Annotated in this window: 57 protein-coding genes (2 of these 57 cut by a window edge); 20 read left to right on the forward strand and 37 right to left on the reverse strand. The window is 35.5% G+C overall.

From position 1 onward, the window contains the following. The 14 genes in view from BKH40_RS00245 to BKH40_RS00310 are tightly spaced (at most 37 nt apart) and all read right to left on the reverse strand, a layout consistent with a single transcriptional unit that may run on beyond the window. Positions 1–1,259, reverse strand: the 5' portion of a protein-coding gene (locus BKH40_RS00245) for a helicase-related protein (protein WP_095275780.1). Its footprint begins 1,804 nt before the window's first position; the window shows 1,259 of its 3,063 coding nt (coding positions 1–1,259); its start codon is at positions 1,257–1,259; its stop codon lies beyond the left edge, outside the window. Between the two features lie 10 nt (positions 1,260–1,269). Then, complete coding sequence (locus tag BKH40_RS00250; RefSeq protein ID WP_095275781.1) at positions 1,270–1,692, reverse strand: polymer-forming cytoskeletal protein; 423 nt, start codon at positions 1,690–1,692, stop codon at positions 1,270–1,272. Beyond that, positions 1,626–2,570 carry a M23 family metallopeptidase gene (locus BKH40_RS00255; RefSeq protein ID WP_095275782.1) on the reverse strand — a complete coding sequence of 315 codons (945 nt, stop codon included), beginning with the start codon at positions 2,568–2,570 and terminating at the stop codon, positions 1,626–1,628. The genes BKH40_RS00250 and BKH40_RS00255 overlap by 67 nt, the downstream gene beginning before the upstream one ends. Further along, positions 2,570–3,646 (reverse strand): M23 family metallopeptidase, encoded by a 1,077-nt coding sequence (locus BKH40_RS00260; protein WP_095275784.1) that lies wholly within the window; start codon positions 3,644–3,646, stop codon positions 2,570–2,572. The genes BKH40_RS00255 and BKH40_RS00260 overlap by 1 nt, the downstream gene beginning before the upstream one ends. Before the next feature lie 6 nt (positions 3,647–3,652). Further along, a complete protein-coding gene (locus BKH40_RS00265; RefSeq protein ID WP_095275786.1) occupies positions 3,653–4,150 on the reverse strand; it encodes an acyltransferase in 498 nt (165 codons plus the stop codon). 35 nt (positions 4,151–4,185) lie between these two features. Continuing rightward, positions 4,186–5,295: a homoserine O-acetyltransferase gene (locus BKH40_RS00270; protein ID WP_095275787.1), complete on the reverse strand. Its 1,110-nt coding sequence runs from the start codon at positions 5,293–5,295 to the stop codon at positions 4,186–4,188. Then, a complete protein-coding gene (locus tag BKH40_RS00275) occupies positions 5,295–5,900 on the reverse strand; it encodes a hypothetical protein (RefSeq protein WP_180675035.1) in 606 nt (201 codons plus the stop codon). Before BKH40_RS00275 ends, BKH40_RS00270 begins: the two co-directional genes overlap by 1 nt. Next, positions 5,884–6,645, reverse strand: a complete 762-nt coding sequence (locus BKH40_RS00280) for a response regulator (protein ID WP_095275791.1) — start codon at positions 6,643–6,645, stop codon at positions 5,884–5,886. Before BKH40_RS00280 ends, BKH40_RS00275 begins: the two co-directional genes overlap by 17 nt. 10 nt (positions 6,646–6,655) lie before the next feature. Further along, entirely contained in the window at positions 6,656–7,240 is a 585-nt protein-coding gene (locus BKH40_RS00285; RefSeq protein ID WP_095275792.1) for a ferric reductase-like transmembrane domain-containing protein, read from the reverse strand. Continuing rightward, complete coding sequence (locus BKH40_RS00290) at positions 7,237–7,575, reverse strand: YraN family protein (protein ID WP_095275794.1); 339 nt, start codon at positions 7,573–7,575, stop codon at positions 7,237–7,239. Before BKH40_RS00290 ends, BKH40_RS00285 begins: the two co-directional genes overlap by 4 nt. Before the next feature lie 2 nt (positions 7,576–7,577). Beyond that, positions 7,578–9,080 carry an apolipoprotein N-acyltransferase gene (gene lnt, locus BKH40_RS00295; RefSeq protein WP_095275795.1) on the reverse strand — a complete coding sequence of 501 codons (1,503 nt, stop codon included), beginning with the start codon at positions 9,078–9,080 and terminating at the stop codon, positions 7,578–7,580. Positions 9,081–9,117: 37 nt separating this feature from the next. Then, entirely contained in the window at positions 9,118–11,160 is a 2,043-nt protein-coding gene (locus BKH40_RS00300; protein WP_095275797.1) for a hypothetical protein, read from the reverse strand. After that, entirely contained in the window at positions 11,157–13,424 is a 2,268-nt protein-coding gene (locus BKH40_RS00305) for a hypothetical protein (protein ID WP_095275798.1), read from the reverse strand. Before BKH40_RS00305 ends, BKH40_RS00300 begins: the two co-directional genes overlap by 4 nt. Before the next feature lie 7 nt (positions 13,425–13,431). Next, on the reverse strand, positions 13,432–14,574 hold the full coding sequence (locus BKH40_RS00310) for an MFS transporter (protein ID WP_143428435.1): 1,143 nt from the start codon (positions 14,572–14,574) through the stop codon (positions 13,432–13,434). Positions 14,575–14,723: 149 nt separating this feature from the next. On the opposite strand from BKH40_RS00310, the gene BKH40_RS00315 reads away from it, so the two are divergent. Then, positions 14,724–15,296 carry a ribonuclease HII gene (locus BKH40_RS00315; RefSeq protein ID WP_257842457.1) on the forward strand — a complete coding sequence of 191 codons (573 nt, stop codon included), beginning with the start codon at positions 14,724–14,726 and terminating at the stop codon, positions 15,294–15,296. A 98-nt stretch (positions 15,297–15,394) separates the two neighbouring features. Further along, positions 15,395–16,633, forward strand: coding sequence for a hypothetical protein (locus tag BKH40_RS00320; RefSeq protein WP_095275803.1), 1,239 nt, complete (start codon positions 15,395–15,397; stop codon positions 16,631–16,633). A 354-nt stretch (positions 16,634–16,987) separates the two neighbouring features. On the opposite strand, the gene BKH40_RS00325 is transcribed toward BKH40_RS00320, so the two are convergent. From BKH40_RS00325 to BKH40_RS00335, 3 genes are read right to left on the reverse strand one after another with little or no spacing between them, the layout of a single operon-like run. After that, the gene (locus tag BKH40_RS00325) at positions 16,988–17,344 is read right to left on the reverse strand and encodes a hypothetical protein (RefSeq protein WP_095275804.1); all 357 of its coding nucleotides are present in this window, start codon (positions 17,342–17,344) and stop codon (positions 16,988–16,990) included. 32 nt (positions 17,345–17,376) lie between these two features. Next, positions 17,377–17,931: a Fe-S-containing hydro-lyase gene (locus tag BKH40_RS00330; RefSeq protein WP_095275806.1), complete on the reverse strand. Its 555-nt coding sequence runs from the start codon at positions 17,929–17,931 to the stop codon at positions 17,377–17,379. Positions 17,932–17,950: 19 nt separating this feature from the next. Then, positions 17,951–18,796 (reverse strand): fumarate hydratase, encoded by an 846-nt coding sequence (locus BKH40_RS00335; RefSeq protein ID WP_095275808.1) that lies wholly within the window; start codon positions 18,794–18,796, stop codon positions 17,951–17,953. A 165-nt stretch (positions 18,797–18,961) separates the two neighbouring features. Here BKH40_RS00335 and BKH40_RS00340 point away from each other — a divergent pair, with 165 nt between their 5' ends. From BKH40_RS00340 to rnhA, 3 genes are read left to right on the forward strand one after another with little or no spacing between them, the layout of a single operon-like run. After that, positions 18,962–19,936 carry a peptidyl-prolyl cis-trans isomerase gene (locus tag BKH40_RS00340; RefSeq protein WP_095275810.1) on the forward strand — a complete coding sequence of 325 codons (975 nt, stop codon included), beginning with the start codon at positions 18,962–18,964 and terminating at the stop codon, positions 19,934–19,936. Then, the gene (locus BKH40_RS00345) at positions 19,936–21,000 is read left to right on the forward strand and encodes a tetratricopeptide repeat protein (RefSeq protein ID WP_095275812.1); all 1,065 of its coding nucleotides are present in this window, start codon (positions 19,936–19,938) and stop codon (positions 20,998–21,000) included. Before BKH40_RS00340 ends, BKH40_RS00345 begins: the two co-directional genes overlap by 1 nt. Continuing rightward, positions 21,000–21,461: a ribonuclease HI gene (rnhA, locus tag BKH40_RS00350; RefSeq protein ID WP_095275814.1), complete on the forward strand. Its 462-nt coding sequence runs from the start codon at positions 21,000–21,002 to the stop codon at positions 21,459–21,461. The genes BKH40_RS00345 and rnhA overlap by 1 nt, the downstream gene beginning before the upstream one ends. A gap of 107 nt (positions 21,462–21,568) precedes the next feature. On the opposite strand, the gene BKH40_RS00355 is transcribed toward rnhA, so the two are convergent. From BKH40_RS00355 to BKH40_RS00440, 18 genes are read right to left on the reverse strand one after another with little or no spacing between them, the layout of a single operon-like run. Continuing rightward, complete coding sequence (locus tag BKH40_RS00355) at positions 21,569–22,108, reverse strand: peptidylprolyl isomerase (RefSeq protein ID WP_095275815.1); 540 nt, start codon at positions 22,106–22,108, stop codon at positions 21,569–21,571. 19 nt (positions 22,109–22,127) lie between these two features. Next, positions 22,128–23,144, reverse strand: a complete 1,017-nt coding sequence (locus BKH40_RS00360; RefSeq protein WP_257842458.1) for a tetratricopeptide repeat protein — start codon at positions 23,142–23,144, stop codon at positions 22,128–22,130. Between the two features lie 11 nt (positions 23,145–23,155). Next, complete coding sequence (locus tag BKH40_RS00365; RefSeq protein ID WP_095275817.1) at positions 23,156–23,701, reverse strand: OmpA family protein; 546 nt, start codon at positions 23,699–23,701, stop codon at positions 23,156–23,158. A 39-nt stretch (positions 23,702–23,740) separates the two neighbouring features. Beyond that, a complete protein-coding gene (tolB, locus tag BKH40_RS00370) occupies positions 23,741–25,138 on the reverse strand; it encodes a Tol-Pal system protein TolB (RefSeq protein WP_257842459.1) in 1,398 nt (465 codons plus the stop codon). Between the two features lie 12 nt (positions 25,139–25,150). Next, complete coding sequence (locus tag BKH40_RS00375) at positions 25,151–26,107, reverse strand: TonB C-terminal domain-containing protein (RefSeq protein WP_095275819.1); 957 nt, start codon at positions 26,105–26,107, stop codon at positions 25,151–25,153. A gap of 26 nt (positions 26,108–26,133) precedes the next feature. Next, positions 26,134–26,535: a biopolymer transporter ExbD gene (locus BKH40_RS00380; RefSeq protein WP_095275821.1), complete on the reverse strand. Its 402-nt coding sequence runs from the start codon at positions 26,533–26,535 to the stop codon at positions 26,134–26,136. An 11-nt stretch (positions 26,536–26,546) separates the two neighbouring features. After that, a complete protein-coding gene (locus tag BKH40_RS00385) occupies positions 26,547–27,113 on the reverse strand; it encodes a MotA/TolQ/ExbB proton channel family protein (protein ID WP_095275822.1) in 567 nt (188 codons plus the stop codon). Further along, a complete protein-coding gene (atpC, locus tag BKH40_RS00390; protein ID WP_095275824.1) occupies positions 27,114–27,497 on the reverse strand; it encodes an ATP synthase F1 subunit epsilon in 384 nt (127 codons plus the stop codon). It lies immediately after the preceding gene. Between the two features lie 16 nt (positions 27,498–27,513). Continuing rightward, entirely contained in the window at positions 27,514–28,923 is a 1,410-nt protein-coding gene (gene atpD, locus BKH40_RS00395; protein WP_095275825.1) for a F0F1 ATP synthase subunit beta, read from the reverse strand. Positions 28,924–28,936: 13 nt separating this feature from the next. Further along, positions 28,937–29,842, reverse strand: a complete 906-nt coding sequence (gene atpG, locus BKH40_RS00400) for an ATP synthase F1 subunit gamma (protein ID WP_095275827.1) — start codon at positions 29,840–29,842, stop codon at positions 28,937–28,939. Between the two features lie 12 nt (positions 29,843–29,854). After that, entirely contained in the window at positions 29,855–31,366 is a 1,512-nt protein-coding gene (atpA, locus tag BKH40_RS00405; protein WP_095275829.1) for a F0F1 ATP synthase subunit alpha, read from the reverse strand. A 27-nt stretch (positions 31,367–31,393) separates the two neighbouring features. Further along, positions 31,394–31,927 carry a F0F1 ATP synthase subunit delta gene (locus tag BKH40_RS00410; protein ID WP_095275831.1) on the reverse strand — a complete coding sequence of 178 codons (534 nt, stop codon included), beginning with the start codon at positions 31,925–31,927 and terminating at the stop codon, positions 31,394–31,396. Then, positions 31,927–32,448 carry a hypothetical protein gene (locus BKH40_RS00415; RefSeq protein WP_095275832.1) on the reverse strand — a complete coding sequence of 174 codons (522 nt, stop codon included), beginning with the start codon at positions 32,446–32,448 and terminating at the stop codon, positions 31,927–31,929. The genes BKH40_RS00410 and BKH40_RS00415 overlap by 1 nt, the downstream gene beginning before the upstream one ends. Positions 32,449–32,457: 9 nt before the next feature. Continuing rightward, positions 32,458–32,883, reverse strand: coding sequence for a hypothetical protein (locus BKH40_RS00420; RefSeq protein WP_095275834.1), 426 nt, complete (start codon positions 32,881–32,883; stop codon positions 32,458–32,460). A gap of 53 nt (positions 32,884–32,936) precedes the next feature. Next, positions 32,937–33,875, reverse strand: a complete 939-nt coding sequence (locus BKH40_RS00425) for a ParB/RepB/Spo0J family partition protein (RefSeq protein ID WP_095275836.1) — start codon at positions 33,873–33,875, stop codon at positions 32,937–32,939. Next, positions 33,875–34,702, reverse strand: a complete 828-nt coding sequence (locus tag BKH40_RS00430; RefSeq protein ID WP_095275837.1) for an AAA family ATPase — start codon at positions 34,700–34,702, stop codon at positions 33,875–33,877. Before BKH40_RS00430 ends, BKH40_RS00425 begins: the two co-directional genes overlap by 1 nt. Before the next feature lie 3 nt (positions 34,703–34,705). Beyond that, on the reverse strand, positions 34,706–35,434 hold the full coding sequence (locus BKH40_RS00435) for a biotin--[acetyl-CoA-carboxylase] ligase (RefSeq protein WP_095275839.1): 729 nt from the start codon (positions 35,432–35,434) through the stop codon (positions 34,706–34,708). Beyond that, a complete protein-coding gene (locus BKH40_RS00440) occupies positions 35,424–37,181 on the reverse strand; it encodes a tetratricopeptide repeat protein (protein WP_095275841.1) in 1,758 nt (585 codons plus the stop codon). The genes BKH40_RS00435 and BKH40_RS00440 overlap by 11 nt, the downstream gene beginning before the upstream one ends. Before the next feature lie 226 nt (positions 37,182–37,407). Between BKH40_RS00440 and BKH40_RS00445 the strand changes: the two genes are divergently transcribed. From BKH40_RS00445 to BKH40_RS00480, 8 genes are all read left to right on the forward strand, one after another. Then, positions 37,408–38,163, forward strand: a complete 756-nt coding sequence (locus tag BKH40_RS00445; protein ID WP_095275843.1) for a hypothetical protein — start codon at positions 37,408–37,410, stop codon at positions 38,161–38,163. A 178-nt stretch (positions 38,164–38,341) separates the two neighbouring features. Beyond that, positions 38,342–38,923: an LPP20 family lipoprotein gene (locus tag BKH40_RS00450; RefSeq protein ID WP_095275844.1), complete on the forward strand. Its 582-nt coding sequence runs from the start codon at positions 38,342–38,344 to the stop codon at positions 38,921–38,923. 120 nt (positions 38,924–39,043) lie between these two features. Continuing rightward, complete coding sequence (locus BKH40_RS00455; RefSeq protein ID WP_095275846.1) at positions 39,044–40,081, forward strand: ribonucleotide-diphosphate reductase subunit beta; 1,038 nt, start codon at positions 39,044–39,046, stop codon at positions 40,079–40,081. Further along, positions 40,068–40,817, forward strand: a complete 750-nt coding sequence (locus BKH40_RS00460) for a carbon-nitrogen hydrolase family protein (protein ID WP_095275848.1) — start codon at positions 40,068–40,070, stop codon at positions 40,815–40,817. The genes BKH40_RS00455 and BKH40_RS00460 overlap by 14 nt, the downstream gene beginning before the upstream one ends. 5 nt (positions 40,818–40,822) lie before the next feature. Then, positions 40,823–41,482 carry a protein-L-isoaspartate(D-aspartate) O-methyltransferase gene (locus BKH40_RS00465; protein ID WP_095275849.1) on the forward strand — a complete coding sequence of 220 codons (660 nt, stop codon included), beginning with the start codon at positions 40,823–40,825 and terminating at the stop codon, positions 41,480–41,482. A gap of 8 nt (positions 41,483–41,490) precedes the next feature. Next, positions 41,491–42,201 carry an ABC transporter ATP-binding protein gene (locus BKH40_RS00470; RefSeq protein ID WP_095275851.1) on the forward strand — a complete coding sequence of 237 codons (711 nt, stop codon included), beginning with the start codon at positions 41,491–41,493 and terminating at the stop codon, positions 42,199–42,201. Positions 42,202–42,207: 6 nt separating this feature from the next. Further along, positions 42,208–43,563 carry an FAD-dependent oxidoreductase gene (locus BKH40_RS00475; RefSeq protein WP_180675050.1) on the forward strand — a complete coding sequence of 452 codons (1,356 nt, stop codon included), beginning with the start codon at positions 42,208–42,210 and terminating at the stop codon, positions 43,561–43,563. A gap of 60 nt (positions 43,564–43,623) precedes the next feature. Continuing rightward, positions 43,624–46,077: a PD-(D/E)XK nuclease family protein gene (locus BKH40_RS00480; RefSeq protein ID WP_143428436.1), complete on the forward strand. Its 2,454-nt coding sequence runs from the start codon at positions 43,624–43,626 to the stop codon at positions 46,075–46,077. An 18-nt stretch (positions 46,078–46,095) separates the two neighbouring features. On the opposite strand, the gene BKH40_RS00485 is transcribed toward BKH40_RS00480, so the two are convergent. Both BKH40_RS00485 and glnA read right to left on the reverse strand, forming a co-directional pair. Further along, complete coding sequence (locus BKH40_RS00485) at positions 46,096–48,066, reverse strand: tRNA uridine-5-carboxymethylaminomethyl(34) synthesis enzyme MnmG (RefSeq protein WP_095275856.1); 1,971 nt, start codon at positions 48,064–48,066, stop codon at positions 46,096–46,098. Positions 48,067–48,189: 123 nt separating this feature from the next. Further along, positions 48,190–49,626 carry a type I glutamate--ammonia ligase gene (gene glnA, locus BKH40_RS00490; RefSeq protein ID WP_095275858.1) on the reverse strand — a complete coding sequence of 479 codons (1,437 nt, stop codon included), beginning with the start codon at positions 49,624–49,626 and terminating at the stop codon, positions 48,190–48,192. 305 nt (positions 49,627–49,931) lie between these two features. On the opposite strand from glnA, the gene sucC reads away from it, so the two are divergent. The 7 genes from sucC to BKH40_RS00525 all read left to right on the forward strand — a co-directional run. Further along, positions 49,932–51,101: an ADP-forming succinate--CoA ligase subunit beta gene (sucC, locus tag BKH40_RS00495; RefSeq protein WP_095275860.1), complete on the forward strand. Its 1,170-nt coding sequence runs from the start codon at positions 49,932–49,934 to the stop codon at positions 51,099–51,101. A gap of 19 nt (positions 51,102–51,120) precedes the next feature. Beyond that, positions 51,121–51,996: a succinate--CoA ligase subunit alpha gene (sucD, locus tag BKH40_RS00500; protein WP_095275862.1), complete on the forward strand. Its 876-nt coding sequence runs from the start codon at positions 51,121–51,123 to the stop codon at positions 51,994–51,996. A 30-nt stretch (positions 51,997–52,026) separates the two neighbouring features. Continuing rightward, a complete protein-coding gene (locus tag BKH40_RS00505; protein WP_095275864.1) occupies positions 52,027–52,338 on the forward strand; it encodes a 4Fe-4S binding protein in 312 nt (103 codons plus the stop codon). 14 nt (positions 52,339–52,352) lie between these two features. Further along, positions 52,353–53,486, forward strand: a complete 1,134-nt coding sequence (locus tag BKH40_RS00510; protein WP_095275866.1) for a 2-oxoglutarate synthase subunit alpha — start codon at positions 52,353–52,355, stop codon at positions 53,484–53,486. Positions 53,487–53,497: 11 nt separating this feature from the next. Further along, positions 53,498–54,325 (forward strand): 2-oxoglutarate ferredoxin oxidoreductase subunit beta, encoded by an 828-nt coding sequence (locus tag BKH40_RS00515; protein WP_095275868.1) that lies wholly within the window; start codon positions 53,498–53,500, stop codon positions 54,323–54,325. Between the two features lies 1 nt (position 54,326). Next, positions 54,327–54,878 (forward strand): 2-oxoacid:acceptor oxidoreductase family protein, encoded by a 552-nt coding sequence (locus tag BKH40_RS00520; protein ID WP_095275869.1) that lies wholly within the window; start codon positions 54,327–54,329, stop codon positions 54,876–54,878. Positions 54,879–55,083: 205 nt separating this feature from the next. After that, on the forward strand, positions 55,084–57,671 hold the 5' portion of the coding sequence (locus BKH40_RS00525) for an autotransporter outer membrane beta-barrel domain-containing protein (RefSeq protein WP_095275871.1). The gene runs 139 nt beyond the window's last position; only the first 2,588 of its 2,727 coding nucleotides appear in the window; its start codon is at positions 55,084–55,086; the stop codon falls past the right edge of the window.

Below are 57,671 nucleotides of genomic sequence, written 5' to 3' on the forward strand. Positions count from 1 at the left end.
TTATCATATTCGATATTTAAGACATCTTGCACACCACCTTGAAGCTTTATCTGCTTTATGCCACGAAAACGCCCTATGCCATAGTCTTGGTGTAGAACATAGTCATCTGGCTTTATGGAATCTAGGCTTAAAGTGCTTCTAGCTTTAAAGTTTCTTTTATGTTCTTTTAAAAGTGAGACTACGCAGTGTTCTTTGCTATAGATATTAACTACTAAACTTCTTAACATGTAGTTAGTCTCTTCTAAGTCATTAGCCTTTAAAGAAGCAAGTGTTGGGGTTAATATATCAAAGCTTTTTTGGCGTGCTAAAAAGTCTTTTAGATTCTTATAATCTGGAGTAAAGTCAGTATAAGCTTTAGCATCACTTAAGATATAAAAGCTTTCTATCTTTTTAGTTTCACTTTCTATATCTAAAAGGTCTTTGTACTCTTTGAAGGCCTCTTTTGTCCATAGACTTTTAAGCTCTTTTATTAGATCTAGCCCGCCTAGGTTTTCTAACTCCCAAAAGCACTTGCTTTTATAGTCTAAGTCAAACTCCTCATACTTTAAAGAATCACTTAAATCTAAGTTGGCATTAAAAAGGGCAGGGTAGATATCTATACTATCTATCTCATCTTTTAAAGAAAGCTGGGTTGTTTGATCAAAGTATCTAATACTTTCTATCATGTCGTCATAAAAGAGGATTCTAATAGGCAGTTTTGTATCAGGTATATAGATATCTAGTATATCCCCACGCAGGCTAAACTCACCTTCTAGCTCTATGATATCCACACTTTCATAGCCAAAGTCTAAAAGCTTAAGCTGTAAGTCTTCGATGTTTAAGATATCACTAAGGCTTACTTTAAAGCTATCAAGGTGTTTTGGGCTTGGCATGTAATTAAGTAGGGTTTGAAAAGGCGATATAAGGATAGAAGATTCCATATCGCTATAAAACTTAGTTAGCTGGGTTATACACTCTCTTATCTCTTCATAAAAGCTACTTAGTCTATCTCCAAAGTGAAGCCTTATATCTGGCAAGGTGTAAAAGTGTTTTATACCAAGGCTATGTTTTAGGTTTGCATACTCTAAAGTATCCCTTACTTTTAAAACTTCGAAGGGAGCACATAAGATTAGCCTTGGCTTAAAGTGCTTAGAATCTAGCTTTGTAGTAGTGCTATCTTTTGGGTAATTGTTATCTTTGTTGTCTTTTTGATTTTGGTGTGTTAAAACAGTGAGGTTGGTTATAAATTCATAAACTTCACTTTGGATGTTAGAACTCATACTTTAAAGTTTATTTGCCTGCTATCTTTTTGCTAGCATCTTCTAGCTTTTTGCCATCATCTAGCAGCTTGGTTGCATTGCCATTTTTGCTTTCACCTATGAAGGTTCCTTTTCTTTCTATTACTAGCTCTTCAGTAAGTATCATGCCTTCAAAGCGACCATGTGACATTATCTCTATAGTTTTAGATTCTGAAGTACCTATAAACTTCCCACTGACAATTAGCTTTTGTGCGTAAATCTCACCTCTTGCTATACCGCCTTTGCCTATCATGACCGTATTTTTAGACTTTAAGATTCCATCAAACTCACCATCTATATGTAAGTGGCAATCTGTATCTATATCACCTTTTATCCTAGTGCCAGCAGCTATGATAGTGGCGGCTCCTGCGACTTTGTCATTAATCGGTTTATTATCACTAGTAAAGATTGCCATGCTATGTTCCTCTCTTTTGTAAAAATATCATCAAAGTTTCCTAGATCCCATCTTATAAAACCTATAGGATTTATAGGCTTTCCTAAGAATCTTATCTCATAGTGGAGGTGGGGACCAGTGCTTGCTCCAGTAGTTCCACTATAAGCTATAGTCTGCCCTTTTTTTACAAACTCCCCAGCCTGTACTAAAACCTTGCTAAGATGGGCGTAATAAGTCCTAAAACCAAAACTATGAGATATTTTTACTAATTTTCCATAACCGCCATTATAACCATTATTTGCGTAATCCACCACGCCATCAGCACTAGCATAAACGGGCGTTCCTACCTTTGTAGCTAGGTCAATACCTGCGTGGAATCTTAGTATATGCAAGATTGGATGCATCCTCATGCCAAAGGGAGCAGAGATGCGGCTATAGTGCTCTAAAGGCACTCCATTGGGGATTAGCTTAAGTAAGAAGACCTTCTGTAAGGCTGTGATTTGTGCTGTATCTATCCTATTAACTAAACTAAAATCAGTGCCTTCTATATTGTCCATATTTTCTAACTGAGAATCTTTTGGTATACCAAGCCTATCTTCTAAATCCTCTATCTTTTCGCCAACTAGTATAGTTTCTTCTTTCTTTTGTTCTATTTCATTATTCAAGTCAGCATTTTGATTTTGCATCCTTACATATTCCATAGAGATAAAAGAGTTTTTATGTCTTATCTCTCTTATCTCGCTATTTATAACTGTGATGCTTACATAAGCAAAGATGGTTAGGGTGATAAGAGTTAAGATGACATACATAATAATATGTCTAAAAACCATGCTTACATTGATGTACCTGCTGCCATTTTTATCAGTTATCATGATAACTAGGCGTTTATCAAACTTCATTACTTAGCTTCGCTTTTAGTTTTATGAGGTTTGTCTTCTTTAGATTCTATGGTTTGGCTTTTTTTAGAATCTATTTTATTTGTTTTAGAATCTATTTGGCTTTCTTTAGATGTTGGCTTTGTGTTTTGCAAGGCTTCTTTTACATAGTGCGTGCTAATAGCTTTTAGTTTTAATATATCATCCATAGCCCAAAGTAAGCTTTGAAAGTCTATGATGGAGTTATCATCTGCAGTAAATATAGAAGAGAAGTTTTCTGCATTCCAGTCTATGAAAGAGAGGTTATCAAGCCCTCTACTTAAAAATCTCACTTCATAGTAGAGGCTTATCACATTAGGATTAGCACTAGGGGTGCTATAGCCTATGATCTGACCTTTGCTTACAAACTGACCTCTTTTAACTGTTATGCTACTTAAGTGGGCATAGGCTGAGCTAAAGCCTGAGGTGTGCACTAGCCTTATGATGTTCCCATAGCCATAGCGGTAGTTTTTTCTTACAAACTCTACTAATCCATCAGCAGTTGCAAAAACTGGCTCTTTTTCTTTAGTGTAGTAGTCATAGCCTTTATTAGTGACATTACCTACTTGATAGTCACTAGATTTTATACTTTGGTCTTTTTGTCTTTTATGGGAAGTCTCTTGCATCTTTGTGTATCTTTCTAATGGGGAGCCATTAGGTATGATTTGAAGCATGAGTGCTTTTTGAGGCTTAGTTATAGAATCTAGTTTTATGCTTTTTCGTTCAGCGTCATCTTTACTAAAGTGTCTTATGTTTACAACGCTTTGTAAGTCGTTAATCTTATTATTAATTATTTCTAGTTCATTAGCCTTATCTTGGATGTTGCTTTTTAGAATCTCATTTTGCTCATAGATTTGATGATACTCGCCTAAGGCATCTATCCTTTTAGATTCTATGTCTTCTAGCTTAGAGATGATATTTGCCATTAAAAAGTAACCAAGAATTAAGATGATGATAAAGATGATGCTTCCATAGATTATTATCTTATGGAGAAACTTAGTAACTGAAAACTGCTTACTACCGTTTTCATCAACTATAGTTATCATCAGATTATCTTGCATGGGCGTTTAACTCCTACTATCTTGTATCTTTTTGCCTTTTTTATTTACAAAGCCTACTACTCTAGCAGGATTCCCAAAGGCTAAGGCAAAAGGTGGTATGTCTTTAGTTACCACACTTCCAGCACCAACTACTGCATATTTTCCAATCTTTGCTGGGGCTATAAGTGTAGTATTAGCACCAACTGAAGCACCTTTTTTAACAACTATCTTCTTATAGATATAGTTTTGACCATTACAGTTACTAGGATTACTGGCATTTGCAAAGACTACGCCTGAGCCTATAAAGACATTATCTTTTAAGACTACTCCTTCATAAAGTATGGTGTTATTAGCCATGGTTACATTATCTCCCAAAGTGGCACTTCCAATCATACATCCTTGTCCTATGTAGCAGTTTTTTCCAATCTTAGCCTTACTTGTTATGTGACAAAAGTGCCCTATATCACAGCCTTCACCAATAATCGCACCTTCATCTATACAAGAACTTTCATGTGCTTTATACATACCTTACCTTACTCCTTTGCTTTTAGCCATGTTTATTACGCCTCTAAGGCTTTTTTTATGATATGTCCATAAAGCAAAACTTCCACTAAAAAGCTATCATGCCCATAATTAGATTCTATAATCTCTAACTTGCAATCTTTTTTCAGGGCTTTTAACTCTTCATATAAGATCTCATGCTCTTTTAGAGTAAACATATAATCTCCAGTAAAGCAAATTAGCAAGATTTTATTTTGTACTCTTGAAAGTGCGCTTTGCAAACTATCAAAATGTAAGCTTACATCATAAATATTAAGAGCCTTTAATAGATAAAGATAACTTAGCGGGTCAAAGTACTTAGTGAAGTTTTGACCGTTATACTCTAGATATCTATCTATCTCAAAGCGGCCAAACATGTCATAGTAGCCTTCATTACTAACATACTTTCTTCCAAACTTAGCTTCCATGGTATGAGAAGATAGATACTGAGTAAAGCCAAGCATACGTGCAGTTTCAAGACCCTTAAACTCTGGCTTATCTTTCATGTTATAAAGTCCGTTTTTAAACTCAGGATCTAAAAAGATGGCTTCTTTCATGACTTTATTAAGCGCTATAACCATAGGCGAGGTTTTATAAGTACAAGATATAGGGATAAAAAGCTTAGCTGTGCGAGGATACTCAACTGCATAGCTTAAAGTCTGCATCCCCCCCATAGAGCCGCCAATAACTGCGTGTAAGGTCTTTATCTGCAAAGAGGCTATAAGGGTGTTTATAGCTTTTATCATATCTTGTATGGTTATGACTGGAAACTTGAATCTATAAAAGTTTTCATTATCAAACATAAGGCTTGCAGGCCCAGTTGAGCCATAGCATGAGCCTAAGACATTAACACAGATGACAAAAAACTTAGTTGTATCTATACTTTTAGCTTCACCTATCATGGAATCCCACCAGCCTTTTTTTCTATCTCCGGGATAGATTCCAGCTGCGTGATGTGAGCCAGTTAAGGCGTGCATAACAAGTACTGCGTTAGTTTTGTCTTTATTTAGCGTGCCATAAGTTTCATAGACTAGGTCATAAGGGTCTATTATCCTTCCGCTATCTAGGTAGAGTGGATTTTGAAAGTGGGCTTTTTTAGTGACTAGGTTTAAGTTGTTAGGAGTTTGCATTAAAACTTAAACTCATAGTTAAAACTAAGTCTTGGTTTATATTCAAAGTTTTTAGAAAAAACTGCAGCAAGTGAGACTGCATTTTTATCATTCATCTCATAAAAAAGTCCACCTTGAAAACGTAGACCTTGGCTTATAGGACCAGTGAAAAAAGGAGTTATATCTAAGGCTTCATTTATGCGTTCAAACCCAACACCTCCAAAGGGATAAAGTTTAAACTTATAAGCCCCTATATAAAAGAGGGCATCTACTCCTGCCATCTTATAAGAGTTAGTAAAGTCACCAACAGGGATAAACCCTAGACCATAGCCTAGTTCTATCTTAACTCCCATAGCCATGTTTATACTTGGGAGGTTAAGCCTTTGGTCTAGACCAATTGCGGCTTGTATGATGGGTAGGGGTAAAAACTTCTGCTCGTCAAAATAAGAGCCCGGAGGTATGCCATTTTTTAACTTTAAAGAAGCGTCATTTTTTAAAAGACCAACAGAGCCTCCAGCTTGCACATAAAATCTTGTGCTTGCATAAGAGACACTAAAAGATAGCAGCACTAAGGCTGCTAAGGTTTTAATGTAGTTATATTTATGTATTCTATTCTTCTTTTTCACTATCGTCAAAATCTTCTTTGTCTTTGGAATCTTGTTCTGATATATTATCATGATCATGGAGACTGTTGGAAAGAGATTCTATGTTGTTGTGAAGTTTGTAGACCTTATTTTTAACACGTATTAAAAGTCCAGTTTCTATTAACTGTTTAAAAGTTTTTACAATAGTTGGCTTACTTACATTTAGCTTTTCCATGATATCTTCATAGCTTCCATAAAAAACTTTATCTTTATCACAGTTATCTAATAAGAACTTTATGATATCTATCTTTCTACCACCTATAAAGGCTGCTATGACGTTGATTAGTAAGTTTTTGTACTCTATCTCCATGGCTTGAAGCTTAGGAGTAAGGACTTTTTTCATAGTGTAAAGCACTTCTACCATATCTAGTGGTTTTAATATATAGCCATCACACCTTAACTTTATAGCTTTAAGTAAGTATTCTGAGTTCAAAAACGCAGTAGTTATTAAAACTGGAGTTGCAGGCTTATCGCTAGCTCTGATGTCTTCTAAAAGCTCTATACCGCTTTTATAAGGCATGATGATATCTGTTATTACTATATCTATCTTTTGAGAGTTGAAGATGTTAAAAGCTTCTAGTCCATCTCTTGCTACAAGCAGTGTTCCTGCGTAGTCTTCTAAAATCTCTATGCTAAGGTTTCTAGTATCGTTATCATCTTCAGCATAAAGTATGGTTAGATCTTTTAAAGAATCATAATCACTTGGTGATAAATCCTTATTCTTCATTGTTTGTCCTTTAAGCTTTAGTTTGTAATTTTGGTTTATTAGTTTTTAAATATTTGTAAGCCATGTAGACTATGGAGATAATTAATATTATCTTTGCTTCGAAAGTCACTTGCTTTAAAGAAAGCACAAAATGCATACTACCTAGCACAAAGGCCATCTGGAAGAGTGGGGACACTTTTATAAATACCTTAGTAAAGCTAAATATGAAAAGTATAAGGAATATTATGAGTGCTATTAATCCTATTAGGAGATAGCCTCTATCCCATAGCTCAGCAACTATATTTCCAAACAGTAGGTGTTGCTGTAAGATGATATAAGGCAGTATGTGCAATACAGCATAGACGAAAGCTCCTATGCCTGCTATTTTGTTGATGAATTTAAAAAGACTAAGTGTTATGAGGCTGATTAGAGGCTTAGCTATAAGGCTAATAATCATTAAGAATAAACATAGATAGATACTGATATCACCTAGAGAATGTATGAGGTACTTGTCAATAACCGCCATTCCTGCTGCCTGATATAAAATATAAATTAAAGGGATAAATAAAATAATTACTAGTATCACTCTAATTAAATAAAAACCAAATTTTCTCAATGCCACCATCCTCCAAAAGACAGATTCTCATAAAGATTTATTTCTTTATCGTGTATAGCTAGTGCATCTATGCAGAAGCTAGTGTCAAGATCCTTTTCTTGTAGGTACAATAAAGCAGACTTAGTAACTCTTGTCATCTTTGCCCTAGAAAATTTTCTATAAGGGTCAGTTTTACTGTACTTCACCTCAATGAAGTGCAAAACACCGTCCCTTGAAGCAATTATATCTATCTCACCATATCTTGTATAGTAATTAGATTCTATGATTTTAAAGCCTTTGGTCTCCAAGAATGCCTTGCCAACGGCTTCAAAATGGAGTCCGATCTCAAAACTCATGTTTATTTTTTACTCATATCCAGCCCCATATTTGGGGTTATGGTGAAAGTTGGACTGAAATTGGTTGCGTGAAAATTTACTATTTTGTATCTTCTAGCATAGTATTTCATGATGATCTTTTGAAAATAGGGCTCTAAAGAGGGCATAAACCATGCATTATTGCTAGTTGTTACCATGTATTTGCCAACTTTTTCATAGCTTTTTGGTGTGGTAGCTTCATAGCAGATAGCATTATCAAAGCTAAGTCCTTGAACTTTAAAGCTTTTAAATTCACTTCCTGCACTAAAAGAACCCATATTAAGATGTCTATAAAGTGGTCCTAATATAAAAGTAAAAGGAAGTCTTTCTCCAAAAGGCACTAGCTCTACTTTATCTATATACTTTACTTCTCCTCTATTAAATATAAATGTTGTGTTGTATACATCCTTGCCCTGTGACCTTAAAGCGCCAGTTACTATAGCTATCTTAGTGCTTAAATTTTTAAGCGTCCCTTCAAGTGGGGATTCATTAAGTATAAAAGGAAAGGCACTTTCTGGGAGGATTATAAGATCTTTTTTCTCATTTATAGCTTGATCTATTTTTTCTAAGTTTTCTTTTGCGATAGTTGGGAAGTTATTTGGATTGTCCTTATAGGTTTGGTTGTAATTAAGCTTAGCTAGTTTTATATCAAGGTTTGGAAACTTGAAATCTGGGTTACTAAACTGCATGCTATAGAGGATAAAAACCATAGCTATAACAGAAGATAGCCAGTCTTTATTTTTTAAAAGTATGACTGCGACACTTAAAACTATCATAGCTATTATAGTTGGCTCAAAGATAGTATAAGCACTAAAAAATTTTACATCAAACCAGTTAAAGCTTAGTGGATGTATAAGCCCTAGTATGAGAAGGGCTACTATCCTAATGATAGGGTTTTTAAACCAAAGTAGGAAGTAAAAAAGCACAGCTACGTAGATTCCAAGGGCTATGATAACTATAGGCATGGCATAGCCTAGGTTAAAAAATCTCAAGCTTAAAGCTATCCAGTAAAGGCCAAGCACGCCTGTAAAAAAGCCAAAAGAGATTCTATAAACTCTAGGACTTAGTAAAAAAACTCCTAAGCTTAGCAAGTAAAAAAGCCCTAGTGCCCATTCAAAAAAAGGAAAGTAGCCAAAGTAGGTATAAAGATAAAAAGGTATAAGAAGAAAAAAGACTATAAGAACTAAGATTCTATAATCTAACTTTTTTTTATAAAAAGAGTAGGCTATAAAAACTATAAAGGCTATTACTCCTATTAGTATAAAGACTTCTAAGTAAAGATGTGGATGAAGATAGGAGTATAAAGTAGGATATATTTGCTTATCATCTAGTATTTCTAGTAGTGAAAAAACAAAAAGTGGCAGCCAAAATATAAAGGCAAAAACTAGCCCTACAACTAAGTTTATAAGTATGTTTAGACTTTTATACTTAGTTATATTAAATGCATTTTTATCATTTCTTTTTACATAGAGCTTAAAACTTGCCATCTTTAAAATCTTTATCTTTTAGTTATTAACATTATCTTTAAGCCTCTTTTTCGGCTTTTAAGACTTTGCTTTCTAGCTTGGAATCCATTTTTATAGATGAACTTAGAATCCTAAGTGCTTCTTTTGTGCCTTTTCTTAGGGAGTTTACTTCTAAGATTTGCTTATGAATCTTAGTCTTATTGCTTTCTTGTTCATCTTTTAGCATGGTTTCTAGCATATGTGAGTGCATATTTTTAGAAGGGATCTTATCTAAGATTTCTTTTAAGTCTGCTGGAAGCTGCGTTTTTAGCAAGCTAAAAACATAGTCTATATCTATAGTTAACTTTTCTATTTTCTGACCTTCTCTAAGGGCTGTTTTTAAAGCCTTTAGTTGCTCTTCTATGATATAGATGACATTTTGTACCATTAAAACTTGTGTGGCTTTTAACCAAGACTTAACTTCCAAAAGCCTTTGATAAGAAGCTGTATTTAAGTCATTTAGAATCTTTTCATAGTTTTGAGTTAGGTTTTTATAAACGCTTAAGTTAAACTCTTGAAGGCTAAAAAAACTATCCATACTTATATAGCTTGGCCTTTTTTGTAAGATTAAAAGGTGGCCTTGTTGTATCCATTCATCTACTCCATCTTGAAGTGGCACTAGGCTTTTTTCCACTGAGGCGTGAGATTCTAAGCTTGCAGTATCTATCTTTGAAAGCACTAGCTTATAGTTTCTTACGACTATAGATCTTTCATCTGCTAGCTCGTTTAAGATGTCTTTTTTGTTGATCTTATAAGTATCTAAAATCTTGTCATTAAAGCGTGCAAAAAAGCCACCATTATAGTTTTTTAGTCTTATAGTTATTGGTATTAGGTTATCAACTATTGCCTTGGCTATGCTTTTTAGGTAGTTTTCTATAGCTATAGATATGTCACTATAAAGGGTTATGGCAAACTGGCTTGAAAGATTTATATTATCAGTGATTATTACGTCGCTTTCTTTTTTGTGAAGGATGTAAAGTTTTTGATAGTGGTTTTGCAAAACTTTATAGTTATCACTTATTATCTTCATCTTGTCATAGAGGGCTTTTAGAATCTTTTCTTCTTTGTTAAGCTTAGCATTTTGTGAAAGCTTGGCTATGCTTTCTTTTATGTCTGCTAGCTTGTTAACTTGGAAGTTTTTACCTGCTTCTTTTTTTATATCTTCTTTTTTATTTGTTTCTTTAGAGGCTTCTTTAGCAGATTCTAAGACTTGCAAAAGGCTATTTTTAGCTTCATCAAGGGCAGTTTTTATATCTTCTATCTTATTGTGCTCATCTCCTTTATAGCTTTGATAGAGGGCACAAAACTCTGAAAAACTCTTGGATATATCTAACTTTTTATCAAGCTTTAGCTCTTTAAAAAGCTCTAGTAGACCTACTTCTAGAACCTGTAAGCCTTTATAGTTTTTATTAATACTGGCTTTTTTTTGGGATATCTTTTCTAAAAGCTCTTTTTCACCATCTGACTTATTAGTAGTTAGTATGCAAATACTTGGCTTTTTTTTAACTAGCTTGCCTAGTTCTAAGTTTTCTTTTAAAGCACAGTCCATGCCCTGTAGCCAAAGTAGGATATCGCTATCTTTGCACTCCTTATCAAAGCTCCCACTACTTTTTATTAGCTCATAATCTTTTAAGAACTCATGTTCTAAAAATACCTCTATATATTCAGCATTGCTAATTTGCGTTTTAGTTGCTTTATAAGGGTTTATATGTACTTTTTTATCTTTATATACAGCATAAACATTACTTATAGTGTCATGTTTTATAACTATTTTTTTACTAGCAAAAAGCGGGCTTAAAGGAAGTAAGGCTTGGTTTATAAGACAGTTTATAAATAAAAGCTTATTATTAGAATCTTCTCCAATGATAGAGATTTTAAGGCACTCTTTTCCTTGCTCTTTTAAGACTTTAAAGATGTTTTTTAGCTCTAAAGTTGGATGAAACTTTGGATTATTGATTATCTTTTCTACTCGTCTTATCTCGCCTGCAGTGCTACTATCTTCTAAAAATAAATCATGATATAAACCATCATACTCTTTTATAAACTTTTGCAGTAGGGTCATTTGTGCTCCAGGTTTATCTCATTTAACTCTTTTATAAAAGGCTTTAATGAAGCCTCTAAGTTTTGACCTTCATCTTTTGTGCTGGCATCTTTAAAAAAACTTATATAAGTTGCATTTAATATACTTACTATAAATCTTGCTTCAGATTCAAAGCGTTCTATTTGCTTAGAAAAGCTTAAGTCCATGTTTTTTTCTAAGATCAAAAAGTAGTATTCAAAGTATTCTTTTACTTTTTTTATAATCTCGCCATCTTTTAGCTCTTGCCAAGGTATATTATCAGGGAGTAACTCATCTAATCTAAAGGCAAACCTATCAGCGATTATTATACTTTTTGAGGTTTGGCTTTCATAGCTTATTATGCTTTGTATTTGCTCTTCTGCAAGGGTTAAAATCTTTTTGTGAGTAGGGCTTAGGGCAAATTTACTAGCTAGTGACCTAAGGGTAGTTTTAAACTCATTAAAGCTTATATTATTTAAGAAGTGATCTGTAAGTATGTCCATAAGCCCTTGTAAGCTTACTTTTATGCTTTCTATACTTGAAGTTTTAAGCCTTGCTGTGTTAAACGCAGTGCCTCTTCTTTTTGAGAGGGCAAAGTTAAGCGAAGAGATAAACTGCGAATAGAGATTTTCTTTAAGATTTTTTAGCGAAGTGTGAAAGCTAGAGTATCTTGAAGGCAAGGTCTTTGTCGCTGTAAGGATGTTTGCACTCATAGAATCTAGATTCTTTTTAAGTACTTTTATATCAGCTTCACTTGGCAAAGTAAGGGCTTTAGGATTTTTGATATAGCCTTTTAGTAGCTCTAGAATCTGCTTTAAAAACTGCACTTCATAGTTACTTATATCAGCATTGACTAAAGAGTTAAAAAGCTCACTTTCAAGCTTTAAGATTCCACTAGTGTTAATATCAAAGCCCTCTTTCATACTTATATTTTTACTTCTTAACTCATAAGCTATATTGATAGTGATGAAGTGAAAGGAGAGTTTTTTTAAGACTTTAGCTTTTTTAGTTTTAGGTATAAAAAGTTTAGAATCTATCCTTTCTAAAAATCTATCAAGCTTACGCTTCATGCTTTGTGAGCTTAGGTTTGCTTTATCTATCTTAGTAAAGACTATATAGACTTGCTTGATTGTCGCTTTTTGGATTATGTCTAAGACGTATTTTATATCTTGTAAGTTTTCTTCTAGGGAGCTTATAAGATAGATTATAACTTCAGAGTTTTCTATATAGCTATCAACTTGCAAGTGCCTTAGCGTGTTAGTTGGCAAAGAAGGAAGCATGTTTATACTGGCTATTTTTAAAAAAGGATGTTCGCAATAAATATTTATATGATCTAAAACACTAGTCCTACCATCTTTGCTATTTGCTAAGTCTTCTAAGTCTTCAAAACTTATAGTTTTAGTTGCACCATCTTCGTTTGTATCAAACTTTTTTAGTCTGCTGACATAGTCTTTATTAGGTGAAAGGCTTAAGGTTTCAATTTGCTCTTTCAAAAGATACTTTACAGTTATATCTTTTTTACCACTTTTATAAAGAGTGGGTACTACTGGATTAATATGGGCTTTTACATAGTCAAAAAGAAGCAAAGGTATAAGTGAAGACTTGCCACTATCTTTTCTACCTAAAACGCTAACTTGCTGCAAACACTCTATCTTACTAAACTTTATACTTTCACTAAAAGGAAGCCTTGCAAGTATGTTTTTAAGTGTTTGAATATTTTCTAATAAGTTTTCATAACTACTTGCTTGGTAGTTAAAACCACTTAGGCTTAAAGTCTCATTTTTAGTAACTTTAGCTTTAGTCTTTTTAGTCTTATAAGCATCAAATACGGCTATGATACATCTTTCATCATGAAAGGTTATAAGCCCTTTTTTTCTTAAAAGCTTTATCTCACCAAGCACGGCTTTTAGGTCTTTTTGGTCCATGTAGTGAAGGAGGCTTGCTTGCAAGATCTGTAAAAAGATAAAGCCTAAACTTCCAAGTGAGTTAAAGTTAGAATCTACTTTTAAGCAGAGATTATTAAAAATACTTATCTTGCTAAATATTTCGTAATTTTGCTGATTGCAAGCTAAAAAGAGGGCACAGATATCTATTCTATCTTTGTCTTTTAATAGGGTATCTATGACCTCTTTAGGAAAGAGGTAGATGATGTTTACATTTGTATAAAAGAGATCACAAAAGATGCTAGCAGGCTCATTCATAGATTCTAAAGGCAAGAGTTTTATCCTCTTGCTTAGTGCTACTTGCTGGCTTTTGTGTTTTTGCATATCTTTCCTAGCGGTACATTTTGATTCTGAAGGCAAAGGATATCAGATTTAGTACTAAAAGTACGAAAAAGAGGATACTGACTGCCCAAAAAGAGTAACTTTCATAGATGAAGGTTGGGATGATAGAGCCTATGAAACCACCTGTATAGTAGAAAGTTAGATAAAGACCATTTACAACAGCCCTTTTATTACTTCCTAATGTATTTATAGTTGAGCTTAGTACTGAGTGGATGATAAAGCCACCTATACATACTAACACCATAGCAGCTATTAGGTTATAGAAGTTTGAGTTATACATCATAGCTACAGCTATTATCATAACGACAAAGCCAAACATAACAGCCTTAGCGCGCCCTTTGAAAAGTCTAACGATATTACTTGAATAAAAGCTTACTATCATACCTACTACATAACCTAGATATAGTAAAGAAATCTGTGCTTGAGTGACGTGAGATGAGCCATGTTCTGCAACAAAAGGTATAAGTGTAAGAGTACCTTGGAAGACAAAAAACATCCCAAAAGTACCTATTAGTATCCACATATATCTCATATCTCCTAAGAAAGGTAGCACTTCTTTAGGTTTGATTTTAGGGCCTTGACTTTTAAAGCTTGGAAGTTTGAAAGATAGCAAAAGACCAACTATTAAAAACAAAGCTAAGATTCCAAAGGCTATCTCCCACGACCATATATCAGTAAAGACACTGCTTAGTATCCTTCCTATAAGCCCTCCAGCTATGGTTGAAGTAACATAGATTCCGACATTTTTACCCATGTCTTTTTCACTTGCTTCAAGGCGTGTTAGCATGGCTAAAAGTGAAGTCTGTATGGCTGGGAAGAATAGAGCTTGTATAAATCTAACAACTACAAAAACATAGTAGTTAAGTATAAAAATCTGAACTATTTGTATTATTATGACTATTGATAGTGAAAAGATTAGCACTGTTTTTGCATTTGCGTTTTCTAAGATATATCCATAGATTATAGGGGCAAAGGCCATAGGTAAAAGTGTTGTTCCAACTATGATAGAGGCTTGATAGCTAGTGATGTGAAGGCTAGTCATTAAAGCACCTTGGATAGGTTGGGGAGCATATATTAGGGCGATGGTAGTGATAGCTAAATACATGATTGAGTACTTCATATACGAGTTCACTGTTTTTCCTTTATGGTGATAGTTTTTAAAGCCTGACTTAAGGCGTAAGTTTAGTACAAATTTTGCAAAAACTTTAAAAGCTAATTAAAATTACCATAACAAAAGATATTTACATGAATGCGTGTGTAGCATTTTCACAAAGGATTATTTTGGATTTGTTTGAGTGCGGTATAGATGAAGCGGGGCGAGGATGTATCGCAGGGAGTATGTTTGTAGTGGGTGTAGTTGGGGATTTTAAGGCCTTAGAAGCCCTTGGTGTAAAAGATTCCAAAACGCTTAGTCAAAAAAGGAGAAATGCCCTTGCCTTAAAGCTTTTAGATGCACCAGAGGTCTTTTACTATGCTTATAAAGCTAGTGCTACTAAGATAGATGCTATAGGTTTAAGTGCTTGCTTAAAAGAGGCACTAAGTGAGATAAAAGTTTACTTTAGTCTACTTGTAGATGTTAGAGCTTTTGTGTTTGATGGAAATTGCAACTACGGGGTAGAAGGGATTAAAACTCTAGTAAGAGGAGATGGCCTTCATCCTTGCATAAAAGCTGCTTCTATACTTGCTAAGTACTACAAAGATGAAGAAAGTAGGTTTTTAGATAAGCGTTTTCCGCGTTACAAGCTAGCTAAGAATAAGGGCTATCTAACTAAAGAGCACTTAGAGTTTATAAAAACTTATGGCTTAACAGAGGTGCATAGGGCAAGCTATAAGATTAAAAGTTTACAAGGCTAAGTTTTATGTAAGCTAGTGCTTACCTTAAGGTAGTTTTTTTGCGTTTGTGATAGAATTTTCACTATTAAATCTTCAATAATACATAAGGAACATCTCATATGACAGGATATTTTAAAAAAGGTCTACTACTAGGAGCCATAGGACTAGGTACGCTAGGTTTTCTTGGTGCAAAAGAAGGTCCGCTTATAACTATGAAAAATGAAGGTCATTTAGCAGCCTTTTTAAACACTAACTTTAATCCTACATTTTTAGGTTTAAATGCCCAACTTAGAACAGTTTTTGGTATAGGCGATCATTGGCATGTAGGTATAGGGGCTATTGGAGGGTGGAGTATCATCCCTTATAGTAATGTGCTAGGCAGTGGTGGACAGTATCTTGATAGAGGTGATGTATCAGATGCTTATGTTCAATATACTGGCAGAGGTTTAAATATAGCAGCAGGTCGTTACTACCTTAATAAAGTTGGCTTAAAGGCAACTGACTTTATAAATGGCCCTATCCAAGGTGTCTCAGTTAACTATAACACTAGGTTTATGAACTACTACTTCCACTATATAAACTCTTTTCTTAACACAGGCTATCTTCCGGGTCGTATAGGGTCAAATCTTAGCTACATAGGCGGCTATAACCCAACTACTAAACAAAGCTTAGTCGGAGGAGAGATTTTTAACTTTGGCGTTGACTTTGCAAGAACTTGGAATAAGATCACTTTTTATATAAGCCCATGGGTATTATTTAACACAAGCAATCCTTACTCAAGCGTAGCTGGCTACTTTAAGCCTATAGCTCAAGTAGGTGCAAAAGTTAAGTTTGGTGTGCAGTTTACTCCTATATTTGATTCAAGCATCATTTTCAATGGAGGCTTTCAGTACTCAAACTTTACAGATGCTAGCTTAGCTGATAACTTCGCTGGTCTTTTAACTTTAGAATCTTTTAACACCTATAAATCAGGTGCTTGGAAGTATAACTTCGGTCTTGGTATCTTTAGTGTGCTTGGCTCTCCAACTGGAGGCAATCGCTTCTATACTATAAGTGATAATACAAGATTCTATGGTCGTTACCTAAATGGCGGTATAGGTGCTGCAAGCTACTTTGCAGGTGGTAGTCTTATAGGTTATGCCTTTGGTGGATTAGACTATAAACGTTTAAGTTTAGATCTAGTAGCAGGTGGTGGAACTTATAATGAAGTAAGTGCAGTTGGTGCTTATAAGGTCTATGTAAGATATGTTAATCAAAAAGAATACCTTGGCTTCCAAGTAGGTCTTGGCTACTCTTTTGTTAATCAGCAAGGCGCTAGTGCTAATGCTTTAATGGCATTTGGTAAGCTTTACTACTAATATCTAGCCTTAAATAACTAAATAGATTCTATAGCTATATAGAATCTATTTAAAATCTATCTTTTTTCAAACCCCAAAGCATCGATATTTTTATAATTTAGCAAGCTCAAAAGACTTGGCGTGATTGTTGTTTGTATTGCATAGTTATTTATATCATTCTTTATAACGCTTTGAAGGGCTAGGGGTGGGTAAAAAACTTATATTGCTATGAAGTTTGTCAAAGGCAAACTGTGATAATCAATTATTTAAAAAATATAAAAGCTTACAACTAAGCAGTAGAATTTTTAAGTTAATTAGAGGGCTTACTAGCACAATAATAAATAGCTAAAGTAACCCACTTAAGTTAAATAATGCCTACTTATCAAAAGTCCTATTATAAACTTTCCTGCAAAGATACTCTGTTGGATTGCAAGTAAGGATAGCGCGGTTTAGTAAGTCTTGTCTTAGTCTAAGTCTTAGGGTATCACCCCCTATACGTAAAGTCACTTCTCTAGCACTAACCCTCAAAGTATAGAATCTAAAGTCGCCTTCAAAAGGCTTTAAGACCTCTAAGGCTTCTTTTATGCTTACTTCTTGATGTTTCATATAGCTATCTACATAAAGCCTATTTAGACTAACTTGCATATCTGTTATGGTAGTGTGTGCTTGTCTATAGGCGTAAAAAGTTTCAAACTGTTTAAAGCCTAGGCTTGCAAGCACACCTAGTATCAATATGACTGCTAAGACTTCTAAAGTACTTATTTTTAGATCTCTTTATAAGGTTTTTGTCCCTCTTCATAGTAGTTATTACCCTCGCAGTCTATGGCTACTATGGCCGGGAAGTTTTCAACTGTTAGTCTAGCTACAGCTTCAGGACCTAGCTCTGGATAAGCTAGTACTTCATACTTTTTGATGCAGTTTGATATTAAAGCTGCCGCTCCTCCAACTGCCACCATGTAAACTACGCCATTTTTAAGCATATAGTCCATGACTTCTTTGCTTCTATAGCCTTTGCCTATCATGCCGCTTATGCCTTGGTCTATCATAGTTGGAGTGTATTTATCCATGCGTCCACTTGTAGTAGGCCCTGCACTTCCTATGGCATGACCCGGCTTTGCTGGGCTTGGTCCTAGGTAGTAGATAGTTTGGTTAGTAAAGTCAACTGGAAGCTTTTCGCCTCTTGCTAGGGCTTCAGTCATGGCTTTATGGGCTGCATCTCTTGCGGCTATGATGGTGCCAGTTATTAGCACAGTGTCGCCTGCTTTTAGTGTTTTAGCTGTCTCTTTGGTAAATGGAGCTTGTAATTTTACTTCTGCCATATTATTTTCCTTTAGCTTTTTATAGTGTTACGCTGTAGTGGCGTGCTGCGTGACAGTTTACGTTGATAGCTGTTGGCATCATAGCTATGTGAGTAGGGTACCACTCTACATTAACACCAAAAGCTGTTACTTTCCCGCCAAGACCTTGAGGGCCAACGCCAGTTTTATTAGCTAGCTCTTTAAGCTCTTCTTCTAGTTTGGCGTATCTTGGATCGTGATTTTTAGAATCTATTGGGCGGATAGCTGCTTTTTTAGCTAAAATTGCCGCTTTTTCCATAGTGCCACCAACCCCAACTCCTACTACTAAAGGAGGACAGGCATTAGGCCCAGCTAGCTTTACAGCTTCTAAGAAAAGGGCTTTAACGCCTTCTAGTCCATCAGCAGGCACTAGCATCTTAAGCATAGACTTGTTTTCACTTCCTGCGCCTTTTGGTGCTACAAGGATGTGTATCTTATCACCTGCAACTAGGTCTGTGTGGATGACAGCTGGAGTGTTATCAGTTGTGTTTTTTCTTTCAAAAATTGGCTCATTAACTACAGACTTTCTTAAGTAGCCATTCACGTAGCCCTTTCTTACACCTTCATTTATAGCATCATTTAGCAGTCCACCAACTATGTGTACATCTTGACCTACATCAACAAAAACTACAGTCATGCCAGTATCTTGACATATAGGCATCATGTTAGTTTCTGCAATCTTTCCATTTTCTATTAGAGTGTCTAGGATTCTTTCTCCAAGGGCTGACTTTTCGTCTTTTTTGGCCTCTTTGAAAGCGGCTTTAATGTCTGGTGTTTGTATACAGCAGGCTTTTATACAAAGGCTTGATACCGCCTCAGTTATCTCATTTACGTGTATCTCTCGCATAACCTTCCTTTATAATGTTAATTCCTTTAAAGTTAAAGCGTGTGGCTATTTTATCACTTTTGGAATCAAATGGAGAGTAATAGGGGTAAATAGCCTATAAATTAGCTGACAAAATTGTGTTAGAATCGTAAACAAACAACTTTATAATCCGCGAAGGTAACTTAAATGCACTTTATGACAAGACTTTTACTATGCAGCACACCTTTAATCTTTAGCATCGCTTTAGCTAAAGACTTAGCCCTTGCAAATACACCAGCTAGTAAGCTAGATAATCCTCAAGCTTCAAAGCTAGATGGCACTAAGGGGTCTACTTCTAAAGATAGTGCGAGTAAAAGTGATATAGATACAGCATCAGATGTGGTTGGCGGCATAGCTATACTTGTTAATAGGGAGCCTATAACTTTATATCAGATAACTAGCCTAGAAAAGTCCATGAAGATAGACAGGAAAGATGCCATAAAGCTACTTATAGATAATAAGTTAAAAGAAGAAGAAGTAAGAAGACTTAAGATAGTAGTTAGTGATGATGATGTAGATTCTCAAATTAACGCGCTTGCTAAGCAAAATCATATGAGTTTAGATCAGTTTTACACAGAAGTGGAAAAGCAAGGCTTTACTCTTAGTTCTTATAGAAAGAAGTTAAAAGAGCAGATGTTAGATAATAGCCTTTTTGGAAAGATTCTATATAGCTCTAATAATATAGGACAAGATGATGAGTTAAGAGACTACTACAACAAGCATCAAGAAGAGTTTAATATACCAAAGGCTTTAGATGTGATTAAGTACGTCGCTAATAATAGGGCCACTTTAGAAAAGTTTCTAAAGTCTAAAGACACTAAGACCTTGCCAAAAGGTATAGCAAAAGATAGTGAAAAGATAGAGTTAAAAGACTTACCGCCACAAGTTGCAGACATACTTATAGCTACAAAAGAGGGTGAGTTTAGCCCAGTTTTAGAAAGCGATACTAGTACTTTTGTAAGCTTTTTTATAACTAAGAAAGAAGATATAGAGCACATAGACTTTCAAAAAGCTAAAAACTATATAGTCCAAAAGCTAATAGCTACTAAGCAAGATCAGATTCTCTCAGAGTACTTTCAAAAAGTAAAAGCTAGGTCTAATATTGAAATATTAAGAAATTAATGCAAAGTATTATAGAGTTATACCGTGATCCAATCTTTGGCATCATCATACTCTGTGCTATAGTCGCAGTTGTTGCTATAGCTGACTATTCACGTCTTAAGTTAAAGCGTAAAAATAAAAAACATTCACTTGAAAATCTAAGCAAGAAGTTTGAAGTCTCAAACATTAATGAAGGCATAAAGCAGTTTATAAAAACTACTACTAACCCAAAAACCACCCTTTTGCCTATAGCTAAGACCTACGCCAAAGCAGGTAATCACGAACAAGCCATAAGTATCTATACAACCTTGCTAGATAATCTCAATAACACTCAAGACAAGATAGAAGTTTTAGAAGAGCTAGGTGTTAGCTACTATGATGCTGGGTTTATCCAACGTGCTAAGGGGATATTTTTAGAAGTGCTTAAAAACTTTCCTAATAATATACAAATGCTTAGCTACTTAATGAGGAGTTATGAGTTTATGGGGCAGTATCAAAAAGCCTTAGAAACTTTAACTTGTATAGAAGAGATTCAAAGCTTAGATTCCACTCAAAAGTTTTTTGATATACCAAAAAATAAAAGCTATTTAGAAGCTATGTTTGTAATATCTCACAATAAACTTTCAGGTGATGACAAGATAGACAAACTGCTTAAGATTTTATCTTCTGATGAAAGCGTGCGATCCCTTGTGCTAAGACACTTTAAGACTTATAATGTCCACTTGTTTTGGCAAGAGATGGACAAGGTAAAAAGCACTAGAAACTATATAGATATCTTATGGGACTTTAAGATAGAAGAAGTGCCTTTTAACTATCTTAATAATGAAGAAGTTTTAGATGTTTATAGGGCTAAAGGTTTTATAAGTGATGAAAAAGAAATAGAGCTTTTTGCTTTAGAGGCTTTGCGTGTTTTACATAAACACTCACATACAAAAGGAAGTCTAGAGTTTAGCTATAGATGCAGCCTTTGTCAGGGTGTGATGCCTTTTTACTCTCATAGATGTCCAATCTGTGGATCTGTAGATACTATGGTTTTAAAAATCGTGCCAATTGGCATAAAACCGATTGTACAAGGGGGCTTTTAATGAAACAGGTTAACATCTACACTGATGGCTCTAGTCTTAATAATCCGGGTCCTTCTGGCTGGTGTGCACTTTTAGAGTATAGGGATGCTAATAATAAGCTTTATACAAAAGAGCTAAAAGGTGGAGAGGCACATAGTACTAATAATAGAATGGAGTTAAAAGCAGTTATAGAAGGCTTAAAGGTTTTAAGTGAGCCTTGCAAGGTTTTGCTGCATAGTGATTCTAAGTATGTAGTAGATAGTATTAATCAATATCTTCCGGGCTGGATAAGAAAGAACTTTAAAGATATAAAAAATATAGACTTGTGGAAAGAGTATATACAAGAGGCAAAGCGTCATGAAGTAGTTATAGTTTGGGTTAAAGCCCATGCAGGACATCCGCAAAATGAACGTTGTGATATGGTTGCAAGGATGGAGGCAAGTAAGTTTATGGAATCTAGTGATGCTAGCCTTATAAGCTAGGATTAAAAGATATCTTTTTTAGTGTTATTTTTTATTTGCTCACTTAAAAAGTGGCTTTAAGAAGTTTTCTTCTTAAAGCTTTTTACTCTTATCTTGAAAATAAGATATTAGTGGCAGCCGCAGCCTCCGCCACCGCCTCCACAGCAGCCACCTTCTTTATGATCGTGATCACCACTGCCACAACCACAAGCTTCGCCTTTTAGCTCAGCTTCTGTTGGTTCTCTTGTATCCAGTACTTCTACTTGGAAGTCTAGAGTTTTACCAGCTAGAGGGTGGTTATAGTCTATTATGACCATTTCATCATTAAAGTCACTAACTGTTACTTGCACAGTTTGCCCATCTTCAGACTGACCAAAAAGACTCATACCTCTTTCTAACTCTATGTCTTCAAACTGACCTCTTGGCACTTCTTGTAAAAGCTGAGAGTTTCTTTCGCCATAGGCATCTTGTGGAAGGGCTTTAAAGCTTAGCTTATCACCTACATTTTTACCTAGTACCTCTCTTTCTAGAGCACTTATAACTTGTCCTTCACCTAGTAAAAACTCTAGTGGTTTGCCATCTAGGTTGGAATCTATAATCTCATTTGTATCTGCGTCTTTTACAGTGTAGAGGATGGATACTACTTGTTTATCTTTGATTGTGTTCATGTTTTTTCCTTGTATAAGATTATCTTTTCAGATCTTTAGCTTTTTTACCTTGCTCACTGTTTGGATACATGAGTACTAAAGTATTTAAAAATTTACCATAATTTGCGTTATCTTTTAAATATCTATAAGACCAAGCTGTGTGCCAAAGTAAGATCGGCATATAACTAGCTTTATCATCAAGAGTAACGCTTGACTTAAAGTAAGAGAGGGCTTCGTTGTAAGACTTTTTAGTATAGGCTATCTCTCCTAGGTAGAAGTTAGCCTCTGCTACGTGATAGTTTTTTTCTATAAGACGCTCAAAAAGCTGAGTTGCTGAATCTAGCTCTTTTTTTCTATAAAAAGACTTTGCTTGTCTTAAGACATCAGCCTTGCTCATCTTAGCTAGCATCTCATCTCCTAGGCTTGGCGTGCTAGGTGCTGTGCTTGCTTCTGCTTCTTTTTTTAAAGGTGCATCTATCTGATTTTGCAGGCTGATAGCATTACTTTGCAAGGCTTTAGCCTGAGTGCTTAGGGCTTGAAGCTGGGCTAGGATGTCGTTGTTTGCTTTTAGTAAGACTTCTGAAAGCGTATCTATTTTTTGATCTAAATCTTTTATGCGTTGTGAGTTTTCACCTATCTTGGTTTTTAAGTCATTAATTGATGCATCCTGTACACTTTGAGCTTTATAGTAAGAGTTCATAGTGTCTTCTAAGGCAGAAATCTTACTGCTTTGTTCTTTTAAGGCTAAGGAATCTTGCCTGCTAGTTATACTAAAGCCTTCATAAAGGCTTTTTAGGCCATCAACCCCTTGCTCTAGGCTTTGGATTCTAGACTGAAAGTCTCCTATTACAAATTGAGTTTTTTGTGTGCTAGTTTGAAGTTCTTTCATCTCTTGCTTTGTAGCCCCACTTTGTATCTCAAAGGCTGAAGGCTCTGAAGCATACAAGTGCCCAAGCAAAAGTAGACTAGTAAAAGTTACTAGAGATAAGTTTTTAGCTAAGTAGTATTTACCCACTAGCCCGCCCTTATATCTAGCCTTCAAAGCAGTTTTTGTCATCGACAAAAAGCCTACTTGCCATTAAGCACTAAGTCAGCTCTTCTATTTTCTTGGTAGCAAGCTCTTGTAGATTCTGTACATATAGGTTTGCTTTCACCAAAGCTTATAGTTGAAAGTATACTTGCATCTACACCTTGCAATACAAGTGCGTTTTTAACAGCATCGGCTCTTTTTAGACCTAGTGCGTAGTTATACTCATCAGTACCAAACTCATCGGTATTGCCTTGTATAAGTACGGCTTTAATGTTGTTGTCTTTTATAAACTTTGCATTATCCATGATTTTTTGACGCATATCATCAGAGATGTTGTACTTATCAAAGGCAAAGTGTATAGACTGGAAGGCTTTAATATTGTCATCTTTTTGGCTTACAGCAGGAGTGCTCTGAGTTACTGGTGGGGTAGGAGTTGTAGCTGGTGCTTCTGCTGGTGCTTGTTTTGCAACTGTGCTTGTACTGCTGGTATCTCCGCTGTTTGAACCTATATTTTTACCAGTTGAGGCACACCCTGCTAAAAATAATATACCAAATGCAAGAATTGCTAATTTTGAACGACTCATTGTGCTTCCTTTGTAGATAATGTTTAATTATACTTTATGTTACCAGTCAAAAGATTGGATTTTAGTAAATTTTAAAGGAAAAATAAAGCTTTTGTTAATAGAAAGCCTGATTATCCCTAAACCGCTTTCTTGTGGGGTTTGTTTTAGATACATAACTGCATCTCCATCTTTTGAGAACTTTGGCATTTGGTTAGTTCCACTTTTACTTAGTCTTCTTATATAGTCACTTTGAGTAGAAGCTAGATATAGGTTAAATACATTTAGCCCAGTATCTTCATCACTTTCCCTACTTGAATAGACTATATTGTTTTTATAAGTTGAAAGAGAGCTATTATTTTTACCATGATAGACAAGCTGGGTTATAGGGGCATTAGGTGAAAGGTCTTTTATAAATATGTTTGGATAGCCTAGTCTATCTGAGACAAAGGCAAAAGACTTATCATTATTAATAAAACTTCCATTAACATCTATACCTGTGTAGCTAGTAAGTCTAGTTAGCTTCTTATTATCTAGATTATAAAGATAGATATCGCTTAGTCCACTTGGAGCTAGACTTAAAAGTAGCTTTCTACCATCACTACTTACATCAGAAACTATAGCCATACCATTACTTGAAAGCACATCTTCATCTTTTCCAGTGTAGATATTATAAAGCCTTATATCTGCCTTATTGCCTATTTTTGTGTAGTAAAAGGAATCTTTAGAGCTATTAGCCCATTTTGGAAAGATGTTTAATCCATCTTTTATTAAGACCTTTTGGTAGGTTAGGGTGTAGTCAGATATAGATATCTCACTTTTCCCACTTCCTGTATATCTTGCAAAAACGACGTAGCCTATCATCCATTTTATAGAATCTGCACCAATTTGTACATTTATATCATTAGCTATATTGTGTGATATAAAAGGAAAGAGATCAGCTGTTGGCTGCTCGTAAGTCTTTTCTAGTAGTGGAGTTTCTAAGTCAGTGCTTGTATCATATAGCTTAAGAGTAGCTTTTATAGTGCCAAAACTTCTACTAACTGATACTTCTGCTAGCAAACCTATATCTTTTAACTTTAGGTTGTTTAGGTAGGTTGAGTTTAAAGAAGAAGCACTTGTGTTTTCAAAAGTGATATTATTAAAGTGCCCGCTAACCTTTAAGTCAGTAAGCAACATCTCTATCACTCTTTGATTTATAGAAGATGTATCTGATGTAACTACTTGAATGCTAGGTAGCTTGTTTATGTTTTTTATAATGTCAATTGTGGGGTCTCCAACTTCATTATTGCTTGTGGCAGTGTTAGGTTGGGCAACAGCGGCACTAGGCGTGCTAGATTCCATATTAGATGGTATGGTGGTATTTGTGACTGCAACACTTCCTGGGATACTTAAAGAATCTATTGCAGGAGTAGCTAGCAAGAGCCCCAATGTTAACAGTATAAAAGTTATTAGCTTCATTGATACCTCTTTTTAGTTGTTTATTTTAGTTACAAAGTTTATGATTATTTCTACGCGACCATTTATCGGTTTTGGAAATTGTACACTCTGCAAGCTTTGCAAAAAGTTAATGGTTTTAGTATTAAACTCATCACTATCTGATCTAGATTCTAGATACATATATCTGAAGTGACCCTCGCTATCTATAGATACTCTTGCACTAAGCTTTGCTTGCTCATAGAAGTTAGAGTTCCACTTTGAGTAGATTAGGTTTTGTACTTCTGCATACCACTTATCATAAATACCTTTTTGATCTGGGGCAATATTAGCACTTTTGTCAACTTTTAGATTCAAAGATAGGCTATCTTTTACTTTTTGATTTAAAGTTGAGCTAGTGGCTGAGACATTTTTTATAGTTTCTTGTAAGGCAAGATTATGCTGCTGTAAGATTGCTAACTCTTTTTGTTGCTGTTTTCTTCTAGCTTCTAACTCTTGCTGTGCCTTTAGTCTTTGTTCGGCTTGCTGTTTTTGTAACTCTTCTTGTTTTTTTAACCTATCTTGTTTAAGTCTTTCTTGGATATCTGAACTTGGAATATTTGCAAACATATCACTTAAATTTATAGAAGGCTTAGGTGGAGTTGGCAAGGATATATCTTTGTCTTCAGGGGTGTTTTGTACTTTAGGTAAGACACTTTGAGGAGTTAGTGAACTAACTTCTAAGCTTTTTTGTTTTAACTCTTCAGGTGGCATATTGCTAAAAACATCAATCTCAGACTTATCAGAGTAGTGCTTTAACTTTTGGACTTTATAAAAATTAATACTTGCTATAACCAAAAAAAATACTATTAGCACATAAATGATAACTGAACTTATAGCGCTTATTAGACACAAAAGGGGATTAGTTATATTTTTCTTACTAAAAAGATTACCATTAGAAAGATTTTGCTTTGGATGTGGTGATAGCAAGCTTAGATCTATATCTTTATCCATTACACTTATACCTTAACCTTTTGCCCTTAGTCGCTTGTGACCAAGGCTACCTTGCTAAAACCAACATCTTTTAAGACCTTTAGTAAAAACACTACATCACCATAAGCTATAGACTTATCTGCCCTTATATATACTTGCTTAGTTTTATCATAGCTTTTTGATTTTAAAGCTAGGTTATCTGGGAAGGATAAGAAGTTATAGGTATCTTTACCCATATAGATTTTTTTATTTTTATCCATCCTAACAACTAGCATATCAGAATCATTTGCCTTTTGGGTCTTGGAGCCATGAGGCAAGTTGATGCTTTCTTTATAGACTATAGTAGGGGTTGTTACCATAAGGATAGCTAGTAGAACTAGCATAATATCAACCAGTGGAGTGATGTTTAACTCAGGTTTTTCATCCCACTCAAATAGTTCATCTTGCATGATTTACACAACTATCTTTTATTGATGTTTAAAGATATGTCAGCTTGTGCTTGAAGCAGAACTGATAGTTCTAAAAGTTTGCGTTTTAGGATTAAGTAAAAAGAGTAGGCTGGTATGGCTGCTAGGATTCCACAAGCTGTGGCAACTAGAGCTTTTGATATAACTGGTGCTATAACGTCAAAAGTAGCATTTCCACTTACACCTAGTTTTGAAAAAGCATCTAATATCTCAACTACTGTTCCAAAAAGTCCTATAAAAGGTGCAGTTGAGCTAACTACACTTAAAAAGGTGAAGCCAGCACTAGAGGCTTTTAGAATCTGATTCTTCCAAACACTTAACATCTCTTTAGAAAGAGGGGCATCGTTTTTAAGATTGTTAAAAACTGCACTTTTGGGTGAGAAAATATTACCAGTTAGTAGCATCTCTAATGAAAGATTTTCTCTATCTTTAACATTTTTTATCAAGAACCACTTGTATATAAAAAGCCAAAAAGTAGCTATGAAGTAGATAGAAAGCCATATGATTACCAAAATAGTGATTATGCTACTAGTAGCAAAAAAATTAATAATAGATTCCATTTATTTAGAAGCCACTTCAAGTTTATGCATAGCATTTGCTATTAATAATTTATCACTAGTTGCAGATTCCAGTAAGGCTTTTGCATCTTTTAAGAACTCAGATATCTGAGAGTTATCTTTGCTTTTTAAACACACGGCACTATCAATTAGTGCGTTTACGTGATTGTTTGATATCTCTACATAACCCCAGTTTATGGCTACTAACTCAGTAGATCCATCAAGATGCTCTATTTCAACTATACCAGTGGTCAATAAAGCCAAGAGATCAGAGTGTCCTTTTAACACGCCAAACTCACCTTCTTTTCCCGGTAGATATACATGCTTAATAGGACCATTAAACATTTCTCCATATGGGGTAACGAGTGCTAAGGTTAAATCATTCATCGCTTTAGCCTTTTTGTTATTTTGGGTTTTTCATAGCTTCGGCTTTTTGTAAGACTTCTTTTATATTTCCTACCATATAGAAAGCATTCTCTGGTATCTCATCATATTTTCCATCTAAGATTCCCTTAAAGCCTTCTAAGGTTTCATTAAGTGGTACATATTTACCCGGTGTGCCTGTGAAAACTTCTGCTACGAAGAAAGGTTGTGATAGGAACTTTTCTATCTTTCTTGCGCGCTCAACTGTCATCTTATCTTCTTCACTTAACTCATCCATACCTAAAAGCGCTATGATGTCTTGTAAGTCTTTGTACTTTTGAAGTAGTTGTTGAACACCCGTTGCTATATTGTAGTGATCATCACCGATAACTCTTGGATCTAGTATCCTAGATGAAGAGTTTAGTGGGTCAACGGCTGGATATATTCCTTTTTCAGCTATCTTTCTGTCCAAAACAGTTGTTGCATCAAGGTGGGAGAAAACTGACGCAGGTGCTGGGTCAGTTAAGTCATCCGCTGGTACATATACAGCTTGAACTGAGGTAATAGAGCCTTTTTTGGTTGAAGTAATTCTCTCTTGGAGTTTACCCATCTCACTTGCAAGTGTTGGTTGGTAACCAACAGCAGATGGTATACGTCCAAGTAAAGCTGACATCTCAGAACCACTTTGTGCAAACCTAAAAATATTATCTATAAACATAAGCACATCTAGTCCCATCTCATCTCTGAAGTATTCAGCCATAGTAAGACCTGTAAAAGCTATTCTGTTTCTAGCACCTGGTGGTTCATTCATCTGACCGTAGCATAGGGCAACTTTATCTAAAACCCCACCTTCTTTCATCTCATGGTAAAGGTCGTTACCTTCGCGAGTTCTTTCTCCAACACCAGCAAAGACTGAATAACCACTATGTTTATAAGCAACGTTGTGGATTAGCTCCATGATAACAACTGTTTTTCCAACTCCAGCACCACCAAATAGCCCAACTTTACCACCTTTTGAGTAAGGTGCTAGTAAGTCAACTACTTTTATACCAGTTTCAAACATCTCAGTTTTTGTGCTTTGGTCTTCAAAAGATGGGGCACTTCTATGTATAGGCCATTTAGTTTTAGCTTCTACTGGCTTTCCGTGGTCTACTACTTCACCTATAACATTAAAAATCCTACCTAGGACTTCTTCGCCAACTGGGACTTCTATCATAGCGCCTCTTGCTGATACTTCTTGACCACGCGTTAGACCCTCTGTCATATCCATAGCTATAGTTCTTACTACATCATCACCTAAATGGGCTGCTACTTCTAAAACTAGCTTTTTCTCCACACCATCTACGTCAAAAGTAACATCTAGTGCTTCGTTAATGTTTGGTAGGTAGCCTTGGAACTCAACGTCTACCACCGGACCCATAATTTGTGTTATCTTTCCTATTTTTCCCATATTCATTTATCCTTTATTTCATTGCTTCCACGCCAGCATTTATCTCTACTAGCTCTGTTGTAATACTTTCTTGTCTTGCCTTGTTATAAGATACAGTAAGAGACTTTACTAAGTCATTAGCATTATTAGTAGCTGCATCCATAGCCTGCATCCTAGCACTATGCTCAGCTGCTAAAGAATCTATTAAAGCATAGTACATGTTGTACTCTATGTACTTTGTTGCAAGCTGATCTAAAACTAAGTTTTCTTCATCTTCTGGCTCAATGTTTAATACTTCAAATTCTGCATTTTCAATTTTAACTGCATTAATATGTGCAGCAAAAGGAAGTATCTTTGATACTTTTAACTGCTGGGATATTAAACTTTTAAAGCCGTTATAAACTATAGTCACTTCATCTGTTTTTTCTTCAAGGTACTCATTGATAATATCCGTAATAAACTCTCTTGCCTTGTCATAGTTTGGTGCTGAACTTAGATCGTTTATATTTGTTGTAAGTGGGATTTGATTAAAGTGGAAAAAAGATCCACCTTTTTTTCCTATACAGTGAAGCCTAACTTTGACGTGTTGTTGTTCATACTCATCTTTTAGTTTTAGTACTTCTTTTATAGTCATGCTATTAAAACCACCACATAGTCCCTTATCTGCAGTTATAAAAATAATATCTGCTGAAGTGACATTAGATTTTCTAGTAGCATCAAAAAACTTACTATCTATATGATCAAGACCACTATGTTTCATACGTCTCATCATGTCCATAAAGACTTCATTTAGCCTATCTGCAAACACTTTAGATCTAAGGGCTAAGTCTTGTGCCTTTCTAAGCTTTGAAGTTGAAACTAATTTCATAGCCCTTGTTGTTTTCTTAGTGTTGTTGACACTAGCAATCTTTTTTCTTATATCTTTTAATCCTACTGCCATCGCTATGCCTTATTAAAAGTTACTATTAAATTCTTGTAGTGCGGTATCTAACTGAGCTTCAACATCCTTGTCTAAAACTTTTTTCTCTCTTATACTTTTTAGTATATTTGGATAGCTAGCTTCTAAAAATGCATACAACTCACTCTCATAAGTAACTATCTTCTTAGTAGGTATGGAATCTAAAAATCCCCTAGTACCTGCATAGATTATTACAACTTGGTTTTCTAGTGGTACTGGCGAGTAAGGCCCTTGCTTTAAAACCTCTACCATCTTTTGACCTCTTTCAAGCTGCTTTCTGCTTGCCTCATCTAAGTCAGAGGCGAACTGTGCAAAAGACTGAAGCTCCCTAAACTGTGCTAGATCTAGTCTCAAAGTACCAGCTACTTGTTTTATGGCTTTAGTTTGAGCTGCACCACCAACCCGAGAAACTGACAATCCAACGTTAATAGCAGGGCGGATACCCGAGAAGAAAAGGTCAGTCTCTAAGAATATCTGACCATCTGTAATAGATATAACATTAGTTGGGATATAAGCAGAAACATCGCCCGCTTGTGTTTCTATAATAGGAAGTGCAGTTAGAGAACCACCACCTAACTCATCACTTAACTTAGCTGCTCTTTCTAATAGTCTAGAGTGTATGTAGAATACATCTCCAGGGTAGGCTTCTCTTCCAGGAGGTCTTCTTAAGATAAGACTCATCTCCCTATAAGCTATAGCGTGTTTTGTAAGGTCATCATATATGATTAAGGCATGTCTTTTGTTGTCTCTAAAATATTCACCTATAGTTGCACCAGTATAAGGGGCAAGATACTGCATAGCTGCAGAACTAGAAGCTGGTGCATCAATTATTATAGTGTAGTCCATAGCGCCATGTTCTTCTAGCTTTCTAGCAACCTGGGTTACTGTGCTTTCTTTTTGCCCTATAGCTACATAGATACAGATAACATCTTGCCCTTTTTGGTTGATAATAGAATCGATAGCAACTGTAGTTTTACCAGTTTGTCTATCGCCAATTATTAACTCCCTTTGACCCCTACCAATAGGAACTAAAGCATCAATTGCTTTAATACCTGTTTGAAGAGGCTCATTAACACTTTTTCTATCCATGATACCGGGTGCTTTTTGTTCTATAAATCTATACTCAGTAGCTTCTATACTACCTTTGCCATCTATTGGCTCACCTATAGTGTTTATAACTCTACCTATAACAGCATCCCCAACTGGAATCTTCATAAGCCTATCTAGTCTTTTTACAGAGGTGCCTTCTTTTATGCCTTTTCCATCACCTAAGATAACAACACCAACGCTACCTTCTTCTAAGTTAGATGCTAGACCTTTTTCTCCGGTGTCAAACTCTACCATTTCATAAGACATAACATCGTTTAATCCATATACTTTGGCAACGCCATCAGCATAACTTATAACTTTACCAGTCTGACTTATGTCTATTTGTAAATCAAAGCTTTCTATCCTTTCTTTTATGATAGAGCTGATTTCTTCTGGCTTGAGTTTTGTTGTCACCATAACTGTTCCTTTGAGTTTAATTTTAGGTTAAATAGCTTTTAATATGTAGTTTTGCATTTCTTGTACAAAGCGTTCTTTTGAAAAGGCGATCTCAACACCTAAATCAACAACACTTAGCTTTATGCTTTCTACTGGCTCTATTGACTGGGTTAGATTAAGGGTTATATTAAGCCTTTTTTCTACATTTAGCTTAAGGCTTTCTAATACGGTTCCACTTACTTTTTTATTTACATGTAAAACTCCATCATATAGTCTATTTTTAGAATCTATGAAGTGTTTCAACTCTACAACTAAAAATGGTATAAGCTCTAAGCGATTATTTGTAGTTAAAAGTACTAATAGATTTTCTAGTTTATCATTTTCACTGCTAGCAAGTGAAAGCACTAGCTTAATCTTTTCTTCTTTTAGCACAGCATGTGAATGTATGATAGTGCAGAACTTTTCAAGCTCAAAAGCACCAGAAACTTCTTTGAGTTTAAGATACATATCTTTTAGCTCATCTTCATTACAGCTAGCTACTATGGCCTTGGCATATTTTCTTGCCACTACGTTTAACTGCATTAAGCGACCTTTCTATCTAGGATGTTTAGATAGTCAGAGATATCTAACTCCATCTCTTTACTGTTAAATGCTTCTTGTAGTATCTCTGCGATTATGGCTTTTTCAAAGGCTTTGTATTCAAAGTCTTCAGCTTCTTGATTAGCTTTTGCTATATGCTCTATTTGCTCTTTAGTTTTAGCGTTTATGTGTTCAGCCATGATCTGAACTTCTTTTTGAGTAGTGATAACTATCTCTTCAGCGTGAGTTTTTGCTTCTTGCAGTTTTAACTGCGCTTTTTTTAGTCTTTCTTTAGAATCTTCACTTTGACTTTGAGCATCTTCTAGTTGTTTTAGTATGCCTTCTCTTCTATCTTTTAATATAACTTTAAACTTATCTGCTACTAAAAACCATAGTAAGATGATAAATAGTATAAAGTTCATAAGTCTAGGTGTGATATCAGTATGTGAAACTATCATAGGATGATCAGCGGCAAATATAAAAGCGGAACTAAAACAAGCAAGAATTACAGCTATTTTAAACATTAACCCTCCTTATATATTTCTAATTTTATTGCTTAGCATAGAATCTAAGCCCACTAAGTGTTCTTTAATCTTAGCTTTCAAAAGGGGTTTTTGCTCACGAAGGCTAGCTTTAAAGGAATCAAGCTTAGCTTTGTTTTCTTCTAAAGCCTTTTCTATGGCTGCGTTAGCCTCATCTTTTGCCTTTTTAGTTTCTGTTTCTATCAGCATATGCGAGTGATGCTTAGCTTCTTGGAGTATGGTTTGAGTTTCTTTCTCTATAGCTGTTATCTCATCTTGGTTTTTATGTGCGTCTACTAGGTCTTGTTTTATATGTTCATCTCTTTTATCCATAAAGCCTATCATAGGTTTGAAGACGAATTTGTTCATTAGGTACATAGTTATCAAAAATACTATGAAAACAAGCACCATGACGTATATATTAGGTTCGATTTGCATTTGCACCCTTATATTGTGATGTGTAAGATGACTGGGCTATATTCTAGCAAAAATTACTTAATATTAGCCTGAATGATTTTCATTAGTCTTTGTGTGTCAGAAGGGTTTGATAGGTTTATAGTTATAGAATCTTTCTTTAAAGTAGCCTTGAAACTTAAGCTTTTAAAGGCAACTAGTAGTTGCTCTAAGCTAGCACTATCAGCTTTGTTTAATATTTCATTTAGCTTATTTTTGCTATAAAGTTTACTTTTACTTAACTTTTTTTTATCTATCTCTATATTATCTTCATCTAAGCTATTTTGCTCCCAAAACTCACCACTTTTTAGCTCTCTAGCTATCTTTTCAGTTTCTTTTACATTTAGGTCTTCACTAAGTATCTTTTTAACCAGAAAGTCTTCATCTTCTTTATCTAGTCCAACTATAACTTTTGCATGTGCTTGAGTTAGTTTGCCTTGCATTAAAAGCTGCTTAGTTTTTTCATCTAGCTCTAAGATTCTAAGAGTATTAGTTATCTGTGCACGCGACTTTTTTATCTTTTGAGCAAGTTTTTCATGAGTGAAGTTGTGCTCATCTAATAAGGCTTTATAGCTTAAGGCTAGCTCTATTGGGTTTAGATTCTCTCTTTGTATATTTTCTATTAAGGCTAGCTCGCCTAGTAATTCTTCTTTTACATCTTCTAAAATTATTACTTTAATGCTTTTTAGACCTAGTTTTTTACAAGCCCTAAGTCTTCTTTCGCCTGCTATTAAAGCATAGCCATCTTCATCTCTATAAACTAAGACTGGCTGAAGTAGTCCGTGCTCTTTTATAGAATCTGCAAGCTCTTTTAGGCTTTCTTCATCAAAGTTTACTCTTGGCTGTTTTGGATTTGGCTTTATTAGGTTTATATCTAGATCAAAAGGCTTTATGCTTTGTGATACTTCTTTATAAAACTCATCCGCATCGCCTAGCAAGTCCCCAAGCCCACGACCCAAAGCTTTCTTTTTTGCCATTATGCGTGTACTGTTCCACTTCGCTTATTATGTAAGCCTAATATGGCATGGGCAAGATTAGTATAGGCTAGATTCCCAGCTGATTTACTATCATATAGAGATATAGGCTTTCCAAAGCTTGGTGCTTCAGCTAGTTTTATATTCCTAGGTATGGAGATTTTAGTGCCTTTAGAATCTATAAAAAACTGACCTGAAAAGTGGTTACATAAGTCTTCATATACATTTTTTGATAAGTTGTTAGTGTTAGAAAACATAGTTGGCAAAAAGCCCATTATCCTAAGGTGGGGGTTAATGTTAGTTATCTGTAAAAGCCTTACTGTATTTATAAGTTGAGATAGTCCTTGCAAGGCAAAGTACTCACACTGCACAGGAACGATTATAGAATCTGCACTGCTTAAAGCGTTTATAGTTAGAGGTCCAAGGGCTGGAGGCGTATCTATGATGATAAAGTCAAAGTTTTTTCTAACTTCTTCTATGCATCCTTTTAGCATGTACTCTCTTTGGTTTTTTTTGGCTATATAGAAGTCTTGCTCTATGCTTACTAGATGTGGAGTTGAAGGCGCTAGCTTTAAGCCCGGTATATCCGTATCAAGTAAGATTTTTTCTAAGCTTATGTTGCCAAGTAAGACATGCAGCATGTTGTACTCTACGTTACTGTCTTTGCAGCCTAAGCTAGTTGTTAGGCTAGTTGTTGCGTTAGTTTGAGGGTCAAAGTCTACAAGTAAGACTTTTTTGCTAGCGTTTGCCAAGCTTGCTGCGAGATTGACGGCGGTAGTTGTTTTTCCCACACCACCTTTTTGGTTTGCTACTACTATAACTTCTGCCATAATCTACCTCATGCTGTAATAAAAATCTTGTCCTATTTGGATAGAACCATCATCCAAAAGAACGCTATCTTTCAGGGATATCACACCGTTTTTAGAGTGAGTACTGAAGGCTCTATTTCTTGAAAATTCTAACCTATACTTGCTGAAAATATCCTTCCATGAGTTCTTTTCTGTTAAGAAAACTCTTTCATCGCTTAAAGACTTTATGTCAAAGCTAGAAGGGCTATCTTTAGAAAGCAAACTTTTAACTAGACTAGTATCTTTTAGCCCTATCTCTTTTAAAATCTCCACAATTAAGTTTATAGAATCTTGTCTTGGAAGCCCCAGTCCTCCAAAGCTAGTATCTTTTATATTAAGTCCAAGACCAACAACTAAAAACTTTGAAGTTTTCTGACTTATAAGCCCGCCTACTTTTTTATCTTCTAAGTAGAAGTCATTAGGCCACTTTAGCCATACGTCTTTATTAAATCTCAAAACAGCTTCAAGCAGCAAACGCCCCATATATATAGAAAAAGAAGCTGGCGGTATAGCAGGGTCAAGATTTTTTATCTCAACACAAAAGCTTAGATAGATTCCAGATTCTACATTCTGCCAAGAGTTACCCCTTGAGCCTATGCCACTAGTTTGATTAAAGCTTAGATAAAAAGCACTTTTTGTTATAAGACTAGCTTTTATATCATCTAGTAGTTGAAGCTGGGTAGAAGGGATGGAAGTAAAGTACTTAAGTTGCATGAGGCTTTCCTGATGTGTGATTTGTGCTTAACTCTAGCAGCAAGGAGTGAAGTTTGCTAAGCACATTATCCCAGTTAGAAAGTGTGCTTTGAGTTAGTTGGTAGAAGTTTTCTTGATACCAAGTGTTTGCAAGGACTTCTTTTTTACTACCTAAAGCACCAAATCGCCAATCATGCCTTTTATAAAGCAAAGCTATAGTTGGCTTTTTAAGACTAGCACTTAGATGAAGCAAAGCAGAATCTATACTTACTATACAGTCAAGTTTTTCTATAAAGTAGGCACTTTGGCTAAAGTCTTTTATAAAAGGGGCTAGGTCTGTTACATTAAAACTAGTTGCAAGACTGGGCTCTAAGCCTTCATACTGCAGGCTAAAGTAGCTAATGTGCTCGCTTTTTGGCAGGCTTTTTAAAAGAGTAGAGGGGTAGATAGACTTTTGTGCTCCTTGCTCAAAGTTTGAGTTTGAAGTGAAGTTAAGTCCCACTTTAAAAGTCTTAGAATCTAGGGCTTTTTTTAAAGCTTCTGCCTCACTAGACTTAGAATCTAAACCAGCAGGTCTAGTTTTAAAAAGCTTTGAAGAAAAGGCATCTAGAGGTTTTAAGACATCACTTTTTTCCTCTACACACAAAAAAGCAAGGCTTGGTAAAGGCAGGCTTACATCAAAGTGCTTTAAGTTGGATTCAGCATTACTAACAACGCTAGCTAGGTTTTTAAAAAGAGAGACTAACTCAGAGGCTACAAGTAGTTGTAAACTCTTACACTTAAAAGATTCTATAAATCTAGCAAACATTATGCTATCACCAAAACCTTGTTCGTGATATAAAAGCACATCTTTATCTGCTAGGTAGTCTTTTAGCCTAGCACTAGATTCTATAAGTGCTAAAGGTAAGATATGCCTATAGAACTTTTGATAAAAGTTGCCATTAGTTAAAGAGGTATTAGTGCTTAAAAAAGCCTCTCTTTCTTCATAGAGTAAAAGACCTTCTTTAAAGCGATTTAGACTTAATAAGAGATAAGAGAGGTTTATCTTATAGATTGGATTGGGATTTAAAAAGATAGCTTTTTGATACCAGATAAGTGCTTTTTCAAAGTCTAAGGTGTAGCGTAAAAAGTTAGCATAGTTAAAGCAGAAGTTAAAGTCATCTTTTGCTATCTCTTTTAACTCAGCATATAGCTTACTGGCATCTTCAAGCATATCAAGACTTACATACATATAAGCAAGGTTGATGCCAGAGTTTATGTGACCTTTTTCATAGGCTAGCTTGTAGTAGTAAAGTGCTTCTTTTGAACCTATGCTTTGTTGCTTGTTGGCTAGGTTAAAAAGTGCACTTACATCATTTGGATTAAGCTTTATAACTTTTATATAGTGCTTGATAGAAAGCTCATAGTCTTGTAAGTCTGCATAGCACTTTGCTATATTGAAGTGAAGATTTGCATCTTCTAGTGGCAGGAAGGAGTTTAGCAAGGCTAGGGCTTTTAAAGTAGCTAAGTCCCTCCTATAAAGCTCTCCTAAGCTTATGCCAAAAGCTAGATATCTAGGATCTTTTTTATCTAACATATTTAAAGCATGCTCTAAGTAGCTTATAGCCTTAGCCCTAAGGCCTAGCTCCTCACAAGAAAAAGCACACAAGCTCCAAGCCTCTATACTATCTTTATCGTTAGCTAGAATCTCTAAGCAGTAGCTTAGGCAGTCTTTGAAATTATTCTCATTAAAAGCTACTCTTGCTAGAGTTAGATAACTTTCACTCATAGTTAACCTTATATCTACAATATCTATTTATATAATGCAAAGAATTTAAAAAGTTAAGATTTATTAAAGTTTTAAAAGTAAAAAAGTTAATAAACTTTTTACTTATACATCAAAAATGAATAAAAAAATTTACTTTTTTAATAAAAAAAAAAAAAACAACTCGCCAGTAACTCTAATTTTATCAGGTAGCATAGTTCACATATATTTTAATACTAAAGGTTAAAAAATGAGAAGTAAATTTCTATATTTTCTATTTGTTTCAGTTGGAGCGGTCATAGTACTAGCAGGTTGTGCCACTAAGGCTAATAATATAACGCCTTCAGCAGCGACACTTTTAAACAACGTCCCTTCATGGGTCAAAGATATACCAGATAGTCTTTCAGCAGTAGATAGTGCTCCTATTGGTAACTCCTTGTCTAATGCTATGAACATAGCTACAAACAAAGCTAGATTCCAAATAGCACAAAATCTTATCTCAAATATAAAAGGTACCTTTAAGGTAAGTAGTGATGCAGATGTAAGTGGTAACGTAGAAGAAAATGCTAATAATAGATTTGAAAATACTGTCTCAGTTAGTCTTCCAGATGCGGTTAGAACTAACTACTATATAGATAGTGCTAATAAGATAGTTTGGGTTTTAGTAAGACTAAAAAACTTTGATAGGGATCTTTTTTACTCTAATCTTAAAAAAGAAAGACAGGCTTTAAGCGAACAAAAGATTAGACAAGCAAATATGCAAATAAGCAAGCAAGTAAGTATAGAGCCAGCTTCTAACTACAACCCAGTAGCTACTTATAACCCAGCTATGCCATCAACATCACAAGGGGCCACAAAAGGAAGTGGGTCTTTAGTCTTAAGTCCAGCTTCTAGCCCCGTTACTATCATTAATCCAATACTTGCTAATCCAGCCGTGAAGTCTGATAAAGACTTTAATAAAGATTCTGAAAACACTAACTCTTCTACTTCTGATAGCACTAACTAAGTTTATAACTTTAATAGTCTTTAGCTTTACCTTTATCCTATAAGGCTTATAGTCATGCTTGTTGCCTCCTCTTTTAGGACATGACTAAGCTTTGATATTACTAGCACTAAAGCTGTTTTTATGAGAGCTTTGGTTAATATACTAGATCATAAAATTTCTAAGTTACAAGGATAAAGGCATGAAGAATAAATTTTCTTATTTTATAGTTGCTACAGTTGGTGCTTTATTTATACTAGCAGGTTGTGCTAGTAAGGTTAATAACATGCCAGTTTCTACAAACGCTCCTTCTTGGGTTAATCAAACTCCAGCAGGACTTGCAGCAGTAGATAGCGCACCTATTGGCAATAACTTTTCAGCCGCTATGGATATAGCGACTATGAAAGCAAGGGTACAAATAGCCCAAAGCATAGCCACTAAGATAGAACAAACAAGTAAGCTTTTAAGGAATCAAGATGGCCTAGGTAATACAGATGAACAAACTATAACAGCTATAAGAACAACTGTCTCTAAAGACCTTGGTGGTGCTAAAAGAACTAACTTTTATGTAGATAAAGATGCCAATACAGTTTGGGTTTTAGTAGAAGTTCAAAAACTAGATACAGATCTTATAACTAAAAACTTACAGCAAGCAAAGCTAATAGATATAACAGCAGCAAAAGCAGTATCTGAAGCAGTAGATGAGATGATAGATGGCACTAAAAAAAGCCCTAGTACTAACTCTCAAGCTCCAGTTAATGTAGCAGCACCTGTTGCAAACTAAAAGCTATTACTAAAATCTTACATGCTAGCTTTTAATAAAGCTAGCAACTAGGGACTTTGTGCCCTAAGCTACAAGTAAATAATCAATGCTTTAATATGCAATTACTTTTAAGGAAAGAATATGCCAAATACAGTACAACGTAAACAGATCTACAATCCAGATTCCAAAGAAACAGTCAATGACAGAAAAATCTTTGGTGGGAATCCAACAGCGATGTTTGAGTTAACTCAGATTAAGTATCAGTGGGCTTATGACTTGTGGAAAAAAATGCTTGCTAATACTTGGTTTCCAGAAGAAGTGAATATGAACGTTGATAAAAGAGACTACAACGATGGACTAACTCCTCAAGAAAAGCTAGGCTATGATAGAGCCTTAGCCCAGCTTATATTTATGGATTCCTTACAGACTAATAACCTAATAGATAACATTAATCCCTTTATGACTAGCCCAGAGATAAACCTAGCCATAGTTAGACAAGCCTATGAAGAAGCCCTTCACTCTCAAAGCTATGCTGTAATGGTAGAATCTATCTCGGCTAATACAACTGAGATCTATGAGATGTGGCGAACTGATATGGAGTTAAAACATAAAAATGACGCCATAGCTGAAGTCTATATGAAACTAGCTAGCGACCCTACAGAGACCAATCTAGTAAAAGCTATGTTTGCTAATCAGATCTTAGAAGGAATCTATTTTTATAGTGGCTTTTGCTACTTTTATACACTAGCAAGAAGTGGAAAGATGCTAGGAAGTGCCCAGATGATACGCTTTATCCAAAGAGATGAGATAACACATCTTCTAATCTTCCAAAACCTTATAAACAGTCTTAAAAAAGAAAGACCAGATCTTTTTACAACTGCACTAAAAGATGATGTATATGAGATGTTTGAAAAGGCAGTAAACTTAGAATCTGAGTGGGGAGAGTACATAACCCAAGGGCAGATTTTAGGACTTACTTCAGAGCTTATAAGAGAGTATATTGAGTATCTTGCCGATAAAAGACTAGCTGCAGTTGGCTTTAAAAAAATGTATAATAGAACCACTAACCCGCTAAAATGGGTTGATGACTTTTCTAGTTTTAATGACCAACGAAGTAACTTTTTTGAAGCCAGAGTTACTAACTATGCAAAAGGGAGTATAAACTTTGACGACTTTTAGGACGCTAAACTCCCTACAACTTGAAACTAAGCGAGACTTTAAGACTAACTTAGAGCTTTTAGAGTATAAGCTAGCACTTTGTGAGGAAGGCAGTATCAACTTAGTAAGTGAAGTCTACTTAACTGGCTTTAGCTATGAACGCATGGAAGAAGCTAGTAACTTTAGTATAGAAGCCAAAAAATCCTTACTTGATCTTTCTAAGTTTAAAACCTTACTTATCACTATGATAGAAAAGATAGATGGTGAGTACTTTAATGTTTTAAATGTTTTTCATGAAGGAAGCATCATCTATATACAGAAAAAAGCTAAGCTTTTTTGCTTGGGCAAGGAGCATGTTTACTTTAAAAGTGGGAAGGTAGAAGATATAAGATTTTTTAAGATTGATGGGGTCACTTGTGCAAGTCTTATATGCTTTGAGCTTAGATTTATAGACCTTTGGCAAAAGCTTAGAGGAGCTGATATCATCTTTGTTCCAGCCCTTTGGGGTAAGGAGAGGAAAACGCAGTTTGAAACACTTTGCCGTGCCTTGGCAATTGCTAATCAATGCTTTGTAGTCTCTAGCCTTAGTGGTAATAAAGACGTAGCACAAGGCAGTTCAATAATAAGTCCTTTTGGCTTAGTTTTTAAAAATGACGAGAAAGATATAGTAACTTCTACTATAGACTTAAATGAATGCCAAAAGATGAGAAGCTATATAGATGTTGGCTTAAACCAAGTTAGTAAAAAAGATTTATAAGAAAAATGTACAAACTGCAAAATGAGCTAATGCTAAAAGAGTTTAACGGAAAAGGCGAAGGGTTTAGCCCTGAAGTCTTAAGTGCTATAAAAAATGTAAACAGAGAAGTTTTTATACCAGACGCTTTAAGACATAAAGCCTTTAGTGTGGATGCTTTGCCTTTAGGGAGTGAACAGTGGATAAGCTCTCCTTTAACTGTGGCTAAGATGAGTAATTATTTAATGGGCTATGATGTAAAAGAAGCTTTGCAAAAACCTGATAATGTATTAGAAATAGGGCTTGGAAGTGGCTATCAAGCCTGTGTTTTAAGCAAGCTTATAAGACGTGTTTTTAGTATAGAGAGGATAGAATCTTTATACAATGAAGCGCGAGCTAGAATAGCTAAGCTTAATATTATGAATGTAAACATTAAGCTAGATGATGGAAGCCTAGGGTGGGCTAGCTTTGCGCCCTTTGATAGAATCTTGCTTTCAGCCTGTGCTAGTAGCGTGCCTCAGACCCTATTTTCTCAGCTAGCAGTTGGCGGTATATTAGTAGCGCCTTTGCAAAAAGGTAAGAAGCAAGTTATATCAAGATTTGTAAAAAAAGACTTTGGGATTAAAGAAGAGGAGTTAGAAACTTGTGAGTTTGTGCCGCTTTTAAGTGGTATAGCAAAGTCCTTATAGGCTAACTTGTGCATAAGATTCTAGAAGTTAAAGACCTAAGCTTTAAGTATGGTAGTGAGTACATCTTTAAAGATGTATCTTTTGATGTGGAAGATAAAGAGTTTTTAGGAGTGATAGGGCCTAATGGTGGGGGTAAAAGCACTCTAGCTAAACTTATGCTTGGGCTTTTAAAGCCAGATTCTGGTAGTCTTAAGTGGAATATGGAAGGTAAGATTGGCTATGTTGCACAAAATACTAATATAAATCTAGATTTTCCCATATCAGTTAGCAAAGTAGTTGAGATGGGTTTTTTGAGAAGTACCTTTTTTGGAGTAAGGCTTACTAAAATACAAAAAGAGTGTGTAGAAAAGATACTTAAAGATTTAAAACTTTATGATTTACGAAATGAAAAGATAGGCTTTTTAAGCGGTGGGCAAAGGCAAAAAGTTTTTATAGCAAGAGCCTTAGTATCAAAGCCAAAAGTGCTAATCTTGGACGAACCAACCTCTAATATAGACGCTAAATCGCAGGTTGAAATTTATAGATTGTTAAAAGAAATTAATAATACACATACTATAATAGTTATCAGTCATGACATTTCTATAACCCTTGAGTATGCTACTAGGATATTACATGTTAATAGAGCAGTGCTTAGTCATGAAGTTTCACGAGACATTTTAAAACATGGTCAAGCTATATGTGAAGTTGATATGTTTGAAAAAAATCTAAGGATGAATTAAGGATGGATTATGAACAGTTTTGATGTAGTCATTATAGGCGGCGGTGTTAGTGGGGCTAGCACTTTTTACACGTTAAGCGAGTATTCAGACTTAGATAGCATAGCTATAGTAGAAAAAGAAGCAAAACTTGCTAGTATCAGTTCTAGCTCTAAAGCAAACTCCCAAACCATACATGATGGATCCATAGAAACAAACTATAAAGTAGAAAAAGCTAGGGTGGTGAAGTTAGCAGCTGATAAGGTAAAAAACTTTGCCTTAAGAGAGAACTTGCAAAATAAAGTCATATTTAAAAACCAAAAAATGGCTATAGGCGTAGGCGATCATGAGTGTCAGTTTATACAAGATAGGCACTTTCCTTTTGAAGAAGTTTTCCCGGGACTTAAGCTTTTTACTAAAGAAGATATAAAAAAGCTAGAGCCTAAGGTAATTGAAGGCAAAGATGGCAAAGATAGACCAGAAAACGTTATGGCTAGTGGATATGAAGAAGCTTGGTGTGCTATGAATTATGAGCTTTTAACTGAGCACTTCGCACAAAAAGGCAAGCTTAAAAATCCAAAAAATGAGATATTTTTAAACTTCAAAGTAAAGCAGATAAAAGAAGTTACAGACGGTTTTCAGATAATCGCTGCTAATGGCGAGTGCTTGCACGCAAAGTTTGTTTTGGTTAATGCTGGAAGCTACTCTTTACCTATAGCACAAAGTATGGGTTATGGCATGGATTTGGGCTGCTTGCCAGTTGCTGGTAGCTTTTACTTTGTACCAGACTTACTAAAAGGTAAAGTTTATGGTGTGCAAAACCCAAAACTTCCTTTTGCTGCCTTGCATGGCGACCCAGATGTTGCAATACATGGTAAAACTAGGATAGGGCCAACAGCACTTGCCATGCCAAAACTTGAAAGAAGTAAGCATCTTTTTGGAAAGATAGGCTGGGAGCTTGTAGACTTAGACTTAAATAAAGAAGCTATAAGCATTATGTTTGATTTATTAAAAGATAAAGAGATAAGGGATTATGTATTTAGAAATATGGCCTTTGAGCTACCTTTTTCTGGCATAAGGATGTTTTTAAAAGATGCCCAAAAGATAATCCCGACTTTAAGACTAAAAGACCTAACCTACGCTAAAGGTTTTGGTGAGGTTAGACCTCAAGTGCTTGATAGAAAAAATATGAAGCTTGAACTTGGTGAGAAGAAGATAAAAAGTGGCAAAGGTGTAACTTTTAACATGACCCCAAGTCCGGGTGCTACATCTTGCCTGCAAAATGCCTTTATAGACAGTCAAGAGATAACTAGCTATCTAAATAAGAAGTTTGATAAGGTTAGATTCTTAGAAGAGCTAAATCCAGTAGAGTTAGAATCTAAATAGCCTAGATTGTTTAATATAGATTCTTTAAAAACTCTTTTTGTTTTTTCAAGTGGACGTTCTATGAGTGCGTTTTATACGCACTTTATAAAAAGCAAGCTTTACAAGCAAGACTTAAGTCTTACTAACTTTAAGCTTTTTGAGTATGAAAACCTAGAGACGACAAATCTTAACTCCTTCCTTCCTCAAACCGTGCTTTTAGGTGAGTTTTTCAAAAAAGTAGCCTATGCACCCCTTCCAGAGATACCAAAATCTTTAAGAAACTTTTTGCTAGCAGATGCCTTATATAAGCTTGGGAAGTCAAAAAGTTCTAAGCTATGTGGTTTTGAATATAGCTTTATCTCCTATCTTGAAAACTCCGATGTTTTACTAAACTTTTTAGATGAGATAAGAAGTCATAAGCTAAGCCTAAAAGATCTAAAAAATATAGCCTTAAGTGATGTTTATGGAGACTATACTTTACATCTTGAGATAGTAGAAGAGGTTTATAAAAACTATCAAGAGGCATTAACAAGGCTAAGCCTAAGTGATGGAATCTATGAAGGCTACACACTTCTTACAAGCTATATAGATAGTTTTGAAAACTTTCATATAGAGCTAGAAGGCTTTATAACCCCCCTAGAGCTTGAAATCTTACAAAAGATAGCTAGCAAAAAAAATGTATTTTTATACTTTGAAACTGATAGATTTAACATAAATCACTTTAAGTTTATACCCCACAAACTAGAAGTCAATTATAAATACGCTTATAATCTTAGAACTACTAAGCTAGATTCTAAAAAAAGCACTTTAGATACTAGTTTTAAAAACGTAAGTCTTTTTAGTGCAAGTAGTGAAGTTCATCAAGTAGCGTTTTGCCTTGAAGAGGCTTATAGCTGGTTAAAAGAGATAAAAGAAGAGGGTACTAGTGAAAACGACTATGCGATAATCCTTTGTAATGAAGACTTCACAAGGCACTTAGAAGTCTATGATGATGAGAGGATTTTTAACTTTGCTAGGGGGAGGGAGCTAACTAGCACTAAAGCTTTTTTGTACTTTGAAGAGCTTTGTGCTGACTTTTTAAGCTTAGAAAAAGAAGATGGGCTTTTTAAGCATAAGTTTTACGATAAGGAAGTAAAAGATTCTATCTTTGACTTTAACATTAAGTCTTTAGAAGTTTTATTACAGAATCTTTTTGAAGGTGAGATTTTAAAACAAGCTATAGATGTCTTAAGTGAGCTAAACGCACTTTTTAAGATTCTAAAAAATACAAACTTTAATCTACTCTTAAAAAGATTTATAGATAAGCTTTTAACACTTAGACTAAGTGATGTAAACGGTGGGCCTATAAAAGTTATAGGTGTATTAGAAACTAGAAATATCAAACTCAAAAAAGCCTTGCTTGTTGACTTTAGCACTAACTTCGTTCCAAATGTAAACTCCCAAGATCTATTTTTAAACTCCCGCTTGAGAGCACTTAATAAGATTCCAACTATAGAAGATAAGCAAAACCTACAAAAACACCACTATCTTGGAATCTTTCATAATGCAAAAGACCTTAAAGTCTCATTCTTGCAAAACGATGAAAGCATGGGCAGCCTTATGCTAGAAGAGCTTGGACTAGAGACTAAAGAAGCAAAAGACCTTAGCTACTTAAACGTATTAGATCTTAATAGTAAAGATAGTCTTACTTATATAAAAGATGAGTTTAAGGCCTATAAGTACACACATATAAGTGCTAGTAGCCTAAAGACTTATAAAGACTGCACAAGGAAGTTTTACTATAGATATATTGAAGATTTAAGGCAAGAAGCAGGTGAAAGTCTAAAGGCTGGTATAAATATCCACGCTGCACTTGAAGAGTGTTTCTTAGACTTAAAGACTAAAGATAACATAGATGCTAAAAAGATAAAAGAGACCCTAGAAAGCAAGCTTGATATAGGCCATTTGGAATCTATAGATGAGTTTGAAACTAAAAAGTATCTTTTTTTTATGCAAAACTTTTTTACATTGGAAGCAAAGAGATTTCAAGAAGGTATAGAGATCTTAGCACTAGAAAAGGAGTTTTGCGGTAGCTTGCTAGATAAGGAAGTTAGTGGCAAGATAGATAGGATAGATAGACTTGGCGATACTTTACGTATCATAGATTACAAGCTAAGCAAGAACACTAAGCAAGACCCTTTTCAACTTGCTTTTTATAGTCTTTGTATAGAGCATTTGGAGTGTTTAAAAGAGTATAAAAACTATAACTTAGAGTTTTACTACTACATACTTTTAGATAGTAAGACGACCTATCAAGAAGTGCCAGCTTATGTTATAGAAGCCTACAAAGAGATGATAGTTACGTGCATCAAAGAGTTAGGCACTAAAAATATCCCTATATTTGAAGATGAAAAAAGTTGGGAAAGCAATAAGGCACTTAGACTAAAACTAGCTTATGCAGCAAAAGGAAAAGCACCAAAAGATGTTATAACTAATGATGATAAGGGCTTAAAATCGTGTGATTACTGCGAGTTTCAAGAGCTTTGTGGAATCTAAGATTCCATCACTTAAGTCTTAGTTAGCACTTTTATGCTTTATAGTTATATAAAGCTCTAGCACTTCTATATCAGCTGGGGTTATACCGCTTATAAGGCTTGCTTCTTTTAGGGTAGTAGGTCTAGCTTCACTTAGCTTTTGCCTTGCTTCAAGCCCTAAAGATGATATCCCTTCAAACCTAAAGTCGCTTGGAATCTTAAGCTTTAAAGTCTTTTCACTCCTTGCGATAAGGGCGACTTGTTTTTGTATATAGCTATCATACTTTGCAAAAATCTGAAGTTGTTCTAAAGTGCGATTACTAAGCTGTTTAAAGGCGGGGTTAAGCAGTTTTAGTTTTTCTAAACTCATAGAATCTCGCTTCATAACTTGACCTAGTATAGTCTTATTGGCTATTGGTTCTTCGCCTATAGAATCTAAAAACTGCAAAGTCTCTTTGCTAGGAGTTATGGTCTCATTTACAAGATAGACGTTAGCCTCATAGTCACTCTCATCTTGCTTAAGTCTATCTAGTATCTTTTCATCTAAAAGCTTAAGCTTAAAGGCTACTTCTTTCATCCTAAAGCAAGCGTTATCTTCTCTTAAAAGCAGTCTATGCTCAGCCCTTGAAGTAAAAACACGGTAAGGCTCATTAGTCCCTTTAGTCACAAGGTCATCTATCATAACTCCTATGTAGCCCTCACTTCGCGTAAAGATGACCTCTTTAAGAGGAAAGCTTTTTGTCTGCAAGGATAAGCTTGCATTAAGTCCAGCCATAAGACCCTGGGCTGCTGCTTCTTCATAGCCTGTTGTGCCATTTATCTGACCGGCAAGATAGAGGTTTTTTACTATCTTAGATTCTAAAGTGTGCTTTAAGTTTAAAGGCTGTGAGAAGTCATACTCTATAGCGTAGCCAAAGCGAGTGATGTGGGCGTTTTTAAGACCGGGCAAAGAGGCGATTATCTCTTCTTGGACATCATAAGGCAAGCTAGTGCTAAGACCGTTTATATAGTACTCACTTGCATTGATAGTCTGAGGCTCTATAAAAAGCTGATGACGCTCTTTTTCCCTAAAGCGGTTTATCTTATCTTCTATGCTTGGGCAGTATCTTGGGCCTACTCCTTCTATCTGACCGGTAAAAAGTGGGGCACGATGGAAGTTTGATTCTATAAGCTTGTGGGTTGTCTCATTAGTATAAGTTACATAACAAGGAAGTGAGATTGGAGAAAATTTAGAATCTACTATACGTTTTTTAAGTAGGCTATCTATAAAAGCATTTAAACTATCACTATTACCATCTAGCTTAATACCTTCAAGCAGGGCTCCTAGACGCAAGCTAAAAAATGGCGTGACTTCATCACCGTGGTGTTGTTCTAAGCCAGATTTATCTATACTGCTGCCTAAGATTCTAGGGCAAGTGCCAGTTTTAAGGCGAGATAGGGGGATGCCTAGCTTTTTAAGGCTATCACTTAGGGCGTTACTTGCACCTTCTCCAGCCCTACCATTACTTGATTTATTCTCTCCTATATGGATTAATCCTTTTAAAAAAGTCCCTGAAGTTATGATAACTTTTTGTGCAAGGTAGCTCTTTTGCAAGGCTGTTTTTACTCCATAAGCAGTGCCATCTTTTTCTAAGACTTCTATGACTTCACCTTGGGTTATAAAAAGATTAGGAGTTTTACAAAGTATATCTCTTGCGGTAGCTTTATATATATCCATATCGATTTGTGCCCTTGTGCCACGCACAGCTGGCCCCTTGCTTGCATTTAAGATTCTATATTGCAAGCCACTTATATCAGTTATGATGCCCATTAGTCCACCTAAAGCATCTACTTCTTTTACAAGATGGCCTTTACCAAGCCCTCCAATTGCCGGGTTACAGCTAGCTAGGGCTATATTATCTATTAGCTGGGTTATTAAAAGTGTTTTAGCACCAAGTTTAGCACTCATAAAGCTAGCTTCAACACCGGCGTGACCACCGCCAACTACTATTACATCATATTCATTAGACATTATTTACCTTTAATAGTGAAGAAAACAAAGAAGCAAAATTATAGACTGGATAGTCAAAAAAGGCAAAGAAGAAGGGGGTTGCTTTTAGATTCTACAAAACTATAGAATCTAAAAGTGCTTAAACTAGCAGCTATAAGTGCTTATGAACTCAAAAGGATGAGGCCTAGCTTCCCAAGGCCAGATCTCAGATTCAAACTTATAGTCTTTATAGCTTTGTATAAACTCTTCAGTAAAAACTTCTCCTACTTTTAAAAAGGCTCTATCAGCAAGCATCTCTTCCATAGCACTTCTTAGAGTGTGAGGGAGTTGCTTTATGCCTTTTTCTCTTATCTCATCAAGACTTAGTTCAAAAAGGTTTATATCCATAGGTTTGCCCGGGTCGACTTTATTAGCTATACCATCAAGTCCTGCCATAAGCAAGCTAGCAAAGGTAAGATAAGGGTTGCTTGAACTATCTGGGAATCTAAACTCCATGCGTTTAGCTTTCTCGCCTTGATTATAAGGGATCCTTACGCTTGCACTTCTGTTTTGTGCTGAGTAAGTAAGTATGCTTGGTGCTTCAAAGCCCGGTATTAGACGCTTATAAGAGTTAGTAGAAGCATTAGTAAAAGCCGCCAAACTTCTAGCGTGTTTTAAAACTCCACCTAAGAAGTATAAGGCAGTATCACTTAGCCCTTGGTACTTATCACCAGCAAAGAGATTTTTTCCATCTTTCCAAATACTTGCATGTACGTGCATACCACTTCCATTATCTCCATAAAGTGGCTTAGGCATGAAGGTTGCAGTTTTACCATTTAAGTGTGCTACCATCTTTATAACGTATTTTAGTTTTTGAACGTTATCAGCAGCTTCTAGTAAGTCGCCAAACTTCACACCTATCTCACACTGTGCTTGACCTACTTCGTGGTGGTTTATAAAAGTATCTAGTCCTACTTGATTAAGCACTTTTACCATCTCAGCTCTTATATCAACCATGGAATCAGTTGGCGCTACTGGGAAGTAACCGCCTTTAGTACCTGGTCTATGACCTATGTTTTGAGAGCCATTTATACTTTTATCTCTATTCCACTCGCCTTCTTCTGTATCTATCTCATAGTACTGGCAGTTTATAGAATCTCTAATCTTTATATCATCAAAGACAAAGAACTCATTTTCCGCACCAAAGTAGGCAACATCACCAACGCCAGCTTTACTTAGATGCTCCATAGCTTTTTTAGCCATACTTCTAGGGCACTTTTCATAAGGCTGATTTTTATATATATCCCATATGTCACAAAATACCACTACTGTAGAATCTGCAGTAAAAGGATCCATAAAGTATCTTACTGGATCAGGGATAAGTATCATGTCAGATTTATTGATAGGTTGCCAAGCTGGAAGACTTGAAGCATCAAATGGAAGACCATTAAAGCTAGCTTCATCAATCGCACTCATAGAAAAGCTTACATGATGCCAAGTGCCTTTAATATCTGTAAAACGGAAATCTACAAACTCAACTTCGTTTTCCTTACAAAATTCAAAAAATTCTTTTACCAGTAAACTTTTTGTATCGTTTTTCACTGTGTCTCCTTTAGGCTGAAATATTCTAGATAATAAGGAAGTATAGCAAATGGATATATTTTATTAGGCCTCATGTACCCTTTTTTACTTTTATCTACATCTAAAAATATGACTGTCACTGTTATATATTGTAAATGTGTAGTTTTTAAAGAAGTATTAAGTTACTTTGTAACAAAATGACCACAGCGGAGTGAAAAATTTAAGAGTGTAGGTTTTGTTACTATTTTCGCAACTTTAAGCGTGTATATTTAGACCTATAATTTTAAGCGTAAGCTTTGCATCTCTCACATAGACTAGGAGACTTAATGAATATACACGAGTACCAAGGTAAAACAATATTAAAAAAATATGGCGTAGAAGTTCCAAGAGGAGAAGTTGCTTTTAATGTAGAAGAAGCTAAAGAAGCAGCTAGAAGACTTGGTGGGGATTTATGGGTTGTAAAAGCTCAAATCCATGCTGGTGGAAGAGGTAAGGCTGGTGGTGTAAAGATAGCTAAGTCAGTTGATGATGTTGGCAGTTTAGCACATGAGATGCTAGGTAAGGTTTTAGTTACTCATCAAACTGGTCCAGAAGGCAAAAAGATAGGCAAAGTCTATATAGAAGAAGGCTTGCCTATGCAAAATGCAAAAGAGTTTTATATAGCTATAGTGTTAGATAGAACTTTAGAGATGCCTATCTTTATAGCTAGTACTGAAGGCGGTATGGAGATAGAAGAGGTTGCAGAAAAAAATCCAGAAAAGATAATAAAAGTACCTGTAGATCCAACTATAGGTTTTAGAAACTTTCACGCCTTAGAGCTTGCTTTAGGCTTAAAGATAGCAAAAGAGCACCAAGGTCACTTTGCAGAATTTGCCAGAGGACTATATAACGTATTTATAGGTGAAGACGCAGAGCAAGTAGAGATAAACCCTATGGTTTTTACAGATGATCATAGATTTGTAGCACTAGATGCAAAACTAGGCTTTGATAATAATGCACTTTATAGACATAGAGATATTTTAGAAATGAGAGACTTAAGCGAGGAAGAACCAAGTGAAGTTGAAGCTGGAAAGTATGGCTTAAGTTATGTAAAACTTGATGGAAATGTAGGCTGCATGGTTAATGGCGCTGGTCTTGCTATGGCTACTATGGATATTATTAAGTATGAAGGCGGTCAGCCTGCTAACTTCTTAGACGTGGGTGGTGGCGCTAGTCCTGAGACAGTTGCAAAAGGCTTTGAGATAATCTTGGAAGATAAAAACGTTAAGGCTATATTTGTAAATATATTTGGCGGGATAGTAAGATGCGACAGAGTTGCAAATGGAATCTTAGAAGCCACTAAGCTTACAAAAGTTGAAGTTCCTATCGTTGTAAGACTTGATGGGACTAATGCTAAAGAGGCCGCTACGATATTAGCTAAGGCTAATATAAAAAATCTAATCGTGGCTAGTGACTTAAGAGATGGCGCTAAAAAAGCAATAAACGCAATAAAATAAAATCTTCAAAAGGCGATTGATGAGCATATTAGTAAATAAAAATACAAAAATTATAGTACAGGGCTTTACAGGTAAAGAAGGAAGTTTCCATAGTGAGCAGTGCATTGCCTATGGAAGTAATATAGTAGGTGGTGTTACTCCAAACAAAGGTGGCACTACTCACTTAGATAAGCCAGTTTTCAACACAGTAAAAGAAGCAGTTAGTAAGACTGGAGCTACAGTAAGTATGATATTTGTCCCACCAGCTTTTGTGGCGGATGCCATTATGGAAGCGGCAAATGGCGGGATTAAGCTAGCAGTTGTTATAACTGAAGGTGCACCAGTTAGAGATATCATGTTTGCTAAGATGTATGCTAAAAAGCAAGGCATGGATATGCTTGGGCCAAACTGCCCAGGTATCATTACTAGTGAAGAGTGCAAGATAGGGATTATGCCGGGCTTTATTTTCAAAAAAGGTCCTAAAAATATAGGTCTTATATCAAAGTCTGGGACTTTAACTTATGAAAGTGCTAACCAACTAGTGACTAATGGACTAGGTATATCTACTGCTGTAGGTATAGGTGGAGATCCAATAATAGGTCTAAGTTATAAGCAACTACTACCACTTTTTGAACAAGATCCAGATACAAAAGCTATGGTTATGATAGGTGAGATAGGTGGAAGCCTAGAGATAGAAGCAGCTGAGTTTATAAAAGCTAATATTAAAAAGCCAGTAGTTGCCTTTATAGCTGGAGCCACAGCACCTAAAGGAAAAAGGATGGGGCACGCTGGAGCTATAGTTAGTGGTGGTAAAGGAACAGCTAAAGAAAAGATAGAAGCACTAAGAAGTGCAGGAGTGCATGTCGCAGAAAGTCCTGCAGAGATTGGCACTAAGATGTTAGAGATTTTAAAGTAACCCAAAAACCCAAAAATTAAAGGATAGACAATGTCTGCAGCGATTCCAGAAAACACGCCCGTATGGGTTAATGAAGCAAGATGCAAAGCTTGCGATATATGCGTATCAAGGTGCCCAGCGGGTGTGCTTGCCATGGTGCTAGATCCACATAAAGTATTAGATAAGATAGTAAAAGTATTACACCCTGAAAGCTGTATAGGATGCATGGAGTGCGAGTTGCACTGCCCTGACTTTGCTATATCAGTAGCAGATAGAAAGCAGTTTAAGTTCGCCAAAACTAGCAAGGAAGCTCAAGAAAGAGCAGAGCGAATTAAAGCAAATCACTTTATGACAATAGAATAATTAGAGGAAGACTAATGCGAGAAATAATTTCAGGTGGAAATGAGCTAGTAGCTATGGGTGCAATTGATGCAGGTTGTATGTTTTATGGGGGCTATCCCATAACACCATCTTCAGATATCATGCATGAGATGAGTGTGATGCTACCAGGACGTGGTGGTACTTTTATACAGATGGAAGATGAGATAAGTGGGATCTCTGCTTCTTTAGGTGCATCTATGAGTGGAGTTAAAGCTATGACTGGAAGCTCAGGGCCTGGTATCTCACTTAAGGCTGAGCAAGTTGGTTTAGGTTATATGGCAGAGATTCCTTTGGTTATAGCAAACGTTATGCGTCTAGGGCCTTCAACTGGTATGCCTACTAGGGTAGGGCAAAGCGATGTAAGCTTTGCTAAGCATCCAACCCATGGTGATTATAAGTCCATAGCTGTAGCACCTGGTACTTTAGAAGAAACTTATACAGAAACAGTTAGAGCTTTTAACTTAGCTGAGCGTTTTATGCAGCCAGTATTTTTACTTATGGATGAAACTATAGGGCATATGTATGGGAAGGCTGTAGTGCCGGATTTAAAAGATATACAAAAAACTATAATCACTAGAAAACGCTTTGAAGGCGACCCAAAAGACTATAAACCTTATGGAGTAAAGATAGATGAGCCAGCAGTACTAAACCCTTTCTTTACTGGTTATAAAAACCATATAACTGGGCTTCACCACGGACCTATAGGTTTCCCAACTGAAGATGCCAAAGAAGGACAGTTTTTAATAGATAGGCTTTTTAATAAAATAGAAGCACATATGGATGAAGTAACTAAGAATGAAGAGCTTAACTTAGAAGGTGCAGATATAGCAATAATTGCTTATGGGTCTGCAAGTCTTTCTGTAAAAGAAGCTTTTAAAGAGATGGAAAAAAATGGTGGCATAGGTAAAAAAGTAGGACTTTTTAGACCTATCACTCTTTGGCCAAGTCCTGAAAAAGAACTAGCTAAGCTTGGCAAGAACTTCAAAAAAGTATTAATGATAGAGCTTAATAAAGGTCAGTACCTTGAAGAAGTAGAGCGCATTTTAGAGAGAAAAGTTGAGTTTATGGGGCGTGCTAATGGTAGAACTATATCGCCTTTAGAAATAATAGAAAAATTAAAGTCTATGTAAAGGAAGATTCTATGGCATTTAATTATGATAAATATTTAAGAACAGAAAAGTTACCAACTTTGTGGTGTTGGGGTTGTGGTGATGGAGTTATATTAAAGTCAATTATTCGGGCGATTGATGCAGTCGGCTGGGATATGAAAGATGTATGTGTGGTTAGTGGTATAGGCTGTAGTGGGAGGATGAGTTCTTATGTTAACTGTAATACAGTTCACACCACTCATGGTCGTGCCCTTGCTTATGCAACTGGTATCAAACTTGCCCATCCAGAAAAACATGTAATAGTAGTAGGGGGGGATGGCGATACTTTAGCTATAGGTGGGAATCACACAATACACGCTTGCAGAAGAAACATAGACTTAAACCATGTTTTAGTTAACAACTTCATCTATGGACTTACTAACTCTCAAACTTCTCCTACAACTCCAAAAGGTTTTTGGACAGTTACAGCACAAACTGGCAATATAGATAATGACTTTGATCCTTGCAAGCTTGCAGAGGCTGCAGGAGCTACTTTTGTAGCTAGAGAAAGTGTACTAGACCCTAAAAAACTAGAAAAGATCTTCATAGAAGGATTCCAACATAAAGGCTTTAGCTTCTTTGATGTTAACTCAAACTGCCATGTAAACCTCGGTAGAAAAAACAAGATGGTAGAAGCTACAGACATGCTTAAGTGGATAGATTCTAGACTAGTGCCAAAAAGCAAGTTTGAAGCACTAAGCGATGAAGAAAAAGTTGGTAAGTTCCCAACTGGTATCTTAAAACATGATGATAGTCTTGAAGAGTACTGCACAGCTTATGAAGGTGTGAGACAAAAAGTTATGGCTAAAGGAGGTCACTAATATGGATCAGTTAAGATTTACAGGTGTTGGTGGACAAGGGGTACTTTTAGCAGGTGAGATTCTAGCTGAAGCTAAGATTAGAGATGGTGGCTATGGGCTTAAGGCTTCAACTTATACTAGTCAAGTTAGAGGTGGGCCTACTAAGGTTGACATACTTTTAGATAATGAAGAGATACTTTATCCTTACGCGATTGATGGTGAGATAGAGTTTATGCTTTCAGTTGCACAGATGAGCTATGACATTTTTAAAGGTGGCGTTATGGAAAAAGGTATCATCATCATAGAGCCTAACCTTATAACTCCAACTGAAGAAGATAGAAAGAAGTTTAAGATCTATGAGATACCAATAATCACTATAGCTAAAGAAGAAGTAGGGAATGTTGTAACTCAGTCAGTTGTAGCCTTGGCTATCACCGTCACTATGACAAACTGCGTTAAAAAAGACGTGGTTATAGAAACTATGCTTAGCAAAGTCCCTGCAAAAGTAGCAGATGTTAACAAAAAAGCCTATGAGATAGGTGAAAAGTATGCCTTAAAAGCTTTGGGTAAATAAAGTTTTATTAAAACTTATATATAAACTTATTGCATTAAAAGCTAGCTTACTAAACAGCTAGCTTTATTAAATATGTAGAAAAATTGACATTTTACATTGACTTTGGTTCTAGCAAAAAGTAGAATTGATTCCACTAAAAAAGGTAGCTTTTAAAGTAAAACTTACTTAAGCTAAGCTTAAAAATACAATATATTAAGGAATCTAAATGTCTAAAAGACAGTTTGCTTTAGCAAGCCTGCTACTACCTAGCTTTTTGCTAGCAGACCATGAGTTTAAGCCAGGAGAGTCAAACTTTCCAGTTACTACTTCTTCACTTGGAAAAGTTACAACTGATACTGATAATACAGGCACGCTTTTGCTTCAAACTTCAAACATTAGTTTTAGCAATATAGGCACAGAAGATAAAAAGATAAAAGGTATAGAGTTTAAGCACTCTGCTTCAACTACCTTAAGTGGTCTTAATGGAACAATATATACATACGGTATAACTGGGAATAGTAATCAAAATGTTTTAGCTGCAGATTCCATCAATGTGGATAGCCTTTTAACATTTACTGGAAACATACAAGCATATAAACTAACTGCCACAAAAGCTAATCTAACAAATGCTTCTATAACCCCACCTCAAGCTAACAATAGAAGAGAAAACAGTGTTACTATATCTGAGCTAACTATGAGTGGTGGCAAAATAACAACTGATAGTTTTACTAGTGATAAATCAATATCTTTAAGTAGTACAGCTAGTATGGATTTGAAATCAAGAGATTTACCAGCTTCAAGTTCTACTGCGGTTGATGCTTTTAAAAACTCTCCAATATTGACTATAGAAAAAGCTACTTTAGATAACTCATCTATTAGTGTTGATGGAAAGATAGAGGCAAATGAGGGTGGGCAAGTCTATCTAACTCTTAAAAATGGCTCTAGCGTAACTGCTCACTCTATAACCGGTGCTAATAAGTTAGTTACAGTTGGTGGAAGTAGTGCTAATACAAACAAACTAACTATAGAAGATATTAATAATAACGATACAGATAATCTTGTAGATACTAGCTTTTTTGGTTTTGATCTAAGTCCTTTTACTACTATAAATACTCAGGGCAATTTTATTAATGCTGATGCCAATAATGGCACCTTTTATTTCAGCACAACCAATGATACTTTTAATATAGCAACTATTACTTCTACAAAAGCTGAGATCAAACTACAAAAGATACAAATAGATTCCATTTCATCTACAGATTCCAAAACCCACTTTACAAACTTCTTAAAAGATAAAGCTGGTATAGTAAACAAAGGTGATGAAGTAAATAAAGCACTTTTATTAAAGTCAAGCTTTCTTAGCTCAGCTACTGGCATCACTATAGCTGGAACTAAGATAGCTGATAGCTATTTTGGAGAAACACTTCATAATGTAAAAGATATAAGCGGGACTGATAAGGGCACTTATAAGCTAGGAAGTCAAAAACTTGCATCTAACTTTACTTTTGTAGACTTTCATCTAGGCAAAAAAGAAACTGGTGGAAGTAATAACGTTTTAGATTTACTAGCTAAGTATAACTCTCAAGGCCTTTATAATCTTATAGAAAGCCCTAAGCCCGCACTAGAAGAGCCAGCTAACCAACCAAGCCCAGCACCAAATGACAAAGAAGATAAAGAAGCCCCAGAAGCCCCAGCCAAGCCAGAAGATCCAAAAAACCCAGTAGAAGCACCTAAGGAAGATAATCCAAATCCAAATGATAAACCCCTATCAAAGGCTGGTTTGGATGCTATCCTTCAAAGTCATAAGATAGAAGATAATATCAAAAAGCTAGCTTTAAGGATAGGTTCTTTTGGTGATGGAAGGGATGTAGATTTTACATCGCCTAGCGGCAGGGTTTATACTAAGCTTGCTTTTTTAGAAGGTAGCAAACAAGAACAAAGGGATGCTGCAAGAAGCATGTTACATGATCTTTTACCTAATGATATAGATAACTCTCTTCAAAACTACGCCTTAGAATCTGAAAGTGCGATATCTCAAGCACTAGATTCCATAGTGGCTAACTCTATGCTTGCTAACTCCTTAAAAGGTATAGACTTAAAAAAGCTAAAAAAACTAAGATTTGCAAGTAATGCACCCTTAGTTCTTCCTTACCTCAAAGACAAGACTAACGAAGTCTACGCCCAAGTACTCTATCAAAACATAACTCAAAGAGCCAGAGAAGATGTAAAAGGCTATAACTCTAATACTTTTGCTTTTTTAGCTGGGTTTAATCAAAGAGTGCTTAACTTTATTATAGGCTATAACGTGGGCTATGCTACCTCACGCACTAGCTTTAATTCTAACTTTAATACTCTAAACTCAAGAGTGTATATCTATTCACTTGATAGTGGCTTTACCTATCAAGCAAGTCTAGGCTATAGCCTGCATGCTATAAGTAGCACTAGGAATCAAGCCAGTCTTAATGCTAAGGCAAATGCTAGCTACTTTGCTAATGAGTTTAACTCCTCTTTACTTCTAGGCTATAGGTTTAATATAAATAAGCACTCTTTACTACCAGCTTTTAAAGCAACTTATATAAGCCTTGCACAAAGACCATATGAAGAAAGTGGAGACTTTGGGTTAAAGGTAGATTCTAAGTTTCAGCAAGCCTTGCTTCCTAGCCTTGGTATAAGCTATAGCTATAGTGTGCTTGATAACCTTAAACTTAGTGCGGGTGCTTTTATATTTTATGACCTTCTTTCAAAGTCTGTAGCTAATAATGTCTCTTTTTTAGATGAAGAGATAAGCTTTAATGTAGTAAGCCTTGCTAATAC

This window comes from Helicobacter sp. 11S02629-2, from assembly GCF_002272875.1.
Lineage (GTDB): Bacteria > Campylobacterota > Campylobacteria > Campylobacterales > Helicobacteraceae > Helicobacter_I.

Bases quoted from the DNA above. Each gene is read 5' to 3' on its own strand.
- BKH40_RS00440 (WP_095275841.1), bottom strand. From the start codon at position 37,181: ATGAGTGAAAGTTATCTAACTCTAGCAAGAGTAGCTTTTAATGAGAAT.
- tolB (WP_257842459.1), bottom strand. From the start codon at position 25,138: ATGAAGCTAATAACTTTTATACTGTTAACATTGGGGCTCTTGCTAGCT.
- atpD (WP_095275825.1), bottom strand. From the start codon at position 28,923: ATGGGAAAAATAGGAAAGATAACACAAATTATGGGTCCGGTGGTAGAC.
- BKH40_RS00430 (WP_095275837.1), bottom strand. From the start codon at position 34,702: ATGGCAGAAGTTATAGTAGTAGCAAACCAAAAAGGTGGTGTGGGAAAA.
- BKH40_RS00485 (WP_095275856.1), bottom strand. From the start codon at position 48,066: ATGTCTAATGAATATGATGTAATAGTAGTTGGCGGTGGTCACGCCGGT.
- BKH40_RS00360 (WP_257842458.1), bottom strand. From the start codon at position 23,144: ATGACAAAAACTGCTTTGAAGGCTAGATATAAGGGCGGGCTAGTGGGT.
- BKH40_RS00280 (WP_095275791.1), bottom strand. From the start codon at position 6,645: ATGAAGAATAAGGATTTATCACCAAGTGATTATGATTCTTTAAAAGAT.
- BKH40_RS00465 (WP_095275849.1), top strand. From the start codon at position 40,823: ATGTACAAACTGCAAAATGAGCTAATGCTAAAAGAGTTTAACGGAAAA.
- BKH40_RS00450 (WP_095275844.1), top strand. From the start codon at position 38,342: ATGAAGAATAAATTTTCTTATTTTATAGTTGCTACAGTTGGTGCTTTA.
- BKH40_RS00375 (WP_095275819.1), bottom strand. From the start codon at position 26,107: ATGGATAAAGATATAGATCTAAGCTTGCTATCACCACATCCAAAGCAA.
- atpA (WP_095275829.1), bottom strand. From the start codon at position 31,366: ATGGTGACAACAAAACTCAAGCCAGAAGAAATCAGCTCTATCATAAAA.
- BKH40_RS00455 (WP_095275846.1), top strand. From the start codon at position 39,044: ATGCCAAATACAGTACAACGTAAACAGATCTACAATCCAGATTCCAAA.
- sucD (WP_095275862.1), top strand. From the start codon at position 51,121: ATGAGCATATTAGTAAATAAAAATACAAAAATTATAGTACAGGGCTTT.
- BKH40_RS00435 (WP_095275839.1), bottom strand. From the start codon at position 35,434: ATGCAACTTAAGTACTTTACTTCCATCCCTTCTACCCAGCTTCAACTA.
- BKH40_RS00330 (WP_095275806.1), bottom strand. From the start codon at position 17,931: ATGGCAGAAGTAAAATTACAAGCTCCATTTACCAAAGAGACAGCTAAA.
- BKH40_RS00420 (WP_095275834.1), bottom strand. From the start codon at position 32,883: ATGCAAATCGAACCTAATATATACGTCATGGTGCTTGTTTTCATAGTA.
- BKH40_RS00445 (WP_095275843.1), top strand. From the start codon at position 37,408: ATGAGAAGTAAATTTCTATATTTTCTATTTGTTTCAGTTGGAGCGGTC.
- atpC (WP_095275824.1), bottom strand. From the start codon at position 27,497: ATGAATGATTTAACCTTAGCACTCGTTACCCCATATGGAGAAATGTTT.
- BKH40_RS00425 (WP_095275836.1), bottom strand. From the start codon at position 33,875: ATGGCAAAAAAGAAAGCTTTGGGTCGTGGGCTTGGGGACTTGCTAGGC.
- atpG (WP_095275827.1), bottom strand. From the start codon at position 29,842: ATGGCAGTAGGATTAAAAGATATAAGAAAAAAGATTGCTAGTGTCAAC.
- BKH40_RS00320 (WP_095275803.1), top strand. From the start codon at position 15,395: ATGACAGGATATTTTAAAAAAGGTCTACTACTAGGAGCCATAGGACTA.
- BKH40_RS00290 (WP_095275794.1), bottom strand. From the start codon at position 7,575: ATGAGTTTTGAGATCGGACTCCATTTTGAAGCCGTTGGCAAGGCATTC.
- BKH40_RS00520 (WP_095275869.1), top strand. From the start codon at position 54,327: ATGGATCAGTTAAGATTTACAGGTGTTGGTGGACAAGGGGTACTTTTA.
- BKH40_RS00380 (WP_095275821.1), bottom strand. From the start codon at position 26,535: ATGCAAGATGAACTATTTGAGTGGGATGAAAAACCTGAGTTAAACATC.
- BKH40_RS00510 (WP_095275866.1), top strand. From the start codon at position 52,353: ATGCGAGAAATAATTTCAGGTGGAAATGAGCTAGTAGCTATGGGTGCA.
- BKH40_RS00265 (WP_095275786.1), bottom strand. From the start codon at position 4,150: ATGTATAAAGCACATGAAAGTTCTTGTATAGATGAAGGTGCGATTATT.
- BKH40_RS00345 (WP_095275812.1), top strand. From the start codon at position 19,936: ATGCAAAGTATTATAGAGTTATACCGTGATCCAATCTTTGGCATCATC.
- lnt (WP_095275795.1), bottom strand. From the start codon at position 9,080: ATGGCAAGTTTTAAGCTCTATGTAAAAAGAAATGATAAAAATGCATTT.
- rnhA (WP_095275814.1), top strand. From the start codon at position 21,000: ATGAAACAGGTTAACATCTACACTGATGGCTCTAGTCTTAATAATCCG.
- BKH40_RS00300 (WP_095275797.1), bottom strand. From the start codon at position 11,160: ATGACCCTACTGCAAAAGTTTATAAAAGAGTATGATGGTTTATATCAT.
- BKH40_RS00365 (WP_095275817.1), bottom strand. From the start codon at position 23,701: ATGAGTCGTTCAAAATTAGCAATTCTTGCATTTGGTATATTATTTTTA.
- BKH40_RS00515 (WP_095275868.1), top strand. From the start codon at position 53,498: ATGGCATTTAATTATGATAAATATTTAAGAACAGAAAAGTTACCAACT.
- BKH40_RS00355 (WP_095275815.1), bottom strand. From the start codon at position 22,108: ATGAACACAATCAAAGATAAACAAGTAGTATCCATCCTCTACACTGTA.
- BKH40_RS00250 (WP_095275781.1), bottom strand. From the start codon at position 1,692: ATGGCAATCTTTACTAGTGATAATAAACCGATTAATGACAAAGTCGCA.
- BKH40_RS00255 (WP_095275782.1), bottom strand. From the start codon at position 2,570: ATGAAGTTTGATAAACGCCTAGTTATCATGATAACTGATAAAAATGGC.
- BKH40_RS00385 (WP_095275822.1), bottom strand. From the start codon at position 27,113: ATGGAATCTATTATTAATTTTTTTGCTACTAGTAGCATAATCACTATT.
- sucC (WP_095275860.1), top strand. From the start codon at position 49,932: ATGAATATACACGAGTACCAAGGTAAAACAATATTAAAAAAATATGGC.
- BKH40_RS00415 (WP_095275832.1), bottom strand. From the start codon at position 32,448: ATGTTTAAAATAGCTGTAATTCTTGCTTGTTTTAGTTCCGCTTTTATA.
- BKH40_RS00340 (WP_095275810.1), top strand. From the start codon at position 18,962: ATGCACTTTATGACAAGACTTTTACTATGCAGCACACCTTTAATCTTT.
- BKH40_RS00505 (WP_095275864.1), top strand. From the start codon at position 52,027: ATGTCTGCAGCGATTCCAGAAAACACGCCCGTATGGGTTAATGAAGCA.
- BKH40_RS00260 (WP_095275784.1), bottom strand. From the start codon at position 3,646: ATGCAAGATAATCTGATGATAACTATAGTTGATGAAAACGGTAGTAAG.
- BKH40_RS00305 (WP_095275798.1), bottom strand. From the start codon at position 13,424: ATGCAAAAACACAAAAGCCAGCAAGTAGCACTAAGCAAGAGGATAAAA.
- BKH40_RS00410 (WP_095275831.1), bottom strand. From the start codon at position 31,927: ATGCAGTTAAACGTAGTGGCAAGAAAATATGCCAAGGCCATAGTAGCT.
- BKH40_RS00270 (WP_095275787.1), bottom strand. From the start codon at position 5,295: ATGCAAACTCCTAACAACTTAAACCTAGTCACTAAAAAAGCCCACTTT.
- BKH40_RS00480 (WP_143428436.1), top strand. From the start codon at position 43,624: ATGAGTGCGTTTTATACGCACTTTATAAAAAGCAAGCTTTACAAGCAA.
- BKH40_RS00335 (WP_095275808.1), bottom strand. From the start codon at position 18,796: ATGCGAGAGATACACGTAAATGAGATAACTGAGGCGGTATCAAGCCTT.